We start from the raw sequence: 56,007 nt of genomic DNA on the forward strand, positions 1-56,007 counted from the left end.
TGGGCGTGGCCGGGCTGATCACGCCCTGGAACACCCCCTTCATGCTGGAGACCTGGAAGCTCGCCCCCGCGTTGGCGGCCGGCTGCCCGGTGGTGCTCAAGCCCGCCGAATGGTCGCCGCTGTCGGCGAGCCTGCTCCCGCAGGTCATGGAGGAGGGCGGGCTGCCCACCGGGGTGTTCAACATGGTCCACGGCATCGGCGAGACGGCCGGGGCCGCGCTGGTCGCGCACCCCGACGTGCCGGTCATCTCCTTCACCGGGGAGACCACGACCGGGCAGACCATCATGCGGTCGGCCGCCGCCCACCTGAAGACCCTGTCGATGGAACTGGGCGGCAAGTCGCCGCTGGTGGTGTTCGAGGACGCCGACCTGGAACGGGCGCTGGACGCGGCGGTGTTCGGGGTCTTCTCGCTGAACGGCGAGCGCTGCACGGCCAGCTCCCGGGTGCTGGTGGAAAGGTCGCGGTACGCGGAGTTCGTGAACCGGCTGGCCGAGCGGGCGGCCAAGGTCAGGGTCGGGCCGCCCGCCGACCCCGCCACCGAACTGGGCGCGCTGATCCATCCGGAGCACTACGAGCGGGTCATGGGGTACGTGCGCTCGGGCGTGGAGGAGGGCGCGCGGCTGGTGGCCGGGGGCGGGCGTCCCGAGGGCCTGCCCGACGGCAACTTCCTGTCGGCCACCGTGTTCGCCGACGTCACGCCGGGGATGCGGATCTTCCAGGAGGAGATCTTCGGGCCGGTGGTCTGCGTCACGCCGTTCGACGGCGAGGCGGAGGCGATCGAGCTGGCCAACGCCACGCAGTACGGGCTGGCCGCGTACGTGTGGACCAACGACCTGCGCCGGGCGCACCGGGTGGCGCACTCCATCGAGGCCGGGATGCTCTGGATCAACTCCCAGAACGTGCGCGACCTACGCACGCCGTTCGGCGGGATCAAGTCCAGCGGGCTCGGCCGCGAGGGCGGCCGGCACAGCATCGACCTGTTCACCGAACCGCACATCGTGCACGTGGCCACCGAGGACCTGCCGGTCCCGCGCTTCGGCGTCGGCTGAGCGATCCGCTCAAGGGGCCGCGACCACGCGCAGCCGGTCGTCCAGGCGGCGGGTGAGGCCGCGCGCGTCGAGGTGTTCCAGCAGCGGGATCACCACGCGGCGGGTGGTGCCGAGCGCGGTACGGGCGTCCGCCGCGGTGAACGGCCGGCCCAGCTCGGCCAGCCGCCGCGCCGCCGCCGTGTCCGCGCCCGCCGGTAGTACCACCCCGCCGGCCAGGCGCAGCAGCAGCCCGGCCCGCGCCGCCGCGCCCACCACGCGGGCGGTGAGCCCAAGCTCGGTCAGCCGGGCGGCCTCGGGGGCCCGGTACGGCGCGGCGGCCAGCTCGGCGCGCAGCCGTCCGACCGCCGCCAGCACCGGTTCCGGCAGGCCGCCGCCCGCGTCGATCCGGCCGTCCGCGACGCTCAGCGGCGGGCGCGACCCGGCCAGCGCCTCGACCAGCCCGCGCGTGGGGAGGGCGAGCGCGGTGCGGGCGGCGTCCACGGGGATGCCCGGCTGGGCGGCGGCCAGCGCCGCGAGCCGGTCGGACAGCTCCGCCCACGTCCCGGGATCGACCAGCCAGCCGTCCGCGGCCGGGGCGGCGAGGGCGGCGGGGTCGCAGCCCATCGCGGCCAGTTCGGCTCGTTGTGCCATGCCGCGCCAGCGCAGCACCGTGGCGGCGTCGGGCACGGGGTCGCCGGGGGCGGCGAAGGGGGCGAGTTCGGCGGCCCTGGTCCGGGCCGCGCCGGTACGGCGGAGCGGCGCCGGGCGTACGTCGAGGACCCGCACCCCGACGATCGGGCGGCCCGAACCGCGCAGCAGCGCCCGGTCCCCGACCCGCAGCGGCAACGGCCGAGCCAGCGTCAGCCGCGCCGTCCCGGCCCCCAACGGCCGCATCCGCACCGCCACCGACGCCGACCCGATGTGCAACATCGCCTCCCGCCACGCCCGCTCCTGATCCGCGGCCATCGGCCCAGCGGTGTCCAGCCGTACGTCCGCGATGCCGGTCGGGAGCCAGGCGTCCGGGGTGAGCAGTGTCATGCCTCTGGCCGCCTGGTCCCGGCCCACGCCGCGCAGGTTGACCGCGACCCGGGCGGTCGCCGTGACCTGCGGCGACGGCTCCCCCAGCGCCTGCAACCCCCTGACCCGCACCGGCTCGCCCGCGAGCAGGAGCCGGTCCCCGGCCCGCAGCGTGCCCGCCGGCAGCGTGCCGGTGACGACCGTCCCCGCCCCCTTGATGGTGAACGCCCGGTCGATCCACAGGCGTACCGGCGCGGCGGCGTCGGGCGCGGGCAGCGCGCCGGTCAGCCGGTCGAGCGCCGCCCGCAGCAGGTCGAGCCCCTGCCCCGTACTCCCGCTCACCGTGACCACGGGCCACCCGACGTGCTCGCGGGCCTCGGCCAGGGCCGGCCCCGGCTCCATCAGGTCGCACCGGGTGACCACCAGCAGCCCGTGCTCCACGCCGAGCGCGCGGATCGCCTCCCAGTGCTCCTGGGACTGGGCCTGCCACCCCTGGTCGGCCGCGAGCACGAACATCACCGCGGGCACCGGACCCAGCCCGGCCAGCATGTTGGTGACGAACCGGGCGTGCCCCGGCACGTCCACGAAGGCGACCCGCCGGCCGGAGGCCAGGGTGGTCCAGGCGAACCCGAGGTCGATGGTCATCCCCCGGCGGCGCTCCTCGGCCCACCGGTCCGGTTCCATCCCGGTCAGCGCCCGCACGAGCGTCGACTTCCCGTGATCCACATGACCAGCGGTCGCGATCACCTGCATGATGTACCGACCTTCCGCCCCCTCGGTGGCGGAGGCGAACGGGAATCGAACCCGCCGGCGACGCGGAGCGCCGCCCCATGGCTTTGAAGGCCAGGAGGACCACCAGGAACCCACGCGCCTCCACGATCACCCTAACGCGGCGGCCGTACCGGCCGCGAGCGGCACTCCGGCACGGGGAAGTTCTTCCACAGCCTCCGGTCAGGCATTTGAGAAAAGCGGTCACACAGGACTCGCCACACCGTGAATGAACGGTGTGCCGAACCCGGTGGGCCCCGGCCGCCGCCTTGATGTTCGCCCGGGATGTTCGCCCGGCCTTGGCCCGGCGGAGCCCGGGGCCGCCGGCCGCTCCCCCGTATCCCCGCGAAATCGCCGCCCAACGCACCCATTTTCATGTGATTGAGCCCCTGGCACCGGGCGATTACGCTTCGCCGGGAAAGTCACGCACACAGAAAGCGATGGGTATGCGAATACGTCAATTGGTGATGGCCGCCGTGCTGGCAGCGGGAGGTCTGGCCGCGTTACCCGTGACCCCGGCCGCGGCCGTACCGGGCGGGGTGGCGGCGGCGCCGCCCGTCCAGTGCGCGGGTGACGGTACCAGCGGCCACCGGGTGCAGCTCCTCTACACCTACGAGCCGGGGTCGAACCGGTTCGCCGAGCGCGAGCCGGTCATGCGGGCCGCAGCCTGGACCGCGCAGCAGAACATCAACGACAGCGCCCGGCGGGACGGGGCACAGCGCTGGTTGCGCTTCCTGACCGGCGCCACCGGCTGTCAGCCGGTCATCTCCTCGATCGAGGTGCCCACGGGATCCACCAACAGCGGCACCTTCGTCAACCTGCTCAAGACCATGGGGTACAACACCCCGCAGCGGATCTACGTGATCCTCGCCGAGAACCACCGCCTCAACTGCGCGGGCGCGGAGAACGATGGCGTCGGCAACGACGACTCGTCCGGCACCGGGAACCTGCACAACAGCAAGACGTTCTGGATCACGTTCCAGCCCTCCTGCTTTTCCGGGCATACCGTGACACACGAGGTGGCGCACACGCTCGGCGGCGTACTCCCGTACGCGCCGCACGCCGACGGCGGCGGGCACTGCACCGATGGCAACGAGACGCTGTGCCAGAACACCGGCACCGTGGCGTGCCCCGACCCGCTGGCGGTGCGGCTGCTCGACTGCGGGCGCGACGACTACTTCGCGATCGTCCCGCAGGGCTCCTACCTGCCGACCCACTTCAACGCCGCGCTGCACAGCCGGTACCTGGAGCCGGGCGCCGCCGTACCGGCCATGACGACGATCCCGCCGCTGCCGCCGCAACTGCTGCGCGCCGCCGATGTCGAGGGAAGCTCGATCGCGTTCGGCTTCCTGCCGAGCATGCTGCCCACGGGCTCCGGGTACACCTCTGACCACCAGATTCTGCGCAACGGGTCGGTGGTCGCGACGGTACCCGGCTGGCAGACCACCGCGCGGGTGACGGGCCTGCCGCCCAACACCACCGCCACCTACACCGTCCGCCAGCGCGTCACATACGGGGGTGTCACGCGCACCTCGGCGAACTCGCAGCCGCTCACCGTCACCACCGACGCGGGCACTGACCCGGCCGGGCAGCCCGAGTCCGGCGCGGTGCTGATGCTGACCAACGACCTGGTCGACTCTTCGGGGCCCAACCAGGCGATGGACCTGTTCTCCTTCAACGAGAACGACAACGCCGAAATCGTGCAGTGGCCCGCCAACGGGCAGGCCAACCAGCAGTGGAAGCTGACGCCCGCGGGTACCGGTTTCACGCTGAGCAGCCTGCACAGCCTCAAGTGCCTGGCCCCGCTGGGCGGCGCGACCGCGCCGGGCACCAAGATCGTGCAGACCCCCTGTACCGGGACGACCGCGCAGCAGTGGACCTTCCCGGTGATCTCGGGTCTGACCTACCAGGTCAGGTCGGTCGCCGCCGGCCTGTGCGCGCAGTCCGAGGGCGCGGGCACCGGCGGCGGCACCAGGCTCGTCCTCGCCGCGTGCTCCACGGCCCAGCCGTCCCAGCGCTGGACCGTCAACAGGATCGCCTGACCCACCGGCGGGCCGGAGCCTGAGCGTCCGGCCCGCCGGACCGGGTCCACCGCGAGCGTGTGGACAGACGGGGGACACGCCCCGCGGTGGCATGGACGGCCTCGGAGGGCGAGGCGGCGGTGTCCGGGTGGAGATCTTCGCCACCCGCCCTGCCGGGCCGGGTCTGGTGCCGCCAGGAGGGGCCGTACCGCGCTCCTGGCGGAAAAAGTAGATCAAGGGTCGCCCGGCTGCGCGTGCACCACCAAACGCGCAGCCGGGACGTCCTTGTCGGCGCACTGGTCGTGCGCCCCGTACACGGACGACGAGGACCCGGGCGGCCGGCACGCACCCGGCCGCCGAACCCTCGCGCCGCAGAACGAGCCAAGCCCGCCACCGCACGGCGGGCGGCTCGCTCAGGTCACCGTGCGCCCCCGCGGCTCGGCAGGCCGCTTGCCGTGTCGATCAGCAGTCCTACATTGATCCCCGGTAGTACGCTGATCACCGGTAGTACCAGAGTTGCCAGCGGCTTCCCTTCTTCCGGCAGTCGGTGGACCAGGCAGCACCCTCGGCCTTCATCTCGTCGCCGGCGGCATCGCAGGCGCCGTACGACGAGTAGTATCCAGCCGCATACCATTGCGCGGCCTGCGCGGGTGCTTGGGCGAGAAAAATCGACCCGGCCAGCAGAGCCGTCCCTGCGCCGATTTTGGTCAGCGCTTTTCTCATGACTTCCCCCTATTTCCAGCGGGATTTTCCTGGACCGCACGCGAATTATGAGCCCTGCTCTGAATTCGGTACGCGGCCCGTCGGTGCCCTAGTCTCAGCCGCTCGGTTTGGCCTGGCAACACATTTCCATGGTCTGCTATGGTCGGCTTTGCTCGGAGGTGTTCGTCCAGGTCATGGGCCTTGGCCGACCGGATCGGACCACGGTGGACCAGACCGGTTGCCTGTGGAAGGCGGTAGCGGCGGATGGATGGCAAAGCGCCGGATCCAGAGCAGGCGCGGACGGCCGCGGAGTTCGTGGCAGGAATGCGCAGGTTACGAAGCTGGTCCGGGCTGAGTTATCGGCAGCTCGCGCAGCGGGCCGCCGCGGCAGGCCGGGTACTCCCGCACAACACGCTGGCCGCGGCGCTCCAGCGGGACACATTGCCGCGCAAGGACCTCCTGGTCGCCTTCGCCAAGGCGTGCGGGCTGCCCGATGAGGAGGTCGCCGCGTGGACGGCGGCCCGTTATCGGCTGAGCGAGGAAACGCTCAGGGAAACGGCCGGAGAAACGAGCGGAGAATCAACGGGGAAGGCCGCCGGGGAATTTTCCGGGGCAACGGGTGAAAGATTCGCCGGGAAAGCCGCCCGGCCCCGTCCCGGCGATGACCGGAAAGCGGCAGGTTCCCCGCCCGCCGATGTCCCGGCGACCGCCGGGGAGGATCACGAAGAACGACGGCCCGCGGCCTCCGGCGGATTCTCCCGCCGTGACCTGCTCGCGACCGCCGCGGTGGCGGGCACGCTGGGCGCGGGGATCGCGCTCGCCGTACCGGAGCTGCTCCGCCGCGCCCGCGCCACGCCCCGGCCCCGGCCCGACCCCTCGCCCACCGTGGGGGCGCAGGTCGCGGTCCTGCCCCATCCCGACGTGGTCGACACCGTGGCCTTCAGCCCGCACGGACGCGTCCTCGCCACCGGCAGCCTCGACGGAACCGTGGGGTTGTGGGAGGTGGCGACCGGCAGGCGGCTCACCGTGCTCACCGGGCACACCCACTACGTCGGGTCGGTGGTGTTCAGCCCGGACGGCCGGATCCTGGCCACCAGCAGCTACGACGGGACCGTGCGCCTTTGGGACATGACCACCATGAAGCTGCTCACCGTCCTCACCGGCCACGCCGGTTCGGTGCGTGTCAGGTTCAGTCCGGACGGGCGCGTCCTGGCCACCAGCGGCCATGACGCGAAGGTGCGGCTGTGGGACATTTCCGGCAAGACGCTCATCGCCCTGCTCGGCGGGCACACCGGCCTGGCGGCCATCACCTTCAGCCCGGACGGGCACGCCCTGGCCACCAACGGGAACGACCCGGTGGTACGGCTGTGGAACGTGGCCCGCGCCCGCAAGACGGCCAGCCTGCCGTTCCCCGAACCCGGCAAGAGCCGCGTCCTGTTCGGGCCGGAGGGCCGACTCATGCGCGTCCACCAGGGGCCGCGCAGCGTGTCGGTATGGGACATCGCGGCCCGGAGGGGCCTCACCACCTTCGAGGTCGTCGCATCGGGCACGATCGTGAACGAGGACGGCGCCACCGGCCTCGCCGACGTGGTGACCCGCAGCCTGGACGGCACGGTCCGGGTCTGGCCGGTACATCCCGGGCCTCCCCTGTCAGAGCCCTGGGTCACCTTCGCCGGACCACCCGGCCAGGACAAGGACCTCCGGCTCGGCTGGCGCGGCGACGTCGTGGCGGTCTGCGGTATGAGCGAGATGACCGAACCACGGAAGGCCGACACACGGGTCTGGCTGGGAGACATCTACACCAAGCGGCACCTCACCACTCTCGCGGGCCACACGGGCCGAATACGCGCACTGGCCTTCAGCCCCCGCCGTGACCTGGTCGCCACCGCGAGCGTGGACAGAACCGCCCGCTTATGGCGAATCCGAAAGCTTTAGCCGCCCGAACCCAAAAACCCGCGCGGGGAATCCGGAGCGTGGGCGGCCGTGTGTCCGGAATGGGGTATCCCGTCACGACGGGATACCCCCTTGGAGCCCGTGCGTCACGGGCGGTCGTGCCGGATGTCCCCGGTACCCACGTGTTCCCGGCCCCTCTGGTGCTGCTTGCGCAGCCCCATGAGGCCGAGCAGGCCCGCGAGGCCCAGCAGGCCCCACATGCCGGCGTTGCCGCCGCCCTGCTCGGTTTCGCCGCCGGGCTGCGGTGCCGGTGAGACCTGGGTGTACGCCACCGAGGCCGCAGGGGCGTCGGCGATCGCCGCGGTTGGGGCGAGCCCGAGACTGGCGATCAGCCCCAGGCCGGCGATGGTTCTACGCATTTTCCCCCCCGATTTCGACGGGCTCTCCTCAAGAGCCCTGATCGGCGGCCCGGCCATGCCCGGCCGCGATGGTGCCTACGCAGCTTCGCCTACCGTCGGCGGGTTGTCCCAAACCTCATTAAGAGTCGGCAAGCCACCCCTTTGTACTGTTTCTTGGCCCGCGGTTTCCCGTTTCACGGCAGCGCCTGGAATGCCCGCGGAAGGCTCCCGAAATCTCTTCACTTTATGTGTCCACTCGAACACAAATAGCACTCGACACAAAGCGTGATCGCGTGGATACTCAACGTGTAAGCATCACGTCCCCCTCCAGGCACGTGAATCACTCACCGCACTGCCGTATTTCGTGCTGCCGGTGAACGAAACCACCTGTCAGGAGGGGCGTAGAAAGGGAGACAGTAAGTGAAGCTCAACCGCACCACGCGCGTCGCCCTCGCCCTCGCCGCCGCCTGTGTGGCCTCGGCCGTCCCGGCGACCGCGTTCGCCGCCTCGTCGGCGCCGGCCGCCCCGGAGGCGCAGCAGGCCGCCGCAGCCGCCGTGCCGCCCGGCTACCAGATCGTCACCCTGCCCAACGCCAACGTCCCCAACTTCCAGCGCCGCACCCTGTACTGCCCGGGCACCAAGAGGGTGCTCGGCGGCGGCGCCGAGGCCCAGGGCAACGGCGCGATCCTGGTCGGCTCGTTCCCGACCACCGACGGGCGCGGCTGGATCGCCCTCGGCCGCCAGATCGGCTACAACGACGTGGGCATCAGCGTCTACGCGATCTGCGCCGACTGAGCGACCCCGAAAGGCTGAGCGCCCCTGGCTCAGTGATCTCTGAGTGACCCGGCCGGCGGCGGTGCCCCCGTGCCCACCGCCGGCCGTTCCGCGCCGGAAGCCGGAGGCCAGTCCACCAGGGGCCGGAAAGAGCGGACGAACGTCGCGTACGGCATCATCCGCATGACCGTGTCGCGCAGCGCGACCAGCGGCGGCGCGGTCCATTGCGCCACCAGGCCGATCCGCCGTGACCGGCGGACGACCATCTGCGTGCGCGGCCGTCTGGCCAGGTCGTAGGCGCGCAGCCCGGCCGCCGTCCCGCGCTCGGCGACCTCGGCCGCCAGCACGACCGCGTCTTCGAGCGCCTGGCAGGCCCCCTGTCCGACGTTGGGCGTCATCGCGTGGGCGGCGTCGCCCAGCAGAGCGGTCCTACCGGACACGAAGGTCGCGAGGTCGGGCAGTTCGTAGGTGTCGTGCTGGAGCAGCGTGCCCTCCTGGGCGCCGTCCAGCAGCGCCGGGATCGGGTGGTGCCAGCCCGCGTAGCGCCGCCGCAGGTCGGCGAGTCCGCAGGTGGTGCCCGGCGGCGCTGCGTACATCGCATAGCAGTAGACCCGTCCGTCCGGCAGTGTGGCGTAGCCGAACCGCTGCCCCCGCCCCCAGGTTTCGAGGCCCTCGCCCACGTCCATCGGCGGGACGATCCAGCGCCAGGTGGTGTATCCGGCGTAGCGAGGGGCGGGCGCGTCCGGCCACAGCGACCGCCGGGTGACGCTGCGCAGGCCGTCCGCGCCGACCACCAGGTCACCGGTGAGCGTGCCGCCCGCGTGGACGACCGTGCCGTCCGGGCGTACGTCGCGGACCTCGGTCCCCGGGCGCAGCGCCGCGGGCGGCACCTTGGCCCGAAGCACGTCGAGCAGGTCCGCGCGGTGGATCATGACCCACTGGCCGTAGCGGCGTTCCAGGTCGGCGGTGTTCACCCGGGACAGCCACCGGCCCGCGGCGTCGCGCACCCCGGCCTGGGCGGTGGACAGCGCGTGCTCGCGCAGCGGCTCGCCGAGGCCCAGCATGTCCAGGGCGCGCAGGGCGTTGGGCAGCAGCGCGATGCCCGCCCCGATCTCGGCGAACGCGGGGGCGCGCTCCAGCAGCACCACCTCCGCGCCGCGCATGGTGAACGCCGCCGCCGCGGCCATCCCGCCGATCCCGCCACCGATGATGATCGCTTTCATGTCGCCCCTCCTGGTCAGTGCAGGCCCCGTTTGCCGGGTGTCCAGAACGGCTTGACCTTTATCGACGTGCGCGGCCACCCCCGGTCGCGTACCAGGTGGTCACGGGCTAGCTGACACGTGCGCGCCTCGCCCGCCAGGTACGCCGCCCCCGGCTCATCCGGGAGGTCGAGCGCGGTGAGCGCGTCCAGCAGCACGCGCGAGGAGACGGCGGACGCGCCGCGCCGGTACACCCGGCGCAACCCCTCACTCCCCGGACAGGGCGGCTCGTCGTCGGCGGTCTCGCTCTCCAGCACGCCGTACACCGGCTCGCCGGGCCCAAGCGCCCGGATCATCGGCCCGAAGGCCACGCTCGCGGTCTCCTCCCCCGCGAACAGGTGGTACGGCGCGGCCCGCGTGACGAAGTCGCCCTGCGGCCCCCAGAACGTGAGCGGATCGCCCACCCGCGCCTCACGTGCCCAGCGAACTCCGATGCCGTCCCCCGGATAGAGGTGGATCCGCAGGTCTATGGCCCGCTGGGCGGGCGCGTAGTCCCAGATCGTGTAGGTGCGCAGGGTCTCCACCGGGCGCAGCAGCCCGTACAGCGAGAACGGATCGTTGATCTGGACGCGCACGTGCTGCCCCGGCGTGTACGGCGAGCCGATCGGCTCGTTCGCGACGAACCGGATGTACCGCATCGTGCCGGTGACCTCCCCCACCTCGGTGACGACGCCTTCGGCGTGGTACTTCGCGAAGGCCCCGGCCAGCAGGTCGCGGGGCCGCCGCCGCGGTCGGTCGAGCATTGTTCTACCCCCTCTATATTTGCTTATGCGCATTAAGGAAACATAGATGCCCTAGGATGTCAATCGGACCGAGGAGAGGGAGCGAGCGGATGGCGGCGCCTACGGAGAGCCGGCGGGAGAGAGTCCGGCAGCAGACACTCGCGGAGATCCGGGCGACCGCCCGCAGGCTGCTCATCGAGCGCGGCCAACCGGCCGTGACGATCAACGCGGTCGCCCGCGAGATGGGCATGACCGGCCCCGCCCTGTACCACTACTTCGCCGGGCTGGAGGAGCTGGTCGGCGCGATGACCGCCGACTTCCTGCGCGAACTCGCCGAGACCATGCGGGCCGCCCGCGACGACCACGCGGCGGCCGGCCCCGCCCGGCGGCTGCTGGCGATCTGCCGGGCGATGCGGGAATGGGCGCTCGCCCACCGGGCGGAGTTCGGCATGGTGTTCGCCAGCCCGCTACCGCCGTCCAACCGGCCGGGCACCGGCTCGGCGCGTTTCCTGGCCGGCCAGAACTTCGAGCAGGTCTTCGTGGACGAGATCGCCGAGCTGTGGGAGGCCGCCCCGTTCCCGGTGCCGGACGACCTCGCGCCCGCGCTGCGCGACCAGGTGGCCGCCTATGCGGCCGAGGCCGGGTGGCGGCTGCCGCCCGAGGTGCTGCACGTGATGATGTCCTGCTGGATCAGGCTCTACGGCCTGCTGTGCATGGAGGTCCTGCACCAGCTCGACTTCGTCTACACCGACCTCGAACCGGTCTACGAGGAGTGCCTGCGCGACCTGGCCGAACGACTCGGCCTGCCGTACGAGCCGCCGGGCATCGGTTAGCCGGGCACCCGGTGGCCGGCCAGGTGGGCCAGCACGGCCTGGTTCGCCGCCCAGCCGTCCGGGAACTTGATCGGTACGTTGAGCCGCACCTGCGGGCTGGACGGGTGCTCGTCCAGCAGCTCGGCGATGCCCGCCCTGGCCACGACCACGCAGGCGTGCCGGTGCCGCGAGGTCAGCACGCACAGCCGCCCCGACTCCAGGTGGAACGCGGTCGCGTCGCGCCGCCCGGACAGCGGGTGCCAGACGATCGTGACGTCGTACTCCCGGCCCTGGAGCCGGTTGGCCGTGTCCACGGTGACCCCCTCCGGTACCCCCGCCGCGCGCACCGCCGCCACCTGGTCGTTGTGCGCGCAGCCGATCGCGATGCGGGCCGCGGTGACCGCGTGGGAGCCGTGCTCGTCGTGGGCCGTCACACCGCGTTCGAGCAGCCGGGCGGCGATCCCGGCGCACGCCGCGGCCACCTCGGGATCGGTGCGCACGGTGTGGCGGGCGGGGAGTTCGTGCAGCGCCCAGCCGTACGCGGCGGCCTCGTCGACGGTGGCGTCCCACGGACCGCGGGTCCCGCCGGGCGGCGCGGGCGAAAGCCGCCGCTCCCCCGGCGCGGTGCCCGCCGTAAAACCCGCGGCCGGATAGAAGGCGCGCGCCACGACCGGGGCCGCCGAGCCGGGCAGCCGCCACGACACCGGCAGCCGATGCACCGGCAGGCCGTTGATCCGCTGGGTGACCGCCACCGCGCTCTGCATGGGATCCCAGGCCAGGCCGCTCCAGCGCTCGCTCTCGACCACCGAGAACGGGTCGAGCTGCCCCGGATCGCCCACGAACAACGTGTGCCCGTACGCGAACAGCGGCGCGACGGCGAGCAGCTTGTCCGAGCGCATCTGGTACGCCTCGTCCACGATCGCCCACCGCCAGGACCGGCCGGGCACGTACGCCCACTTGTCGGCGGTGGCCACCACGACCTGGCAGCCCTCGACCTTGTCGATCTTGTTGTCCGGTACGACGGCGGAGTGGCGCAGGACGCGCTCCGGTGGCTCGAAGCCCTCGGCGTGCAGGCGTCCGATGGTCAGGCCGGGCGACCTGGTGGCCAGCTTGTCCACCAGGTCGTCCACCTGCTCGTTGGTCTGCGCGACGATCATCAGGCGCTCCTCGGCGGCGGCGAGCCGCATGGCGGTGGCCACGACCAGCGTCGTCTTGCCCGCGCCCGGTGGGGAGTCGACGACGACGCCCCGGTGGGCGCCGCCGGTGTAGTCGTCCAGGATCGCGTCCGTGACGGCCTGAGCGGCGGCTTTCGCGGAGGTCACGACCACGCCTCCTGGGCGTCCTCGTCCGTGGGGACGTACTCCTGCGGTGGCCCGCCGTGCGTCCACGGGGTCTCCTCCAGCGCGGGCAGCGGCGGGCGGCGGCCCCCGGACGGATCCAGGTCGGCGTAACAGACGGTCTCGCCGACCTCGGGCACGCCGTCCTTGACGCCGCCGTTGATCTGGACGAGGACCGTGCCGTCCTCGGCGGAGAGGATCTGGCCCGCCTGCCTGGGACGCGACGGGGAGAGCACCTTCTTGCCGGGCGCCAGCCGCAGCGGGTCGGCGGTCTTGATGGTCACCAGCGGGCGGACCACCGGCCGCTTCCCGCCCGGCGGGATGATCTTACGGTCCGGCTCGACGGCGACGACCTCGCCGGCGAACGCCACGCCCTCGGCGCGGTACTCGGCCATGACCAGCGGATCGTCGAACGCCCGGCCCGCCTCGTAGGTCTGCTGGGCGATCTCCAGCATGGCCAGCCGCCGGGCCGCGGCCACCGCGGAGTCCCATCGGCCCTGCGACAGGCCGCCCTCGGCGATCCGCGCGTTCTCTCCGGCCAGCGACGCGCGGTCGCGCTCCCAGCGCAGCACGGCGCTCGGCGCCTCCGGCAGCGTGCGCAGCAGCGCCACGCCCCGCCAGACCAGATCCCAGGTGGGCCTGAGCTGGTCGTGCAACGCGGCCCGCACCCGGTCGGCCGACCCGGAGGCGTCGTAGTCGGCGATCGACGGCTGGAGCACCCGCCGGTCGAAGTCGGGGTCGGTGTCCGGGCCGGGCGGCGGCGAACGCCGTGGGTCCTCGGCCACGGCCGCCGCCTCGGGGCCGGTCATCCCGGCCGGCGGGTCGATCCAGCCGAGCAGCGCGGCCGGGTCGGTGTCCTCGGCGTCGCTCTGCCCGGTGACCCAATGGGCGGCCAGCGCGTCGGTCAGGGACAGCAGCATCGCCGACCCGGCGTACTCGCCGCGTCCGTGCAGGTAGGTGAGCCAGCGGCCGAGTACGGGCACCAGCGGACCGACGGCGTGCGGCCCGTCCGTGCGGCGGAACCTGGTGGACCGGCCGAGCAGGCGGACGAACGCGAGCGCGCCGCGGTTCGGCACGATGATCTGCGGCGCGTCCAGGCACCTCGGGTACGGGGTCCGGGCCTCGACCTCCTCGCTGTCGGCGGCGTACCGCTCGATGTAGGGGACCATGACCGAGGCCAGCTCGGCGGCGAAGGCGAAGCGCAGATCGCGGTCGCGCGGCTGGGGCACGACCAGCAGGCGCGGCTCGGCCGGATCGCACCCGACCATCGCGCCGAGCGGGGCGGCGGCCTCGCCGGCCATCCGCAGCGGCACGAACACCATCGGCGCGTCCGACAGATGCACGTGCCGCACCGTCGCGGCGGGCCGCGCCCGGCCCTCATGCCGCGCCCGCGCCTTCAGATAGGAGCGGAACAGGGTCATACGACCGCCTCGTCATAGATCCTGTGGATGTGCCGGAGCCGTTCGGCGACCTCGGACTGATCGTCCTCGGGCAGCACGGCGCCCTCCGCCAGGCCGATCGCGCCCGCGACCGAACCGACCCCGCCGAAGTCGTCGCGCACGGAACGGCCCAGCGCCGCCAGGGAGTCGCAGGCGTGCGCCTCGGCCCGGCAGAAGGCGGCCATCTCGCAGGACGCCAGGCACTCGGGGGCGTACCGGGCCCCGACCGCGGACAGCGCGGCGGCCACCTCGGCGGCGGGCCTGCCCAGGTCGAAGGTCAGGCCGGCGGGGAGGGCGGCCAGGATGCGATCGACGCCCTTGAGCCGGCCGAGCTGCCGGTCCAGGACCAGGAGCTGGTGGCGTACGTCCACCAGGGTGGCCGCCGGCACGTTGCCGAAGTCCTTCGGGCAGACCAGGACGACATCGTGCGACACCCGCTCGGGGTCGAGGCCGAGATCGGCGAACAGGGCCCGCATGGCGTGGACGTAGACGGCGGCCTCGCGGGCGGCGGCGGAGACCTTCGCGGTCTCGGCCTGGCCGTCGATGACCGCGAACGCCTTGATCGCCACCACGTGGAAGCGCCCTTCCGCCTGGAAGGCGATGACGTCGGGCTCCAGGTAGACGTCATGGCCCGCGACGGCGAGCTTGAGCAGCGGACGGTCGATCAGGGTGGCGGCCCGTCCCGCTTGGGCGGCGTCGCGCAGCAGGTCCGCGGTACGGCGGTGCCGTGCCTCGCGTGAGGCGCCGGCCTCCTCACCGGTGGTCTGGTACGCGGTCTCGGCGGTGGTCAGGTGCAGCACCTCGCGGAGCAGCTCGGCCAGGCGCACGCCGCCCTCGTCCTTGACGATGGCCTTGAACTGCTCGTTGCGGAACATCGCGAACGGCGACAGGCCGAAGCGCGGCGGATGCCCGAGGTGCCGGATGGTCCGGCCCTTGTCCACACCGGCCGCGTCGAGCACGGCCCGGCGGTCACAGCCGGGGTTGGCGGCGAGGGCGGCGATCGTACGGGCGTTGTGATCGATCGGCTCGACGGGACCGCGCAACGCCGCGAGCCGCCCCGGCCCGAACTCGCCTCCGCCGGTAACGCTCACGCCACCTCCAGTCCAGAGGGACCGGGCCGAGAGGACATGACCAGGCACAGGACGGGCCCCGACGGCCCGGCCTTCGACACACGCCCATACCCTCTGGACCCTCTGGTCGCCCCAGGGCCACCACACGCTCTTCCAGCCCGTCCATTCCCACACGTTACTTTAGCCCTGGCGGACGGCCCTTCTCCCCTTATCAGCGCACATCCGTCCGGTTCGTGGGGTCGTTGCCCACCGGCAGGTCGGACGACGTCGCCGGTCACGTCACGGCGACCGGCAAGTCGCCCAGCCCGGCTCAGCCCGGCCCTGCGGCCTCACTCACCACCGGGCCTACTCCTCGCCGTCGTCCTCCTCCTCATCACCGCCATCACCGCCCGTCGTGGGCTCGGGCCGGTCGGAGTCCGGCTGCGGCCCCGGCGCGGGATCGGACGGCCTGTCCTTGGGAGGTCCGCTGTGCTTGCCCATCCTTGTGCTCTCCCTCCGCATCACTGGCTACTTCACTGATCGGTGATCGCCGATTGTGAGCGTACGACTACGAACAGCCAGCGAGCAAGGGTGTTCGGCAGGCTTGACCATCCGTCCCACTTCCCCCTCCAGCCCTCACCTCCCCACACCGCCCCTATTTGGGCCACCCGATTCCTAGCCTCCAATGCGCCCTCTATACATTCGCCCTGATATCACACCCACAGCCCCACATGCCCGAATGTCACCAAACACGAGCCGCCCCGTAAAGCGGCGCCGGATTCGCCATTAACAATGCCGGTACACCGCAGAGCCCGAATCTTTACGAGGAGCCGGACTATAATTACCCTTGCACCAGTGTCATCGCCTTCCGCCGCTGACCACCGTGGAGTCTCTCGTCCTCATGACTCACCCCACCCCCCGGCCCACTCCCCAATCCCCGCCGACGGCCCCACCCCAGCAGGACGAACCACCGCCATCCCCACCACCCCAGTCGGCCGATGGCCCATCACCCACCACACCCCCGGGGTACACGCCGCAAATCAGCGCCGAATTCTCCGGCATCGACCCCGCCGCACTGGAAGGCTTCGAACAGAGCCTCGCCCACACCGAGGACACCATCGGCCGAAACGAACCCCAAATCCGGCGGACCTTACAGCGGTTCGACCTCGAAACATCGCGATTAACCGCCTTACGCGAGTTACAGAGCTGGATCGCCACCAAGCGCCCCGACCTCCGCCGCCGCAAGGAGACCATCGAGTCCCAGCAATCGGAGTGGGCCACCTCCCCCTCCTCCGGCCACCCCGCCCTCGCCGCCTTCGACGAAAGCCTGTACGAAAAGGCCGAACACGACCCCGACGTGTACGCCGCCATCGTCAACCTCACCAAGGCCACCGAGTCCGGCGAAGTCGACCCCAAAACCCTCACCCAACTAGAAAAACACGCCGGCAACTCCCCCTTCGCCCTCGCCCTCCTCACCACCATGGGCGCCACCACCTACCGCAAGACAATGGGTGACACCGTCGGGCGCAAACAGCTTCACCGACTCCAGGTCGTTCTTGGCAAGACCCTCGGCACGGCCAGCCCTCGTCTGAGCGGCGCCTGGCAGAACGCCCTCACGACAGGCATCGGCCTCAAGTGGCGCGAGGCCCGGGGCGTCGCCCTGGCGCTCAAGCACGGAACATACCCCAGCGGCTTCCTGCTGAACACGGCCAAGAAGATCGACAAATGGTATCGGGAAATGTCAAAGCCGATGCCCGTTGACGTGGGCGTGATGCGCGACGTCATGACCGCACTCACAAAAGACCCAGCACTGGCCCAAGACTTCTTCACGGCCGATCCCACCGCACTCAAATATTATCTGACCCACGGGCACATGGGCGATAAGGGTGCCGTCCTGGGAAAGATGCTCGAAATGGCGCTGACTCATTTTCGAGACGGTGAATCAACTCCTACGAAGCCTTCACGCGGCTACTGGTCGGCGAAGCTCGCCTCGGAGTTCGTACATCTGCAGGCAAAATTGGAGGCTTCCGGGCAGGCTCTGGACGCCTTCGTTCCTACCGCCACCACGGCAGCCATCCTTTCCTGCTATATCGGCGACATCAATCACGTTGCGCATACAGGCCGCGAAATGTCCGATACAGGCGCCCGTGGCCCCTACGACACCCGCCCGCCGACGTGGGGTGCATATTTCAGCAAGAAAGAGCTGCAAAGCTTACTGAAGAACCTCTTTACGGATTCTAGGGCGTTCGCCACCGTCATGATGGCGCAGACAATGTTCACTAATCGCCTTCTTGACTCCAGTGCCGCAACGATGGCGGGAGGAGGCAGCACCAACGAACTTCGCAGCGGCACCCAGAAGATCGGTGCCGGCTTCGGCCTGCTCACAGATGCCGCACAGTTAGCGAAGATCGAGGAAGGGAAGGAACTGGACGAGGCGCAAGAGCGAAACATGAAGATCCTCGCGGGAGTGATCAACAGCGCGTTGGCGCTCCCGCAGGTGCCGTACGCTTGGCCGATAACCGCAGGAATCGTGGCGTCCTGGAGCTGGATACCCGAGGACGCCTTCAAGGGAGATGCCGAGGAAAGGGCACGGACCGAAGCGAATACAGCCGTTGACAAGACTCGACTGCTCGTGCGAGACCTCACCGCAGCGGCCTTGCTCAAGAATGGCCTATTCGGAAAATCCGCCCCACCCGACCCCACGCACCCATGGGCCTCGCTGGGAGATCTAAAGCGGGGCGACGACCCCTTTAAGAACCCCAACAACTTCGTTGGCAGGGACGGTAAGACACTGATGTCACTGGACCAAATGATCAATGGCGGCGCAAGCAACACCACCGACAAATACAGAAGGCTCCACGCATACGACACATGGCTACTGGGTCCTGATTCCGGTGAGCTTTGGGCAGCAATTCGACTTAATTTGGAGCAGAGCTACTCCGAGGCGTTCAATAAGTATTAGCGGCCATATCAGCACAATATGGCTCATACTTTAAGGCAGGCCAGTGTCCATGATGCAACCAAGCCGGTCGGCCAAAAGCCAGGCGAGGGCCGCACACTGTCTAATGTTACTTGCCGCCATCTCCCTTGCTTGCCTGGTTGGATGCGCAGGTCAGCCTAGGGAAGTCGACCGTAGCCCCTTGCCGACCGTAGCAGGCGCACCCTATATATGTGCATATATACCCTTGAAAGCCGCCGAGCTTATGACCGGCGTCCGCGCCCCCCTCTCGCGCGGCGGCTTCGATCTTTCGCCGTCTTTGGGTCTAGGAAGCGGCAGTTGTACCCTGTATCAGCGAGATGGCGAACGGGTGACCGTTATGCGCATCGTGCTCAGCACGGGCGGCCTCCGAAAGCGTGTGGAGGATCAACTCGCGCAGGGCGCCCGCCGATTGCCGGAAATCGTTCCCGAAAGCGTTGGTTACTACTTCCAGCCTGCAAACACCGAGGAGAACGAGGCGTATGCCGTACTGGTTCGAGGCGAAGCGGAACTGAGCATACAACTGGAGATCGGTGCCCCCGGACGGGACAATGCGGCGGATGTGCTCGCCATGATGAAGCTCATTGCTCCGAAGCTCATCACCGATGACAGTGCCCCGACACCGGACAAGGGCTGATCGTTTATGACGGAAATGGTTCCCAACCCCCTGCGTGCCGCGCTGGTAGAGACGCTAAAGACCGTTGAGCCGCTTATCAAGGAGATTGATACGGCCATCGACGGGCCCTTCCAGGAGTTTCATTCTGGGAAAGTGTGGAGTGGGCCCATGGCCAAGCGGTTCGATGCGGAGTTCGGGCAGTACCGAGGGCGGAGCAGGAGGGCTGGGGAGGAGGTGGTGGCGGATATTCGGGCGTTTTTGGCTCGTACGCCGGAGCAGGTGACCGTGGAGGAGGCGAAGGCGATCAGTAGTAGGTACGGTCTGGCCTGAGGGCGAGCGTGGGGTCAGGCGGGGGTGTCGTGGAAGATGCTCTTGCCGGGGCTGAGTTCGAGCCAGCCGCTGGTGCGGGAGGGGACGAAGCGGTTGCCGCTCAGGTGGGAGAAGCCGCGGCCGTGGTAGCGGGCGGCGGTTTGGGAGTATTCGCGGGAGCCGGCCAGGCCGTATTCGATCTGGCGGAGGTAGGCGATCATGCGGTCGCGTTGGTGGCCTTGGACGTGGGAGAGGATTCGGTCGCAGACCTGGCGGTAGAGGTGTTCGGTCTCCTCGATCAGGTCGCAGAGCCGGTCGATCGATTCTTGCAGGGTGAGGCCGTCGTGGGTGACGCTGGTGAAGACGAGGGAATGCTGGTAGTCGCCGCCGTCGCAGTATTCCTTGCGGAAGGTGTAGAGGTCGTTCACGTACGCGAAATGGGCGACGCCGACCTTGCGGACCTGGTCGAACATCTGCGGTAGGCGGTCCATGTCCTCGGTCATGTCGATGCCGATCGAGTACTCCCCCAGGAAGTGCACGACGTCGGCGGCCATGCTGCCTTCTCGCATGTTCAGGTATTCCTCGCGGGTGAAGTTCCTGCCGGAGGCGCGGGCCTCGACCTCGATGGCGGTGCTGCGGAGATAGTCGCCGGAGGCGCGGCGCAGCCGGGACCTCAGGCCGTCGGGGGAACGGCGGGACATCTCTCGCCAGGTCTTCGCCATGAAACGGCCGATGAAAGTGGATCGGTCGAGGGTCGGGTCGTCCATGGCGGCGGCGAAGTCGGCGAGGAGTTCGCCCATCCGGCCGTCGGTCAGAAAGCTGGTGTAAATGCAGTCGTCGAGCACGATGTGGGCGATCGCGGCCCGTAGGACATCGACCATCCGGGAGTCTTCGGCGTCCGGATAGCACACGCAGGCCCACCACACTCCGTCCCTGACGACCGTCTCCAGCAGCCCGCGATCCTCGTCGGGCACGTCGGCCAATAGTTCGTCCGCCCATTCGCGGGCGCGGGCGTCCCACGCGGCGGTGTGCGGGTGCCAGGCCGTGCGAAGTTCCGGTTCGACCTCCCGCAGGTAGAAGCGGGTGCCGACCGGGAAGGGGCGGGGCGGGGCGTACTCGGGACTGCTGTGCTGGGCGATCATCGTGCTGCTCCTCACCAGGTCGGCCGGACCTACTTCACACTCCAGGCATTTCTGCCCAATCACCGTAAGTGGCGGAGCGTATTCGCTGAAGTCCGGAAGTGGGAAGACCTCCCTTCCGGGAGCGTTAAGATCATCCCCATTCGTCATCAAATGGGGCTTGACGTGCGCAGATATCACTTATGGTGGTTAGCACCGGAATCGCCGGGTTGTATGTGGCCGCGGTGGTCAGCGGCGTCACGGGCGATTTCCGGCTGATCTGGACCGTGACCGTGGCCACCGGGTCCGGCCATCCGCCTTTCGACATTCTCGGCGCGTTCGAGCCGCCCGGGGCGGATCTGCTCGTCTTCCCCCTGGCGGCGGCGGCCTGCGCGTTTCGCGCCTGGCTCATCTGGCAGATCTTCCGGGGCGCTGCCGTGGCCGGCGCCTACTGCTCTACCTGAGTGTCGCGGACGCGCTGTTCCTGTCCGATCTCGTCGATCTCGTCGCCGCGGACTGGGAGCCCGTGGTGGGCCCGGCGATCTGGACGGCGACGGCGATCCTCTTCGTGCGCGCGCTCACCGGGGAGTCCCGCCGTTTCCGGGCGCTCGGTCACGGGTCGGTACGCCTCGACTCCGCCTGTGTGGTCCTGGTGTTCCGGTCCAGCCTGCTGCGTGCGGCCGGCCTCGGGTGGACGGTGCTGATCCTGATCGGGCAGGCTCGGGACGGCCGGTGGAGTGCCGCGACCGTGCGGTTCGGGTGGTGGAGACTGGCGCTCTCGCTGCTGTCCACGGTGGTCGTGCCGCTCGCGGGGCCGCATTTCAGCCTGATCCTCGTCGAGTTCATGGCGCACCTGGCGCTCATCGACGCGGTGCCGTACCGCCCCGGCCGGGCGACCAGATCGCCGAACGCGGCCCTGGTGCTCGTGCCCACGCTCTTTCTCATCCAGCCCGAGGAGTCGCCGCGGCTCACCACCGCGCGGCGGGGTGGGAGGACGAGTGCTTGGAATGGACGATGCTCCATCGCCCCCTATGGCAGCACGCGGGCGCAGGACCGCGAAAAGGCGTTCATGTGCCATGCCCGCAGTGATGCGGACGGCGTGCTGCCGCTGTTCCCGGCGAAATGGCGGACCGCCTGGTTCTCGGGTACGGCAGGGCGATGTGCGCGGCGGACGTCCCCGAGGAGCGGCGGGCGTTGCCGGCGCTGCCGGGTCGCGGTGGCGGGCCCGGCATGGGCCGCGCGATGGACGCGCTCGTGTTCCTTGCTGCTCTCCACCGCGCAGGCCGAGGAGAACTCGGCCGCCTTCGCCACCGAACCGAACTCCCGCCCTCGGACCCCTGACCTCGGTTGCCCGCGAAACGGCAGAAGACGGTCGCGTACTTCCCCGGCGACGTCGGCGCGTACCAGATCCACGACCCGCAGCACAACGGCGGGGAGAATTCCCAGACCACCGCCGCGAACCTTGTCGAGAAGGCCCTCGACGACGGTCAGAAGACGGTCGCGTACTTCCCCGGCGACGTCGGCGCGTACCGGATCCACGACCCGCAGCACGACGGCGGGGAGAATTCCCAGGCCACCGCCGCGGACCTTGTCGAGAAGGTCCTCGATGACGGATTCTTCGCCGCCGCCGGCTCGGTGGTCATGGTGCTGGGCCACGGGGAAGGCGATGACCACGCCTCCGCCCGCTTCGGCTGAAGGGGTGGGAAAAAGGTCGTCGAGGACGGTGTGAAGAGCGCGAGCGGCGCCCTGGCGCTTCCGAACGATCCGGAGACCGGAAAGAGTGACCTGGGTCACGGAATACCGAACCTGGCCGTGCGGGGGCGCGGGGGCTATCGGCTCAGAATTCATGCCAGGGAGACGGACACTCCGGTGGAAGAGCACCTGGTCATCTCGTTCCCGGGGAATTCCGCCAAGACGAAGGTCTACAAGTAGGGCGTCCGTGGCGGGGCCGGGCCGGGCGTTATTGACAACGGCGAGATGCGCGCCCGTAAACCCCCGCGCCTCCGAGGCATGGTGGCACGGCGGGAGGGTGCCGGGCGTTCCCCTGTGGCCCGCCGCCCGCCCGCTTGAGGGCCCGCGAGAGGGTCAGCCGGTGGCCTGCATGGCCTGGTTGGCCTTGCCCATGGCACGGGTGAGGGTGATCAGTTCGTCGCGGGTGATCCGGTCGATGAGGTACTTGCGCACGACCTCGACGTGGGCCGGAGCGATCCTGCGCAGGCACTCCATCCCCTCGTCGGTGAGCACCGCGAGCACGCCGCGGTCGTCGCCCGGACAGTCGGTACGCCGTACCAGACCCGCCTTCTCCAACTGGCCGATCTGGTAGGTCAGCGCGCTCTTGGAGATGACCAGCCCCCTGGCCAGCTCGGTCATGCGCATCTGGTGATCAGGGAGACTGGAGAGCTTGACAAGGATCTCGTACTGCGGATGCGTGAGGCCCGCATCGGCCTTGAGCTGTTCCTCTATCCGCTTCTCCAGCCGGTGATAGGCGAACAGGAACGCGTGCCAGGCGGCCATCTCCACCGCGTCCAGCCATCGGGTCTCGGTCACGTTGCCAGTCTACTGTTGTTCAGATTTGAACAATCCCCTACAGTGAGCCTTGTTCAAATTCAAACAATCCCTGGAGGCGTCCCATGATCGATCGGGCCAAGCCCATCGCGCTGCTCCTCGCCAGGGTGGCCATCGGCGCCATCTTCTTCACCCACGGTTGGATGAAGCTCACCCAGGCGGGCCTCGCGGCCACCACAGGCGGGTTCGAGCAGATGGGCATCCCGCTGGCCACCCTCGCCGCCCCCGCGGTCACCTTCTTGGAGATCATCGGCGGGATCGCCATCATCATCGGTGCCGCGCTGCCCGTGGCCGGCACCCTCCTTGCCATCGACATGGTGGGGGCGATCTACTTCGTCCACCTCGCTCAGGGCTTCTCCGTCGAGCGGGGCGGCTACGAGTTCGTGCTCGCGCTCGGGGCCGCGGCGCTCGCGGTCGGCTTCAGCGGCGGCGGCGCGCTCGCGGTGGACACGCTCCTGGAGCGCCGCCGTACCCCGGAGACCGCAGGCGTCTGAGCCGTGCGCGAGGCGTGGATCCCCCCTTCCACGCCTCGCGCACCCACAGGCCCAACGCGAAAACAGGACCCATCCGGAAAGCTCCCAGCGGGCCGTACCACGTCTTCCACCTCGCCGGCGGTGACCGTTCCCGGGCCGGATCCGGTGGGGCTGGTCGGGGAGGGGACCAATGTCACGGTGACGATCGATCCGGGGCGGGCGTATCTTCTACCGAGACGTGATCGGCTCGCCCGGTGAGCGCTGCCAACCGCAAGCCGTGATCCCCCGTCTCTCCTATGCCCCGTCTGTCACATCAGGAGCCGCCGTGGGAGCCCGCTCGTTATCCGTGTCAGCCGCATTGCTCGCCGCACTCGCGCTTTGCTGTCCTCCGGCACAGGCCGAGGCGCCGGCCAACGTGGTGGTGTACCAGTGCAAGTACACCGGCAGTACCGAGACGGAGACCGTCACCATCGACGTCGAGTTGCAGGCGCCGACCTCGGCGGTGACGGGGCAGCAGATGACCATCGGCTGGCGCGGGGCCTACACCGAGCTCGCGCTGCTCGCGCCCGAGCAGGGGTTGCCCGCCGACGCCAAGCTGTACGCGTACGCCTCGATCAAGGGGATCGACGGGCTGACGTCCGCGACGGGCGTCGGCACGCTTCCCCCGGTCGGCGCGGACGAGCTGATCCAGCTTCCGACCGGCGTGGTGGAGCTCAAGACCACCCCGAACAAGGCGGGCACCGGGACCGTGCAGCCCGCCGCCATCAACTTCGGCACCAAGCCCACCGAGCCGCTGATCGAGTGCGAGGTGCAGAACGAGACGGCGCTGTCGACCACCCCGCTCGCCATCACCGGAGCGGGCCAGAACGAATCGCCGTCCCCGAGCCCGTCGCCGAGCCCGTCCCCGAGCCCGTCGTCGTCCGAGTCGGCTTCGGAGACGCCCACGGGGTCGGCCACGGAGTCCGCCACCTCATCGGACGAGGAGGACCCGGAGATGGGCAAGACCCCGATCGGCGGGGCCGCTACCGGGGCCGGCGGTGACGCCGGGCCGGACGGGCGGACGTTCGTGCTGGTGGGGCTGCTGGTCGTGTTCGCCGCCTCGGCCGGGCTGGTACTGCGCAGGCGTGGCAACCACGCCGGATGACCAGCACGCGGATCCGCCGCCGCCCGGCGGGCGCCCGGCGGATCCACTCCCTCAGCGGGCGTCGGCCTCCACCCGGCCGGCGGGGGCCGCCGCCCTGGGCGGCCGGCCGGTCTCGGCGAGCACCCGTTCGACACTGTCGGCGGCGATGATCAGCTCGGTCACCGGCGCTATCCGCATCGGCCATGGGAAGTAGTAGGCGGCCTGGCCTTCCATATCCGCCATGACCAGAATGCTCTCCGCTAGGACCGGTGCCTTGGGGTTGGTCACGGTCAGTGAGGGTGACCAACCTTCTTTGACGCGCAGCCGTACGGCGAAGCCGCGCAGTTCAAGCTCTGTGGCGAGCTTCTCCAGATGGATCTCCGCATCAGTGATCATGGTCGCCTCCGTTCCCTCCACGCGCCGGGCGCTCACGCCCGGCCATCGGCACCGTAGCCACTATGCGCTCACTCGGATGCCGTCGGTAGTGAGAGAATGTCTCCGCAGGCGGAGAATGAACCGCGATACGGCCTTGGTCCGCCCGCGTGCGGCGACCGGCCGGTCAGCGCAGGGTGACCAGCGGCAGCCGGGACCGGGCGGCCAGCGACGAGGTGGCGAACCACACCCCGATCAGCCCGACCAGGGCGGTGGGGTCGGAGACCTCGCAGGTCACCGTGGTGTCGTCGATCCGCCTGGCGCCCGGCACCTCGGCGGCGTACTCGGCCGCGGCGGCGGTCTGGAAGCCGCCGGTCAGCTCCAGCCGGTCGGGGATCTCCACCGGCCGCAGGTCGGCGGCCCGGCGTACCGCCTCGGCCGCCGCGGCCCGGACCATCGCCTGGGCCCGCCGGGGGTGCAGGCTGTTGGCGGCGGAGAAGCCCTCCGCCCGCTTGACGGGCGCGGTGGCCACGCCGGGGAAGACGCGTTCGGCCAGGCCGCAGATCTGGTCGTCGCCGGTCACCAGGCCCACCGGCACCCCGTGCTCGGCCGCGAGCAGCGCGTTCACCTCGGCCTCTGAGACGATCCGGCCGTTCAGCTTGAGCCAGGAGAACTGCGAGGAGAAGCTGTGCGCGAGCACGCCCGGGCAGCCGCCGGGGGCGTGGTAGCCGACGAACAGCGCCACGGCGTGCTCGCCGCCGAGGCCGTGTGCCATGCACTGCGCCTTCGGGCTGCCGGTGACCAGCCGGGCCCGTTCGTCCAGCGCGTCCTGGAGGAAGTTGTCCATGGTCCCGTGGCTGTCATTGACGGTGACGTTCTCCGCGCCCGCGTCGAAGGCCCCGGCGATGGCGGCGTTGGCCTCGGCGGTCATCAGCTCCTGGGCGCGTGGGTACCCGTGCCCGCCGCGGACGACCTGATCGACCGTCGCGATGCCTGAGATACCTTCCATGTCCACGGAAATGTAGACGTCCATCTGACTCCTCTCAGAGGGTCACAAGGCTTCCATACCGGGCAAGCCTCATGTCTTCGGACGTCCGCACATCTCACCTGATCGGATTTCGTATCCCCGCACGATCCGGCATCGCCGGACGCTGCCTACTGTTCACGCAACGTTCCAGGAGGTGACCAGGGTGAAGTCCGAAGAACTGCGGGCACGACTGGCGGAGCACGCGGGCGGGCAGGGCCTCATCGGCGCGGTCCTCGCCGTCCAGCACGGTGACGAGATCACCGAGGCGGCGTACGGCGTACTCGACAAGGAATTCGGCTATCCGGCGACCATCGACTCGATCTTCCAGATCGGGTCCATCACCAAGGTCTGGACCGCGACGCTGATCATGCAGCTCGCCGACGAGGGCCTGCTCGACCTCGACACGCCCGTGGCGCACTACCTGCCGGGCTTCCGGGTCACCGACGAGGCGGCCAGCGCCGCCGTCACCGTGCGGCAGTTGCTCAGCCACGTCGGCGGCTTCGACGGCGACATCTTCGACGACTACGGCGACGGCGACGACGCCGTGCAGCGGTACGTGGACGCCCTGGCCGGGCCCGCCCGGCAGCTCTTCCCGCCGGGGTCGCAGTGGTCCTACTGCAACAGCGGTTACGTGGTGCTCGGCCGGATCGTGTCGGTGCTGACCGGCCAGACCTGGGAGACGGCGCTCCGCGAGCGCATCGTCGCGCCGCTCGGAATGACGTACCTCGCGACCTCACCGGCCGAGGCCATCAGGCACCGCGTGGCCATGGGCCACATCGAGGGGCCGGGCGGCGAACTGGTCAAGGCGCCGATCTGGGGCATGCCGCGCTCCAACGCGCCCGCCGGCGCCACGCTCACCATGGCCGCCCGGGACCTGCTCGCGTTCGCCAGGATGCACCAGCGGCTCGGCCTGGCATCCGACGGCACACGGGTTCTGTCGCAGGAGAGCGCGCTGGCGATGCGCGAGCCGCAGGCCAAGGTGCCGGGTGACGGCCCGCTGGCCGACCACTGGGGCCTCGGGTGGGAACTGTTCCAAGCCGAGAGCGGGCTGATCATCGGCCACGACGGCGGCACGGTCGGGCAGTCCGCGCTGCTGCGCATGGTGCCCGAGCGGGACGTCGCGATCGTGCTCCTCACCAACGGCGGCGGGGTCCACAAGCTGCGCGACCTGGTCGCCGGGCTGCTGGACGAGCTGGCCGGGACCACGCTGCCGCCGTTCCCGGTGCCGCCCGCGGTACCGCCGCAGGTCGATCCGGAGTTCTTCACCGGGCACTACGAGTCCGGGACGATCGCCGCCGACGTCATCAGGGACGGCGACGCGCTGGCCGTCGGCCTGCGGCCGATCGGCCCGGCCGCCACGCTCCCCGAGGACGAGAAGCCGGAGCTCACGCCGGTGGTGCCGCTGAACCGGCGAGCCCTCATCAGCGTCGGACGGCCCCGGGGCTTCCACGAGGTCTACACCTTCATCGGCGACGGCGAGCGGGCCGAGTTCCTGCACATGGGCCGTGCCGTACCCCGGGCCGTGCCCCGCGCCTGAGACGGCCGGCCCATCCCCCACCGCCAGGCGAAGGAGCCCGACGTACATGAGAACCAGGAAGACCAGGACGGCCGCGGCGATCACCGTGATCGGGCTCGCGGCCACCGGATGCGGCGGCACGGCGGGCGGCGGCGGCGGGGGCGGGACCGGCGACACCGTGACGATCTCGATCCCGTCCGACCCGGGCACCCTGAGCCCGATGAACACGTCCGTGTCCATCGCGGTGGCGATGAACAAGTACGCCTACGACCCGCTGGTCAACATCGCCCCCGACGGGAAGGTGATCTCCGGGCTGGCCGAGAAGTGGTCGGCCACGCCGAAGTCGGCGGAGTTCGTCCTGCGCGACGGCGTGACCTGCCAGGACGGCTCCAAGCTGACCGCCTCGGACGTGGCCGCGATGTTCAACCACGTCGCCGACCCCAAGAACGCGGCGGCGCTGATCGGCCTGGCCGTACCGCCCATGGCCAAGGCGGAGGCCGACGACGCGACCCGCACGATCACCCTGAGCCTGGAGAACCCGGCTCCCTTCCTGCTCCAGATGGCGGCCCTGATGCCGATCCCGTGCAAGAAGGGGATGGGCGACCCCAAGGCGCTGGCCCGCACCACCGACGGGACCGGCCCCTACCGCCTTGAGCGGGCGGTGCCCGGCGACCAGTACACCTACGTCAGGCGGGACGGTTACGCGTGGGGGCCCGGCGGCGCGACCGGCGCCGAACTGCCCGCCAAGGTGGTCTTCAAGGTGGTGGCCAACGAGTCCACCGCCGCCAACCTGCTGCTGGCCGGCCAGTTGGACGTGGCCGAGGTCAACGGCCCTGACCGGCAGCGGCTGGACGCCGCCAAGATCGCCTCCCAGGCGCCCATGCTGCCCCTCGGCGAACTCCTCTTCAACGAGGGCAAGGGCCATCCCACCGCCGACTTCGCGGTACGGCACGCGCTGGTCGGCGCGGTGGACCTGAAGCAGATCGGGTCGGTCGCCACCGGCGGGCTCGGCAAGCCCGCCACCAACCTCGGCGAGGTCGCCCCCACCCCCTGCACCGGCGACACGGTCACCGGCAACGTGCCGCCCCACGACCCGGCCAAGGCCGCCGCCTCGCTCACCGAGGCCGGCTGGACCAAGACCGGCGGCGTCTGGACGAAGGACGGCAAGCCGCTGACCATCACCGTGCCCTTCCCCGGCACCAAGGGCCCGCGGGTGACGTCGGCGATGGAACTCATGGCCAGGCAGTGGACCGACTTCGGCGCGAAGGTGACCACCAAGCCGATGCAGCACTCCACGCTGGACGCCATCCTGGCCTCCGACGCCTGGGACATCATCTGGCTGCCGATCGCGGTGCAACTGCCCGACCAGCTCATTCCGTTCTTCGACGGGGCGGCCCCGCCCAAGGGCCAGAACTTCGGCCACGTGGACAACCCCGACTACCGGCGGCTGACCGCCAAGGCCGCCGCCAAGCCCGGCCAGGAGGGCTGCCCGGACTGGGAGGCCGCGAACGCGGCACTGGTCAAGCGGCTCGACGTGCTGACGTTCGTGACCGCGCCCAAGCCGATCTACTACAAGGGCGTGGAATTCCGGCTCGAAGGCGACAGCGTCATTCCGACCAGCCTGCGAAAGACCGCGCGCTGATGGTGTGGCCGCGCAGACCTCCGGCGGCGCGGGGCCCGTGGGCGGGGTTCGCGCTGCGGCGAGTGGTCCGGCTGTTCGTGTCGCTGGCCGTCTTGGTCACCGCGTCGTTCGGGATGATCCACCTCGTCCCGGGCGACCCGGTGCGGGCCGCGCTCGGCGTGACCGCCGATCCGGCCCTGATCGCCGCCCGGCAGCACACGCTGGGCCTGGACCGGCCGCTGCCCGAGCAGTTCTGGAACTTCGTGACCGGCCTGGCCCAGGGGCGGCTGGGCGCGTCGATCACCACCGAGCTTCCGGTGGCGCAGATCGTGGCCGACCGGCTCCCGGCGACGCTGGAGATCGCGCTGCCGGCGTTCCTGGTGACCATGCTGGTCGGGGTTCCGCTGGGCATGGCGGCGGCGGTGGTGACCAGGGAGCGCCGCCGCGGTGAGCTGGCGTTCACCTCGATCACCGGGGCGATCGGCGCGGTTCCGGAGTTCCTGCTGGCGGTGGGGCTGATCGCGCTGTTCGCGGTGGCCCTGCCGGTGCTGCCGGTGGCCTCGCGCGCCGGGCTCGCCTCCTACATCCTGCCGATCCTCTCGCTAGCGCTCGTGCCTGTGGTGATGCTGGCCAGGATCGTGCGGGTGGAGACGCTGAAGGTGCTCGGCGAGGACTACATGCGCACCGCCCGCGCCAAGCTGCTGCCCGCCCGGCTGGTCTACATCCGCCACGCGCTGCCGAACCTGCTGACCTCCTCGCTGACCATCGGCGGGCTGCTGCTCACCTCGCTGATCGCCGGAACCGTGCTGATCGAGAACGTGTTCGCCTGGCCGGGGCTCGGCATGACGATCGTCCAGGCGATCACGCAGAAGGACTATCCGCTGGTGCAGGGCATCGTCCTGGTCTACGGCGCGGCGGCGCTGATCATCACGTTCGCGGTCGATGTGGCGGTGGCCATGGCCGATCCCCGTTCCACGATCCGCGGGAGCTGAGCATGTCCAACGCGTCCTTCGCGCATCGGCTCAGGCGTACGCTCCGCACGCCGCTCGGCGTCACCGCGCTGGTCGCCGTCACGGCGCTGGCGCTGGTCACCGTGCTCGGCCCGGCCCTGCTGGGCGCGGCGGCCGACCGGGTGGACACCTCCGCCATCGGGGGCGGCGGGGCGGGGCACCTGTTCGGCGTGGACCACCTCGGCCGGGACGTCGCGGCCCGCGTGGTGGTCGCCACCGGGCTGACGATCGGGCTCACCCTGCTGGCCACCGCGATCGGGACGGCGGGCGGGCTGCTGCTCGGCGTGGCCCCGGCGATGCTCGGCACGCGGCTGCGGCGCTTCGTCACCGCGACCGTCGGCGTGCTGGTGGCCTTCCCCGGCCTGCTGTTCGTGCTGTTCCTGGCGACGATCTTCGGGCTGGGGTCCACCGGCGCGGTGCTGGCGGTGGGGCTGGCGACGGTGCCGCCCGCCGCCCGGCTGGTGCAGAACCTGACGGCGGGCGTCATCGGCTCGGACTACGTCGCCGCGGCGCGCATCCTGGGCGTGGGCCGGGTCCGGCTGGTCCTGCGCCACGTACTGCCGAACATCGCCGAGCCGGTGGTGCTGTTCACCAGCCAGACCATGGCCCAGATCCTGGTGTCGTTCTCCGGCCTGTCGTTCCTCGGGATCGGCGTGCAGCCGCCGGAGTACGACTGGGGGCGGCTGCTCAACGAGCAACTGGACCAGATCTACGTCCAGCCGATCGTCGCGCTCGCCCCAGGGGCGGCCATCATTCTCGCCGGGCTGACGTTCAGCCTGGTCGGCGAGGTACTCGCCCGAGCGAGCGGCAGTGAATCCTCCCCGCCGTTCGCGCGGGACGAGGTTCCCGCGCCCGCCCCCGCGACGGCTCCGCGCGATGTCCTGCTCCAGGCCGACGACCTGCGGGTCACCTTCCCCGGCGGCCTCACCCCGGTCCGGGGGGTGTCGCTGTCCATCGCCGAGGGCGAGGCGGTCGGCCTGGTGGGCGAGTCCGGGTCGGGCAAGAGCCTGACCGCGCTGGCGCTGGCCGGGCTGGTGCCGCACCCGGGGCGGGTCACCGCCGCCGCGCTGCGCTTCGACGGCGCGGACCTGCTCACCCGGCCGCGTACCGGCACCTCCATGGCCATGGTGTTCCAGGACCCGATGGCATCGCTGAACCCGGCGCTGCGGGTCGGCCGCCAGCTCGCCGAGGTCACCGAGGTCCACCTGGGGCACTCGCGGTCGCAGGCCGCGGCCCGGGCCGTCGACCGGCTCGAAGCGGTGCGCATCCCCGAGCCGGAACGCCGGGCCGGGCAGCGCCCGCACGAGTACTCCGGCGGCATGCGGCAACGGGCCATGATCGGCATGGGCCTGATGGGCGAGCCGAAACTGATCATCGCCGACGAGCCCACCACCGCGCTGGACGTGCTGGTCCAGCAGCAGGTGCTGGACCTGCTGGCCAAGGTCCGCGCCGAGTCCGGCGCGGCGCTGATCCTGGTCTCGCACGACATCGCGGTCGTCGCCCAGGTCTGCCGGCGGGTCATGGTCATGTACGGCGGACGGGTCGTGGAGGAACTGCCCGTGGAGAAACTGCGCACCGGAGCCGCCCACCCCTACACCCGGGCGCTGGTCGGAGCGGTCCCCACGATGTCCACAGACCGGGAGAGCAGGCTGGCGACCATCCCGGGCCGCCCGCCCGAACCGGCCGAGCGGCCCGGGGGCTGCGCCTTCGCGCCGCGCTGCGCGCTGGCGACGGACCGCTGCCTGCGCGAGACGCCGGCGCTCGAAGACCACGGCACGGCGGGCCGGGTCGCCTGCTGGCACCCGGTCGCGGAGGTGGTCGCGTGAGCTCGCTGTCGGTCCGCGGGGTGACCGTGCGTTATGACCGGTTCGTCGCGGTGCGCGAGGTGGATCTCGATGTCCCGGACGGGACCGTGACCGGCCTGGTCGGCGGGTCGGGCTGTGGCAAGTCCACGCTCGGGAAGGCCACCGTGGCCCTGGCCCCGGTGGTGTCCGGGCAGATCATGGTGGACGGGCGGAAGATCGCCGGGCGGCCGGGGCGCGGCCCGGTGCAGCTCGTCTTCCAAGACCCCTACGCCTCACTCGATCCGCGCATGACCATCGGCGCCGCCGTCGCCCAGGGACTGCCCCGCACCGGGCGGGCGGCCAGGGAGAAGGAGGTGGCCCGGTACCTGGAGCTGGTCGGGCTGGACCCCGCGCGCGCGGAGCTGAGCCCGCGGGCGCTGTCCGGCGGGCAGCGGCAGCGGGTCGCGCTGGCCCGCGCGCTCGCCGCCCGGCCCGGTGTGCTGGTCGCCGACGAGATCACTTCGGCGCTCGACGTGTCCGTGCAGGGCGCGATCCTCAACCTGCTGCGCGATCTCCAGCGCGAGATGGGGTTCGCGATGCTGTTCATCTCGCACAACCTCGCCGTGGTCCGGTACCTGGCCGACCAGGTCGCGGTGATGGACGCCGGGCGGATCGTCGAGCACGGAACGGCCGGCGAGGTCTTCCAGCGCCCCGCCCACGAAACGACCCGCACTCTGCTGTCCTGCGTGCCCACGTTGGAGGAGACCCCTTGAGCAGGCCACTGGCCATCGACGACCTGTACCGCTTCGCCCTACCGGACGATCCGGACCTGTCCCCGGACGGCGAGCGCGTCGTCTACACCCTGACCACCCAGGACGCTGAGAACGACCGGCCGGTCTCCTGCCTGTGGGAGGTCCGCGCGGACGGCGGGCCGCCGAGGCGGCTGACCCGCGGCCCGGCCGACTCCTCGCCGCGCTGGTCCCCCGACGGGACCTCGGTGGCGTTCCTGCGCGAGGGCAGGCTGCACCTGCTGCCGGCCGCGGGCGGCGAGGCCGTGCCGGTGGGCGGCGACGACCACCCGCACGGGGCGCCCGTCTGGAGCCCGGACGGCACCAGGATCGCCTTCTCCGCGCTCGTCCCCCGGAAGGACGCGAACGCGCCGGTCGTCGTCGACCGGCTCTGGTACAAGGCCGACGGGGCGGGGCTGCTCGGGCAGGGCGGCGTCCACATCTTCGTCATCGACGTCGCCACCGGCGACACGCGGCGGCTCACCGGCGGCGACATCCGGGCGGGCGTTCCCGCGTGGTCCCCTGACGGCACCCGCCTGGCCTTCGCCGCCGCGGTCGCCGACGACCGCGACCTGACCGGCGCGTACCCCGTCCATGTGATCGACGTCGCCGCCGAGGGCGCGGAGCCGCGCGCGGCCGGTTTCACCTCCGGTATGGCCGGGGAGGTGCTCTGGTACCCGGACGGCACGGCGCTGCTGGTGTCGGGGCGTACGACGGTCACGTCCGGGCACGAGGAGCTGTTCCGCCAGCCGCTGGACGGGCCTGCGCCGGTGCCGCTCACCGCGTCCCTGGACCGCAACGTGATGACCGGCGGGCCCGGCTACCCGGGCGCGCGGCCCGCCTTCGTGGGCGACGACATCCTCTTCTGCGCCCGCGACCGGGGGGTCACCCGCCTGTACCGGGCGGACGCCGGCGGCGTCACCGAACTCCCGCTGCCCGCCGGGACCGGGATCGGCGGCTGCTCCGTCGCGGCCAAGGCGGGCCGGGCGGCGCTGATCACCGCGGACGGCGCGACGTTCGGCGAGGTCGCGCTGCTCGACCTGGGCACCGGCGAGGTGGCCGCGCTGACCGGGCACACGGCCGACGCGCTGCCCGATGTCACGTTCTACCCGGTGACCGAGCGGGAGTTCACCATCTCCGACGGCACGCGCGTGCACGGGTTCGTCATCCGCGACCCGCAGGCCCCGAGGGGCGGTCCGCTGCTGGTGGACGTGCACGGCGGCCCGCACAACGCGTGGGCGCCGCACGCCGACCCCGCGCACCTCTACCACCAGGAACTGGCGCGGCGCGGCTGGACGATCCTGGCGCTGAACATCCGCGGCAGCGACGGCTACGGCGAGGACTTCTTCACCGCCGCGGTGGGCGCCTGGGGCGAGGCCGACGAACGGGACATCCTGGAGCCGGTACGCGAGCTGATCGGCGAAGGGCTCGTCCATCCGCGCGGGATCGCGCTCACCGGCTACAGCTACGGCGGCTTCATGTCCTGCTGGCTGTCGGCGCGCAGCGACGTGTTCGCCGCCGTCGTACCTGGCGGGGTGGTCACCGACCTGCGCAGCGACGCCGGCACGGCCGACATCGGCCCGCCGCTGACCGAGATCGAGATCGGCGGCCTCGACCGGCAGGCCGAGCTGTCCCCGCTGACCTACGTGGACGGCGTACGCGCGCCCACCCTGATCCTGCACGGCGACGCCGACGAGCGGTGCCCGGCCGGGCAGGCGGAGGAGTGGTTCCACGCCCTGCGGGTGCGCGGGGTGCCGGTCCGCCTGGTCCGGTATCCGGGCGCGTCCCACCTGTTCATTCTCACGGGCCGCCCGTCCCACCGGGCCGACTACTGCCGTCGCGTCGTGGACTGGGTGACCGAGCACACCGTACTCGACGGCAGAGGAGCCGATCATGACTGAACCGGGGGCCGAGCACTGGCAGGCCCGTCTCACCGAGCTGGCCAAAAGGCACAAGGTACCGGGCGCGAGCCTCGGCATCCTCTTCCGCGGGGAGCTGACCGAGGCCGCCACCGGCCTGGCCAACGTGGACGCGGGCATCGAGGCGACCACCGAGACCCTGTGGCAGATCGGGTCGATCACCAAGGTGTGGACCGCGACCGTCGCGATGGCCCTGGTCGACGCGGGCGAGCTCGCCCTGGACGAGCCGATCGCGTCGGTGTTCCCCGAGCTTCGGCTGGCCGGCGACGACCTCACCAAGTCCGTGACGCTGCGGCACCTGCTCAGCCACACCAGCGGCATCGACGGCGACGTGTTCGACGACACCGGCCGCGGGGACGACTGCCTGGAGAAGTACGTCGCGCTGCTGGACGGCGTGGCGGCGATCCACCCGCTGGGCGCCACCATGTCGTACTGCAACTCCGGATTCCCGCTGCTCGGCCTGATCCAGGAGCGGCTGACCGGCATGCGGTGGGACGAGCTGATGCGCGAGCGGCTGTTCCGCCCGCTCGGGCTCACCCACACGGTGACGCTGCCGGAGGAGGCGCTGCGGTTCCGGGCCGCCGCCGGGCACTTCGGCGACCCGCCGGTGGTCGCGCCGCAGTGGGTGCTGCCCCGCTCGATGGGACCGGCCGGGCTGATCTGCTCGACCCCCAAGGACGTGCTGACGTTCGTCAGGATGCACCTGGACGGCGGCGTCGCCGCCGACGGCTCACGGGTGCTGTCCGAGGAGAGCGCGGCGCTGATGCGGACCGAGCAGGTCAGGCTGCCCGACCCGTACCTGCTCGGCGACGCCTGGGGACTCGGCTGGATCCTGAACGGCTGGGACGGCAGGCGGCTGTTCGGGCACGGCGGCAACACCATCGGGCAGTCGGCGTTCCTCCAGGTGCTTCCCGACGCGGAGCTGGCGGTCTGCCTGCTGACCAACGGCGGCGACCCCGACGCCCTCTACCGGGACCTGTACCGGGAGATCTTCGCCGAACTGGCGGGCGTGGCGATGCCCGCCCCGATCGCGCCCGCCGAGCAGGAGGTGCCGTTCGACCCCGCCGAGCTGACCGGCGTGTACGAGCGGGCGTCGGTGCGCTTCACGGTCGTCTTCGAGGACGGGAAACTGGTCATGCGGACGCTGGCCACCGGCCCCCAGGCGGAGCTGTCGGAGCACCCGGAGACCGAGAGCGTGCTCTACCCCGCCGAGCCCGGCGTGTTCGCCACCCACGTGGAAGGGCGCAAGGAGTGGGTCCCGGTGGTGTTCTACTCGCTGAACGACGGCTCCCGGTACCTGCACCACGGGGGCCGGGCCACCCCGAAGGCCGGCTGAGGTGGCCGACAACGACCCGTGGGAGGCCGCTGGCCAGGCCGCGGCCGACGCCGGTGTGACCATCAGGGAGTTGCACGACCTTGATGAGACCCACCAGGCGTGCCGGCTGATCGAGCGCGTGTGGCGGACCGGGGCGGGCAATCCGCTGATGACCCCCGAGCTGCTGCGCGTGCTGTCCCACTCCGGCGGGTACGGCGCGGTGGCCTACGAGGGCGAGCGGATGGTCGGGGTGTCGGTAGGGCTGCTGGCCACCGTGGGGCTGCACTCGCACATCACCGCGGTGGAGGGCACCTCCCGGGGCCGCAACGTGGGCTTCGCCCTCAAGCTGCACCAGCGGGGCTGGGCGATCGACCGCGGCATCCCCGCGGTGACCTGGACGTTCGACCCACTGGTGAGCCGCAATGCCTACTTCAACCTGGCCAAGCTGGGGACGGTGCCCACGGAGTACCTGCCGAACTTCTACGGCGTGATGCACGACGAGGTGAATGCGGGCACCGACACCGACCGGTTGCTGGTCCGCTGGGACCTTTCCGGCGATCCGGTGCGAGTGCCGGGCCCGCGCCGCGACAGCGTCGTGATCGGGCTGGACTCCGGGCCCGGTGAACGGCCCGCGGCCGGGCGTACCGACGGCGACGTGGTGATGGTCCGCGTGCCGTCCGACATCGAGGCGCTACGGCGACGCGATCCGTGGGGGGCCCGGGAGTGGCGTTCGGCGGTCCGCGACGTGCTCGGCGGGCTGATGGCCAAGGGCTGGAACGTCACCGGTTTCGCCAGGGACGGGTGGTACGTGGTGGAGCGCCCGGCCGGTCCCGACGGGGATATCCTGCTTCGGGAGTAGCAGGAAAGGCACCACATGAACCGCGACACCCCCGTCCGCGCGGACGCCCCGACGTCGTGATCTCACCGCCGAAGTCCGTGCTGGGCCGGATCATCGACGACCTCGGCTCGACCCTGGTCGAGGTCGTCGCGGGCGAACCGGACCCGTCCCGCCCGGTCGGCGGCGTGCTCATCCACGACCCGCTCGACGAGCCCTCCGGCATCCCGGACCCGCTGGTCCTCGGGGTCGGCGTCTACGGGGCGGGCGAGGTCGCCGCGCTGGTCGAGCGGTCGGCGGCGCTCGGGGCGGCGGCGGTGATCGTACGCTCCCCGGTGGAGGTGGACGGCCGGCTGAAGGAGGCGGTGGCCGAGTCCGGCGTGCCGGTGCTCGGCCTGACGCCCGGCGCGTCGTGGGCGCCGATCTCCGCGCTGCTGCGGTCGCTGCTCGCGGTCGACGAGGCGGGCGAGGCGCACACCACCGGAGAGCCGCTGGCCGGAGACCTGTTCGCACTGGCCAACGCGACGGCCGCGCTGCTGGACGGCCCGGTTACGGTCGAAGACCGCAACGGCCGGGTGCTGGCGTTCTCCAGCAGGCAGGACGAGGGCGACGAGGCCCGCATCGCGACCATCCTGGAACGCCAGGTGCCCTACGACAAGCTCCGCATGCTGGAGGAGCGCGGCGCGTTCCACGAGCTGTACAGCAGCGACCGCCCGGTCTACCTGGACACCATCGTGGACAAGCCCCGGGTGGCGATCGGCATCCGGGCCGGTGGCGAGATCCTGGGCTCGATCTGGGTCGTGGTACGCGAGCCGCTGACCGAGGACCGCGACCGCTCCCTCATGGAGGCGGCGAAGGTGGCCGCTCTGCACCTGCTCGGCCGCCGGGCCGGGGAGGACGTCGGCGGCAGGCTCCGCGCCGACCTGCTGGCCAAGGTCCTGGAGGGCGGCTCCGGCGCGGCGGACGCGGCGGCCAGGCTCGGCCTTTCCGCGCATCCGGCCTGCGTCCTGGCGCTGGCGGTGACCGGGCAGTTCTCCGGGCCGGACCGGGTGGCGGTGGCGCAGCGCGCCTGCCAGGCGCTCACCCTGCACCTGAGCGCCGTGCATCCGCAGGCGGCCACCGCCCAGCTCGACGAGATCGTGTACGCGATCCTGCCCGCCGCCTCCGACGAGGCCGCGCTGCGGGTGGCCCAGACCTTCCTGGAGCGGATCGGCGTGCGGGTCTCGGCGGTCATCGGCCTCGGGCGGACCGCGGCGCGGCCGGCCGAGCTGCGCAGGTCGCGGACCGAGGCCGACCGGGCGCTGCGGGTGCTGCGGTCGGGGCGCTCACCGCTGCGGGCGGCCCGGCTGACCGACGTGTGGGTGCCGTCCCTGCTGCTGGAGGTGGCCGACCGGGTCTCGGTCGAGGACGACCTCTCCGGCGCGGCGGTGACCCGGCTGCGCGCGTACGACGCCCAGCACGGCACCGCGCTCACCGAGACCCTGTCCGCATGGCTGGACACCTTCGGCGACGTGATCGCCGCCGCCGCGGCGGTACACGTCCACCCGAACACCTTCCGCTACCGGCTCAAGCGGCTGGCAGAGGTGGCCGGACTCGACCTTTCCGATCCCGAGGCCCGATTCGAGGCCATGCTGCACCTCCGCCTCACCAAACCCGGCGGGTAGCGCGCCCGGGCAGTTCCACGGCGAGCCATACGATCAGGCCCACCACCAGCACCAGCGCGGGCACCAGCCAGTACGGCCCGGGGGGCAGCGGAGCGGCCAGGAAGCCGATGCTGAGCAGGGCCAGCGGCACGACGGCGAGCACGATCCCGGCCACCGATGCCCCGGCGCCGATCATCGCGGCCTCGACGCGGAGCATCCGCCGCAACTGGCGCGGCGTGGCGCCGAGCCGGCGCAGGCCGTCCAGTTCCTCGCGCCGCCCGGTGGTGGTGGCCACCAGCCGGTTGGCCACCGCGACCAGGACGTAGGCCAGCAGTACGCCGAGCACGGCAAGGTTCACCAGCGACTGGGCGGACGCCTCGCCCGCCTGCGGCCCGTCGGTGCTCTCGCTGACCGCCACGCCCGGCCAGCGCGCGAGCAGCGGGCCGAGGTCGGCCGGGCGGGCGAGGACAGCCGAGTCCAGGCCGGTCGTGGTGTGCGCCCGGGCGAGATCGCGGGAGACCACGATCGGGCCGAAGCCGAGCGCGCGCCGGTAGGTGGCCACCACGCGGGCCTCGACCCGCGCGCCGTCGCCCATCACGAGGTCCAGGCGCTGTCCCACCTCGCCCACCCGCTCGTCGAGCGCGACAGCAGGCCCCCGCAGGTCGCGCAGCCGGCCGGCCGCCAGGCCGAGGTCCACCAGGCCCTCGGCGTCCGGGCCGAGCGCCATGACCGGCCGGGCCATCAGGGTCGGGTCGTCGCCGAACTGCAACGGCTCGGTGGCCACCGTGGTCATCGTCATCCCGGCCGCCCGGGTGCGCGTGCGCACGTCGGCGAGCAGGTCGCGCGGGATGCCGCCGAGCCCCGGGGCGGTGATGGTGACCAGGCCGGACATCGCCTGCGCGGTCTCGTCCGACCGGGCCCGGTCCAGCGTGCTCTGCGTGAACACCACGCTCAGGCCGAGGGTGACGACCATGCCGAGGGCGGCGATCGCGCCCGCCGTGCGCAGGGCGTGGCCGTGGGTGTTGTGCACCGCGAGCCAGGCCGGGCCGCGCAGCCGGGACACCAGGGGCGAGGCCGCGACGGCCCCGGCCGCCCGCTGGACCAGCCGGGGGCCGGCCAGCGCCAGGCCGATCACGGCCAGGATGGCGGCCATGGAGGGGCCGACCGCGGCGACCTCGGTCCGGACCAGCAGCGGCGCGGCCGACAGCACCAGCGCGCCCGCGATGAGCAGCAGTCCGGCGTTCGTGCGGGCCCGGGAGGGCGGCCGGAGGCCGGCGATGCCGGACACGACCGGCAGTTGGGAGATCCGCAGCGAGGCGGCCCAGGAGGCGACCCGTACCACGCCGAGCAGCAGCAGCGCGGCGGCGAGGGCCGGCAGCGGCCCGTACACCAGCGGCTGGTCGGCGCGCAGCGCGCCGATCGTCACCAGCAGGTCGCCGAAGCGGGCGGCCAGGTAGTAGCCGAGCGCCGCGCCGGGGAGCAGGGCGAGCCCGGCGGCGATCGTGCCCTGCAAACCCACCACCCGGCGCACCTGGCGCGGGGTCGCCCCGGCGCCGCGCAGCAGGGCGAGGTCCCGGCGCTGCCGGTTGATCGACAGGGACATCCCGCCGCCCACCACGAAGCCGACGATCAGCAGGCTGATGCCGCCGATCGAGCCGGGCAGCACCAGCAGCAGGGTCCGCCCGGCGGCTGCGCCAGGGGACTCGGCGTCGGCCCGGTCGCGGCCGGTGGTGACCTGGTATTTCGCGCCGATCCGGTCCTTGATCCGCGCGGCGAGTTCGCCGGGGTCCACGCCCGGGTCCGCCCGGACGGCGACGAGATCGACGGTGCCGGCGCGGAGGCCGGACGTCCGGCCCGCCAGCGCGGCGGCGGTGGCGTCGGAGAAGTAGATGCCGGGGGCGTCCACCAGGGCCGTCACCCGGTACGTGCCGGGCACGCCGCCCGCCGTGATCCGCACCCGCCCGCCGACCTGGCCATCGCGCAGCGCGACCTCCTCATCCGCCCGCGGCGCACGCCCCCCGACGATCCGCCCGCCGCTGAACGCCAACGACGCCCACCCATGCCCTGCCGCAGCCGGGTCAGGGCCCCCGGAGGCGGGGGCGGGCAGGGCGGCGGGGAAGGAGAGGTCTCCGGTGGCCGCGGCGACGCCGGGGATGGCGGCGATTTGGCGGGTGAGGGTGGCGGGTACGGTGGCGCGTTCGGGGAGGGCGAGCGGCAGGTCCTCCGCGCGCCGGATGGACTGCGGGGCGGAGACCACCACGTCGGCCCCGGCCAGCCGTACGGCGGGCTGGGACCGGAACCCCGAGTCCATGATCACTCCGGCGCCGGTCACCAGGGCCACGCCGCCGAGCACGGCCACGAAGACCACGGCGAGCCCGCCGATCCTGGCCATGGCCAGCGACAACCTGATCACGACACCGGCTCCCTGCCAAGGTGGGTCAGCCGTACGGCCAGGTCCTCCGGGGCGGGCGCGTTGAGCACGTCGACCACCCTGCCGTCGGCCATGACCAGCGTGTCGTGGGCGCGGGCCGCGGCGTTGGGGTCGTGCGTGACCATGACCACGGTCTGGCCCAGGTCGTCCACCAGTTCGCGCAGCAGGGTGAGCACCTGGGCGGCGCTGCGCAGGTCGAGCGCGCCGGTGGGTTCGTCGGCGAACACCACGTCGGGCCGGGCGGCCAGCGCGCGGACGATCGCCGCCCGCTGCTGCTGCCCGCCGGACAGCTCGGCGGGCCGGTGGTGCAGCCGCTCGCGCAGGCCGACCCGGTCCACCAGTTCGCCGAGCCAGTCCAGGTCGGGGCGCAGGCCCGCGAGACGCAGCGGCAGCGTGATGTTGTCCTGGACGGAGATCGTGGGCAGCAGGTTGTAGGACTGGAAGACGAAGCCGATGTGCTTTCTGCGCAGTTCGGTACGCCGGGTCTCCGACATGCCGCTGACGTCCACGTCACCGATCAGGACCGAGCCCGACGTGGGCGGGTCGAGCGCGGCGGCGCAGTGCAGCAGCGTGCTCTTGCCCGACCCCGAGGGCCCCATGACCGCCACGAACCTGCCACGCGGGAACGCCAGTGACACCTCGTCGAGCGCGACCACGTCGCCGTAGCGCTTGGTGACCTCGCGCAAGGTGACGACGGCGGTCATGACCGGCGCCGCTTCACGTAGTGCACGATCAGCCCGATGATCGCGCCGAGGCCGACGACCCCGGCGGCCAGCCCGAGCGGCGTCACCTCGTCACCCGCGACGATGTTGGACAGCACGTTGGCCGCGACGCTGATGGCGAGCACGATCCACAGCAGGGTCACCTTGGCGGAGCCCGGCGTGGGCGATCCGGATGGCGACGGCCGGCGGGAGGGCGGCTGGGAGAGGTCGATGCGATAGGGATCCGTCATGTCAGCAACGCTAGGAATTTCGCGCCGCTCACAAAAACCCGCTAACCACCCGATATCGGCTACAGCCTGCTGTACCCCGCGCCTCCGCCACCTCTCCGGCGACGAAAGCGGACACGGATTCTTCGTCGGATCCGACGAAGCCACCCCTGCCCGCACTGCCTAGGGTCGGCAGGGCCACCAGCCCGCCCCGCGATCCCGATCGGAGTCCTCATGCCCACCGACGCGTCCCGCCTCCACCGCGAAGCCGTGGTCGCCGACACGCACAACGACCTGCTGATGGCCGTGACCGTCCGGCCGCCCGGCCAGTGGGCGGACTACTTCCGCGCCCGCTGGCTGCCGCAGCTTCGCACGGGCGGCGTGAACGTGCAGGTGCTCCCGGTGTTCTCCGGCTGGGATCACGAAACGGACGGCGCGCTGAAACGGACCCTGCGGATGATCGAGGCGGCGCACCGGCTCGCGGAGGGCAACGCCGACGCCGTCGCGCTGTGCCGGGACGCGGCCGAGATCGACGCCGCGCTGGCCGGCGGGCGCGTCGCCCTGGTGCTGGCCCTGGAGAGCTGCACCGGCATCGGCTCGGACGTCGAACTGTTCGCGACCCTGTACCGGCTCGGCGTACGCGTCGCGTCCCTCACGCACATGGGACGCACCGCGTTCGCCGACGGCAGCGGCGAGGACGCGACGGGCGGCCGGCTCACCGCCGCGGGCGTGGCGGCCGTCGCGGAGATGCACCGGCTCGGCATGCTGCTCGACGTGTCGCACCTCGGCGCGGGCGGCGTCGGGCACGTACTCGAACTGGGCCACGGCCCGGTGATCGCCACGCACTCCAGCGCCCGGGCGCTGCGCGACCACCACCGCAACCTGACCGACGCGCAACTGCGCGGCATCGCCGCGACCGGCGGCGTGGTGTGCGTCAACTTCTTCGCCTCGTTCCTGCACGAGACCGAGCACACGGTGGACAAGATCGTCGATCACATCGAGCACATCGCCGGCGTGGCCGGGATCGACCACGTCGGCCTGGGCCCCGACTTCCTCAAGGAGGTGGACGCCGACCTGACCCCGCCGTGGAGCGACGGCATGGAGGTGGAAGGACTCGACGTCCACGCCTGCGTACCCGGCCTGGAAGGCCCGGCAGGGCTCCCGCTGGTCACCGAGGCCCTGCTGCGCCGGGGTTTCACCGAGGAGGACACGGCCAGGGTGCTCGGCGGCAACGTCCTCGCGCTGCTGCGCCGGGTGCTTGGATGAGGACGCGTGAGGGAGAAATGATGGACGATTTCACCGCGGCACTGCCCGCCATGCTGGCCGACCTGGAAACCCTGGTCACCTGTGAGACCCCTTCGGCCGACCTCGCCGCGCTGGCCAAGGGCGCGGAGGTCACCGCCGAGGTCGGCACCCGGCTGCTCGGCACACCGCCCGAGCGGATCACCGTCGGCGGCCGGACCCACCTGCGCTGGGACTTCGGCGACGCCCCGGCCCGGGTGCTGTTGCTCGGCCACTACGACACGGTGTGGCCGATCGGCACCCTGGAGCGCATCCCCTGGTCGGTGACCGGGGGCGTGGTCCGGGGGCCGGGCTGCTTCGACATGAAGGCCGGCCTGGTCATGATCTTCCACGCGCTCGCCGCGCTGCCGGACCGGGCCGGGATCACCGTGCTGGTCAACGCGGACGAGGAGATCGGCTCGCCGACGTCGGGGGCCCTGGTCGAGGAGAACGCGCGTGGCCGTACCGCGGCCCTGGTACTGGAGCCGAGCGCCGACGGCGGCGCACTGAAGATCGCCCGCAAGGGCGTCGCCCGGCACACGGTCGAGGTGCGCGGGCGGGCGGCGCACGCCGGGCTGGAGCCGGAACGCGGCATCAACGCCCTGGTCGAGGCGGCCCACCAGGTGCAGGTCATCGCGGCGCTGGCCGATCCCGGGGTGGGCACCACCGTCACGCCCACGATGATGTCGGCGGGCAGCGCGGGCAACACCGTGCCCGCGCTGGCCGGCGTCGAGATCGACGTGCGGGCGGCCACCGCGGCCGAACAGCTCCGGGTGGAGACGGCCCTGGCCGGGCTGCGCCCGCGCACGCCGGGGGCGTCGCTGCGGTCCTCGACGAGCGTGAGCATCCCGCCGCTGGAACGCGCGGCGTCGGCCGGGCTGTTCGACCTGGCCCGGCGGGTCGCCGCCGGGCGGGGCACCGAACTGCGCGGCGTCGCCGTCGGCGGCGGCTCGGACGGCAACCGGACGGCCGCGGCCGGCACGCCGACGCTCGACGGGCTCGGCGCGGTCGGCGGCGGCGCGCACGCCGATGACGAGCATGTGGTGGTGTCCGAGCTGCCGGGCCGTACCGGCCTGCTGGTCGCGCTGCTTTCCGAACTGCTCGGCGGAACGTCCGGCACGACGAAATCGGCCCCCGGTTTTGTGCCGACCGGACCAGGTGAGGACGACGGGAGGCCAGCACGATGAGTCCCATGACACGTTTATCCGCACCCTTGTCCGCCACGGCCGAAGCAGCGGCAGAAGCGGCGCACGCGGCGGCCGGCCGGAGCGGGGTCCGTGTCGCCGAGCTGCGCGAGACCACCGATCTACAGCGGCTGTGCGCGCTCTTCGGGACCATCTGGCGGGCCGAGCCCGGCGGCGAGCCGCCGATGATCACGAGCTTCCTGCGGGCGCTGTGCCATACCGGCAACTACGTGACGGGCGCGTTCGACGGCGATGAGATGGTCGGCGCGTGCGTCGGCGTCTACGCCGAGCCCGCCGGGGAGGTGCTGCACTCCCACATGGCCGGGGTCGCGGCCTCGGCCCGGGCCAGGAACATCGGCTACACGCTCAAGCTGCACCAGCGGGCCTGGGCGCTGGCCCGCGGCATCAACCGGGTGACCTGGACCTACGACCCGCTCATCCGGCGCAACGCGCATTTCAACATCACCAAACTGGGCGCGCTGCCGACCGCGTACTTCACCGACTTCTACGGCCCCATGGAGGACGCGGTCAACGGCGGCACGCCCACCGACCGGGTGCTGGTCGAGTGGCGGCTGAACTCCGGACGGGCCGTGACGGCCGCGTCCGGCGTCCGGGTGCCCGCGCCCATGGTGGACGCGCCGAAGGTGCTGAGCGTCGGCCCGGACGGGCTGCCGCTGCACGACCCGGCGGCCGTGCGGTCCGGCTCGTCCGTCGTGCTCGCCGAGGTGCCCGCCGACATCGAGCGGATGCGGCGCACCGATCGCGCGAACGCCGACGCCTGGCGGGCCGCGGCGCGCGAAGTCCTCGGCGGCCTGCTCGGGGCGGGCGCCGCGGTCACCGGTTTCAGCCCCGCCAACTGCTATGTCATCGACCTGGAGGCATCGTGAAGATCACCGGAGTTGAGCTGCGGCGCGTGCAGATGCCGCTGGTCGCCCCGTTCCGCACGTCGTTCAAGGAAGAGCTCCACCGCGACATCCTGCTCGTCCGGGTGGTCACCCCCGAGGCCGAAGGCTGGGGCGAGTGCGTCACCATGGAGAGCCCGCTGTACTCCGAGGAGTACACCGACGGGGCCGCCGAGGTGATGCGCCGCTTCCTCATCCCGGCGCTGACCGCCCGTCCCGGCCTGGACGCCAACCGGGTCGCGCCCACGCTGGCGAAGTTCAAGGGCCACCCGATGGCCAAGGCCGCGCTGGAGATGGCGGTGCTGGACGCCGAGCTGCGGGCGGCCGGGGTGTCCTTCGGCCGCTACCTCGGGGCGGTCCGCGACGAGGTCAGGTGCGGGGTCTCGGTCGGCATCATGAACTCGGTCGGCGAGCTTCTCGACGCGGTCGCCGGATACCTCGACGAGGGCTACCTCCGGATCAAGCTGAAGATCCAGCCCGGCTGGGACATCGCCCCGGTGCGCGCGGTCAGGGAGCGGTTCGGCGACGACGTACCGCTCCAGGTGGACGCGAACGCCGCCTACGCCCTCACCGACGCGCGGACCCTCGCCCGGCTGGACGAGTTCGACCTCGAACTGATCGAGCAGCCGCTCGCGGCGGGCGACCTGTACCAGCACGCCGCGCTGGCCAAGCAGGTGCGCACGCCCATCTGCCTGGACGAGTCGATCAAGTCGGCCGAGGACGCGGCGCTGGCCCTGGCCATCGGCGCGTGCTCGATCGTGAACATCAAGCCGGGCCGGGTCGGCGGATACCTTGAGGCCCGCCGCATCCACGACCTGTGCCAGGCCAATGGGATCGCCGTGTGGTGCGGCGGCATGCTGGAGACCGGCCTCGGCCGGGCCGCCAACGTGGCGCTGGCCGCGCTGCCGGGGTTCACCCTGCCCGGTGACACCTCCGCCTCCCGCCGCTACTACGCGGCCGACATCACCGAGCCGTTCGTGCTGCGTGACGGCACGCTGGCGGTGCCCAGGGAACCGGGTCTTGGGGTGTCCCCGCTGGCCGACCGGCTGGCGGAGGTCACCTCCGACACCGAGTGGGTGCGCGCCGACGCGGCCTGACCCTTCTCGGCGGCGGCCCGGACCCGTGTTCACGCGGGGCCGGGCCTTCGCCGTGCGGGGTCAGGGGCCGTCGTGGTACTTGGCCATGTGGTTGCGCACGTAGGACAGTTGCTCGCTTTCCATCCAGGGCGCGGCGACCAGCATCTTCGGCAGCTCCGCGCGCTCGGTCGTGACGGCGCGGAACAGCCTGGCGACCGTGACGTCGTGCTCCGGGCGGTGGACCACCTCGATCGCGTCGCCGGTGCGCAGTTCGCCGGGTTCGATCACCCGCAGCATGGCGCCTGACGAACCGCTCTGGGTGAACCGCCGCACCCAGCCCTTCTCGGCGAGCCAGCCCGCGAAGGTCCGGCAGGGGATGCGCCCGCCGGTCACCTCCAGCACCACCTCGGGCCCGACCCGCCAGCGCTCGCCGACCAGCACGTCGTTCAAATCGACGCCGATCGTGGTGAGATTCTCGCCGAACGTCCCGTTCGGCAGCGGGCGGCCCAGCTCGTGCTCCCAGCGGTCCAGGTCCTCGCGGGCGAACGCGTAGACGGCGCGGTCGTCGCCGCCGTGCATGCGGATGTCGCACACGTCGTCGCCCGCCATGCCGCTCCCCTGCGCACCGGGCGCGGCCACCCGTACCGGACCTTCCACCGGGCGCTTGTCGATCCCGGTCGCGCCGGAGGGCGCATCGGTGTAGGGGACGGGTTTGGCGCGCCCGACGTTCAGGCTGAGAATCTTCATACTCGCAGGTTAGGTCAATTCCGGGCGCTTCGATTCCACGGCTTATACACCATGCGGCGGCGCTTCGGCAGGCTCCGCACATTCTCGGTTGGCATTCCAGATATTCCCTGAAGGTTAGTTTCTGTCAGAGTGACAAGAAGCTAGTCTGACGTCATGAACGACGACTCCTGGCAAACGCCCATCGTCATGCTCGCCGTCGACCTGGTGATCTTGACGTTGCGGCGGTCGCGGCTGCACATCCTGCTGGTCGAGCGGGGCGTCGAGCCGCACCGGGGCGCCCTGGCGCTGCCCGGCGGGTTCCTGCGGCACCTCGACGAGGAGATCCCCGACGCCGCCCGCCGGGAGCTGGCGGAGGAGACCGACCTGGACATCGAGACCGTTCACCTGGAGGAGTTCCGGGTGTACGGGTCTCCGGGCCGCGATCCCCGGGGCCGTGTGGTGTCGGTGGCCTTCCTGGCGATCGCGCCCCGGCTGCCGGAGCCGACCGCCGGGACCGACGCCGCCGCCGCCCGGTGGCAGCCGGTGGACGGCGTACTCGCCGGGGACGTACGGCTCGCGTTCGACCACCGGCGGATCGCCGCGGACGGCGTCGAACGGGCCCGCGCCAAGATCGAGTACTCCGCGCTCGCCACCGCGTTCTGCGGGCCCACCTTCACGATCACCGAGTTGCAGGAGGTGTACGAAGCAGTGTGGGGAATCCAGCTAGATCCCCGTAACTTCTACCGCAAGGTGCAGAAGACCGACGGTTTCATCATCCCGGCGGGCACCGAGCGAAAGGCCGCCACCGGCCGGCCGGCCCGGCTGTTCCGGGCCGGTCCGCACAAGACCCTCTACCCGCCGATGGTCCGTCCCGTCGTGTCGGCGGCCTTAACCGGAGAAGGCACATGAGCCCGTCGCCGATCGTGATCCTCACCGCACTGGATCTCGAATACCAGGCGGTTCGCGGCCGGATGTCCGGCCCGCGCGTACACCGGCACCCACAGGGCACCCGCTTCGAGGTCGGCCGGCTGGCCGACGCGGGGTGCGAGGTCGCCCTGGGCCACGTCGGCAAGGGCAACCAGTCCGCGGCGGTGCTGGCCGAACGCGCCATCCAGGAGTTCGCCCCTGCGGCGCTGCTGTTCGTCGGGGTGGCCGGCGCGCTGCATTCCGACATCGCCCTCGGCGACGTGGTGGTCGCCACCCACATCTACGCCTTCCACGGCGGGACCAGCGAGGACGACGGGTTCAAGAGCCGTCCCCGGGTCTGGGAGACCTCGCACGCCGCCGAGCAGATCGCCAGGCACATCGCAAGGACCCATTCCTGGGTCCGGTACCTGCCGGAGTACACCCCGGAGCCGGAGATCCACTTCGGGCCGATCGCCGCCGGCGAGGTGGTGCTCAACTCCGCGACCTCCGCGTACGCCCACTGGATCCGGGACAACTACAACGACGCGCGGGCGATCGAGATGGAGGGCGCGGGCATCGCCCAGGCCGCGCACCTGAACGGATCGCTGCCGGTGGTCGTCGTGCGCGGCGTCAGCGACCGCGCCGACGGCAGCAAGGAGGTCACGGACCGCGCGCAGTGGCAGCGCCGCGCCGTGGTCAACGCGGCGGCCTTCGCCGCCGCCCTGGCCGGGGAACTGGCGGCCGAGCACGCCGCCGGGACCCTGCCGTCCCAGACCCCGACCCCGAGGATTCCGGAGATGCGCGGGACGACCGAGAACATCGCGATGGGCAACGCCCAGGTGGGCGTGCAGGCGGGCGTCGTGCACGGCGGCATCCGGATCACCTCCGAGCCGCCCCTGCCGGCCGACCTGCCCCAGGCGCTCGACGCGCTGCGCGCCCGGCTCCGCCGCGCACTGGCCGAGGGCCAGGTGGACCAGGTGACCTACGACGCCGTGGAGGGCGAGCTGACCGTTGCGGACGAGGCACTGCGCGGCGGTGCCCAGCCGAGCACGGTGACGGTGGCGCTGCGGAAGGTCCGGGGGCTCATCGGCGACGTCTCCAGCCTGGCCACGGCGCTCGCGGCGGCCATCACCCTGGCCCAGGGACCGCCGTCATGACCGGGCCGGAGCAGGGGGTGACGAACAGCGCGGCCGGCTCGGCGAGCGTCGGGGTGCAGGCCGGGGTGGTCCATGGCGACGTCAACAACTACATGGTGTCGCCGGACGCCACGCCCGAGGAGAAGTTCCGCACCGGCCTGCGGTACCTGGAGGGCGGCATGGCCAGGCGGGCCAGGGAGCTGATCTACGCGGCGTTCGCCGCCGGGCACCGCACCGACGAGGTCTGGTTCCACTGGCTGCTCGCCCTGGTCAGCGGCCGGACGCGGCGCGAGCTTTCGGACGAGGAGACCGCCTCGCTGCGCGCCGAGCCCGGAGGGCTGCGCCGGACCGGCGACGGCGCCTGGACGGACGGCGTACGGACCGTGCGCAGGCTGCTGAACTGCGCGGAAGACCCCAGGGCCGACCTGCGGGCGGTGTTCAAGGAGCTGGACGCGCTGGGCGAGACCCAGAAGGCGCTGATCGTGCGGCACCTGGGCACGTTCCTGGAGGGCCCGCTGCACGACCAGATGTGGGATCGCGGGCTGGCCCGCGCCAGGCGCGAGTGGCGGGCCCATGATCGGTCCGGCCGGTGCTGGAAGTTCTTCGAGCCGGAGCCGCTGCCGCCCCGGCCCTACGAGCCGCCACCGCCCCGCACCCCCGGCGTCGTACTCGCGCGGGTGACCGCGCTGGCGGTGGTCACTGTCCTGCTGGCCGTCTCGCTGGGGTTCCTGCTGGTGACGACCGGGGCGCTGCTCGGCTTCCTCGGCTACCTGGTGACCCTCGCCGGGTGCTACCTCACCCTGCGGGAGATCATGACCCGGCGGCTGCGGGCGGCGCTGCGCGACCCGGTGCGGCCCGCTCCCCGGCGGACGCCGGCCGGCGGTTTCGCCAAGAAGGTCGATAAGCGGTTCCTGCACTACTTCGCGAAGTACACGCCGCCCGGCATGGATCGCGGGGTCTGGATGGAGATGACCGCGGGGGTGCGGCGGAAGATCCGCGATGAGATCGTGCACACGTACCGGGAGAGCAGAGTCGGCGTCGGCCGGATCGACTGGCTGATCCGGTACCGGGTGTCGGAGGTGCGCGAGCGGTGGCGTAACGGCCCGCCGGAGCCGCCCGCGCCGTCTTCCGCGGCGATGCTGGGGCCGGTCGCCCTCCTCACGCTCGGGGCCGTCATCACGCTGACCGGCACGGTCGCGGACACCACCACGTTGCTGCTCCTCACCGGGGTGGCCGGGATGCTCACCGCGCGCGACGGGGTGGACATCGCGGTGGAGCACCGTCGGCATGCTTTCGAGCGGCGGGAGGGCCGGCGCGTGCTGGCCGCCGGCCAGGCCGCCTTCCTGCGGTGGCGGCAGAAGCTGGCCGACCGGCCCCAGGACCGGGAGATGGCCGCCTGGCTGGACTGCGACCGGAAGATCCTGCTCAACGACGCGCTGCGGCACTACAAGCTGGCCATGAGTGAGATCATCGCCTACGGCTTCATCGACTCCCCCGCCCCGGCGACCTCGCGCGCCCGGGTGCGGGGCGGTCCGTGGCGCTACCGCGACTACGAGATCATGCTCTTCCTCCTCACCAGGGACGGGGTCCGCCAGGTCACCACCGAGCTGGACTTCGAGGCCGGCGAGTTCTCCGGCGGGCAGCGGACCAACTACCGGTTCGAGTCGATCGCGGCGGTACGCGTCCGGCAGACGGCGGGCCAGCCGTGGACCTTCGAGTTGTCGCTGGTCAACGGGCAGCACATCACCATCCCGGTGGACGGGCTCGGGGTGGAGGAGTTGCAGCAGGGCGAGGTCCCGGGGACGGTCGCCGAGGCCACCCTGGACGCGGCCGGGGTCCACCACACCCTGCATGTGCTGGAGGGGATCGCGGCCGGCGGCAAGCAGTGGAGGAACCGCGCCCACTGAACGGCCGTCGAACGGCAGGGCCGTGACGTCCCGCCGACCCGGGGGCCGGCGGGACGACGGCCTCGCCGAGATCATCAGCGGGGCGGGCCCACGACGATCTGGCCGTAGGCGTCGGCGGCGGCGGCCAGCGCCTCCTTGGAGATCTCGAACCCGTCCGGCCTGGGGGTGGACATGTCCCGCCCGGCCTGGCGGAACATGCCCTCGATGCCGCCGGGAGTGGCGATCATCAGCAGGTCGGCCCGGTCGGAGGTGATCCGGTAGCCGTGCGGGATGTTCCTGGGCAGGTAGACGATGCCGCCCTCGGACAGTTCCATCTCCTCGTCGCCGACCCACAGCAGGGCGGTGCCCTTGATCAGCAGGAAGACCTCGTCCTCGCGGGTGTGCATGTGGAACGGCGGGGCCTCGTCCTTGGGGACGTCGAACCGGCCGACGGTGAGCCGCCCGTCGGTCGCGGACGCGTCCAGCAGGACGGAGAAGACGCCGCCCTCCAGCCATTCGAGCTTCTGCTGCCGCTCCGGCTGGGCCAGGTAGGGAATGCTCATGGTGTGCTCCTGTGGGGGATGGTGCGAAGAGTGCCCGGCCGTCAGGCGGGGATGAGCGATCCGACGATGGGGATGAGCGCCTGGCCGGCGGGCGAGGTCCAGGTGCCGGCCAGTTCGGTGAGGATCATGTTGGTGGAGGCGATACCCGCTCCGGCCAGTTCCATCCGGCGCAGCGCGATGTCGTCGGCGGACTTGGTCATCGAGCCTCCGGCGTCGGCCACGACCTGCACCCGGTAGCCGGAGTCGAGTGCGGTCAGCGTCGGGTAGACGGTGCAGACGTCGTTGGTCACCCCGGCGATGATCAGGTTGGTGCGGCCGGTGGCCTTCACCGCGGCGGCGAAGGCCGGGTCGTCCATGGCGTTCACGACGCCCGACCGGCGGATGCGCCCGGCGTACTCCTCGGGGGCGATCTCGGCGAACTGCGGCAGCAGCGGCCCCTGCGCGTGGTCCTCCATGGAGGTGGTGAGCACCAATGGGATGTCGAGCGCCTTGGCGGCCTTGGCCAGCGCGAACGCGTTGGCGGTGACCTCCTTCAGGTCGGCCGAGCCCACCCAGCTCAGCACGCCTTCCTGGTGGTCGATGAGCAGGATCGCCGAGTCGGCGGGGGTGAAGAAGGAGAGCGCCATGGCGATGGCCCCTTTTCTGGCGGTCGATGCCGCCCTGGTTTTCCGGACTATTTGCTCCGGATAACGTGGCCGACCACCGGCTCCATTCCCGGGACGCGGATATCGTTGGGAAGAACTTCGCTGTGAGGGAGGACCCATGGCGCGCGAACCGGTGGAGGGCGGCGGGCGCCGCCGCCGTACCCGGTGGGACGCCGAGGCCAACCGGGAGCGGCTGCTGGCCGCCGCCGTCACGGTGATGCTCCGCGAAGGCCGCCACGCCCCGCTGCGGACCATCGCCGAGGAGGCGGGCGTCGGCATCGCCACCTTCTACCGCAAGTACGCCGACCGCGACGCGCTCATGCAGGCCCTGGAACACCGCGCCTACGACCTGCTGGTCGGCATCCTGGAGGAGATCGCCGCGCGGCGGTGCTCCGGCCGCGAGGCGATCGGCGAGTACCTGGCCCGCTGCCTGGCGGTGGCCGACCAGTTGGTCCTGCCGCTGCACGGCGCGCCGCCGCTGGTGACCAACGAGGCGGTACACGCGCGCCGGACGATCTACGGCCACCTGGACGCCTTCCTCGATCGCGGCCGGGCCGACGGCAGCGTCCGGGCCACGGCGAACGCCACGGACCTGATCGTCTTCACCTCGCTCCTCACCCAGCCCCTGGCGCACGGACCGGACTGGCCGCGCGCGGCCGAGCGGCAGCTCGCCCTGTTCCTGAACGCGCTGACCATCGAGGGCCCCACCGGCCTGCCCGGCCCGGCGATCGAGCGCACCGACATCGAGAGCGCCTTCGCCCGGCACGCCGCCGGCGACTGATCCGGCGGGCGTCAGTCCAGGACGTTCTCGTGCAGGGCGCGCAGCACGGCGTTGGTGCGGTCGCGGGCGCCGAGCTTGAGCAGGACGGTGGAGACGTGGTTCTTGACCGTGCCCTCGGCCAGGAACAGCGCCTGCGCGATCTCCCGGTTGCTGTAGCCCTCGGCGACCAGCCGCAGCACTTCGAGTTCCCGTTCGGTGAGCCGCTGGACCGGAGGAAGGTCCTCCCCGGCCGGGCCCCCGCGGCGGTGGACGGCGCGCAGCAGCCGGTCGGTGATCGAGGGGGAGATCAGCGTCCCCCCGGCGGCGATGGTGCGGATCGCCCGGGTCAGCCGTTCCAGCGTCACGTCCTTGAGCAGGTAGCCGCAGGCCCCCGCGCGGATCGCGTCCAGGACGAGGGTGTCGTTGTCGAACGTGGTGAGCACGAGCACCGGCGGCGCGCCCGAGGCGCGCTCGCGCAGCGCGTCGAGGGTCCAGATGCCGTCGTGGCGGGGCATTCGCAGGTCGAGCAGCACGACGTCGGGGGCGTGCTCGCCGACCGCGGCCAGCGCCGCCATGCCGTCGTCGGCCTCCCCCACCACCTGGATGTCGTCGGTCAGGTCCAGCAGGCTGCGGATGCCCTGCCGGACGAGGGTCTGGTCATCGACCACGAGTACGCGGATCACGGGGCGGGCATCCTCGCGGTGAGGCGGAATCCGGCGCTGCCGTCGAGCCGTACGTCTCCGCCCAGCGCGTGGACCCGCTCGGTCAGGCCGCGCAGGCCGTTGCCGGGGACGACGCCGGGGCAGCCCCGGCCGTCGTCGGCGGCGGTGAGCCGTACGGTGTGGTCCGGCGCGGTCTCGATCCGGATGCGCAGCGAGGTCGCGTCGGCGTGCCGGATGGTGTTGGTCACGATCTCCTGCACCACGCGGACGAGCGTCGCGGTCAGCTCCTCGCCGGCCTGCACGTCGTCGCCGATCGAGATGCCGATGTCCAGGCCGGGGATGCCGCGCACCACGGAGGTCAGCGACTCGCGGAGGTCGGGGGCATCGGCGCGCAGCCGTCCGACGGTGGTGCGTACGTCGCCGAGCAGTTCCCTGGCCACCTGGTCGGCGCGCTCGATGTGCGGGCGGGCGCCGTCGCCGTCGCGGTGCCGGGCGACTTCGAGTTCGAGGGTGAGCACGGTGAGCTGGTGCCCGATGAGGTCGTGCAGTTCCCTGGCGATCCGCAGCCGCTCACCGGCGCGGGTGGCGTCGGCCAGGATGACGCTCGCCGCGCGCAACTCGACGTGCGCCTCGGCGAGTTCGCGGCGCATCCGCCGCTCGCGGATGATCGCGATGGAGCTGAGCACGGTGGACGCCTGGATCAGCGCGTAGAGCAGCGTTCCGGTGAGGACCACGCCGCCCGTCGCGCCCGCCCGGCCCAGCGCCACGGCGATCACGGCGGTGTTGGCCGCGATCACCGCCGCGCCCGCCCAGGGCGGGACGACGTACGCGCCGATGGCGGCGACGACGACCAGCAGGATCGGCAGCCACCCGGCCTCCGGCGCGGTCAGGACCGTGCTCCACCCGAGGACGACGGCCAGGCCGTACGCGATCCGCGCCCGCCGGGGGTGACGCTCCTCGGCGGAGGCGGCGACCAGCAACGCGGCGAGCAACGCGACGTAGATCGCGATCCACAGCGGCGGCGGCACCAGCGTCTCGGCGACCCCGAAGAGGGTCGGCGCGCCCACGGCGACGCACCCCAGAAGGATGGCCAGCCCCGCCCAGGCATCCAGCCTGATTTGCCGCATGTCGCCACCATACGGGCGTTCGTCGCGCGGCGGGTGTGCCGAAAGTCATGGCCGCGCGCCCTGACGATCGGCACAGGCAGGGGCGGCGGGGCCGCCCCTAGCGTCGGTCCCATGCCTGGAACCACACCTACCTTCGCAGTGGAGGCGGACCGCCTGAGCAAGCGGTACCGCTCGACCGTCGCCGTGGACGAGGTCACCCTGCCGGTCGCCGCCGGTGAGATCTTCGGCATCCTCGGGCGCAACGGGGCGGGCAAGACGACCGCCGTCGAACTGATCGCCGGGCTGCGGCGGCCCGACCGTGGCACGGTACGCGTGCTCGGCCTGGACCCGCGCCGCGACCGGGCCCGGGTGCGGCAGGTGCTCGGTGTGCAGTTGCAGAACAGCCACCTGCACTCCGCGCTCACCGTGACCGAGCTGGTCCGCCTGTACCGGACCTTCTACCGCGCCCCGGTGCCCACCGCCGAGCTGATCGAATCGGTCGGCCTGACCGGCTCCCGCGATACCCGCTTCGACACGCTCTCCGGAGGGCAGCAACAGCGGCTGTCGGTCGCGCTGGCCCTGGTGGGGCGGCCCCGGGTGGTGATCCTCGACGAACTCACCACCGGCCTGGACCCGGAGGCGCGCCGCCAGATCTGGACGACCGTCGAGGGCCTGCGCGCGTCCGGCGTGACCGTGCTGCTGGTCAGCCATGCCATGGAGGAGGTGGAACGGCTCTGCGACCGGGTGGCGCTGCTGGAGGCGGGACGGATCGTCGCGCTGGACTCCCCGGCAGGGCTGGTACGGCGGGCCGGGCTCGCCCAGCGGGTGACCTTCCGGGCCGCCGCCCCGATCCCCGAGGGCCTGCTGGAAGGGCTCGCCGAGGTCGAGCGGGTGCGGGCCGAGTCCGGCCGGGTCGTCGTCGAAGGCCACGGCGACCTGCTCCAGGCCGTGAGCGTGGCGCTGGTGCGGGCCGGTGTCGTGGTCACCGAGACGCGCGGCGAGCGGGCCACCCTGGACGACGCCTTCGTCGCCCTCACCGGGCGGCGGATCACCAACGACGAGGAGGCTCCGCGATGACGGACACCGCCGTCTACCGCCCCGGACCGCGTTCCTGGGCCGAACTGCTGGTCTGCGAGGCCAAGATGGTGATCCGCGACACCGCGGGCCTCGTCGTGCCGATCGCCCTGCCCATGATCATCCTCGTGATGAACGCCTCGTCGGCGGGACGCGCCGTGGTCGCGCCCGGCCGTACCGCGCTGGACGTGTACGTGCTGCCGCTGGTGTTCACCATGGTCCTGGCCACGACCGGCATCGTGAACACGCCGAGCTTCCTGGCCTATTACCGCACGAGCGGGATCCTGCGGCGGCTCGCGATGACACCGGCCTCACCGGCGATGGTCCTGGTCGCCCAGTTGGCCGTGGGAGTGCTCCAGGTGTCCGTCGGCATCGCGGCGGCGTGGACGCTGGCGGCGCTGGCGTTCGGGGCGAAGCCGCCGCCGAACGTGGGCGCGGCGATCGGGGTGCTGGCGCTGGCCGCGCTGGCGATGTACGCGACCGGCATGGTCGTGGCCGCGCTCGCCCCCACG

54 protein-coding genes and 1 tRNA gene (1 of these 55 only partly in view) are annotated in these 56,007 nt (G+C 71.8%); 31 read left to right on the plus strand and 24 right to left on the minus strand.

The annotated features are described in order from the left end of the window. A partial coding sequence (locus ACH34R_RS12385) for an aldehyde dehydrogenase (protein WP_397561518.1) occupies positions 1–1,049 on the plus strand: 1,049 nt, incomplete at its 5' end. Positions 1,050–1,058: 9 nt separating this feature from the next. Here ACH34R_RS12385 and ACH34R_RS12390 read toward each other — a convergent pair. Next, complete coding sequence (locus ACH34R_RS12390) at positions 1,059–2,798, minus strand: SelB C-terminal domain-containing protein (RefSeq protein WP_397561519.1); 1,740 nt, start codon at positions 2,796–2,798, stop codon at positions 1,059–1,061. A 26-nt stretch (positions 2,799–2,824) separates the two neighbouring features. After that, positions 2,825–2,920: transfer RNA gene (locus ACH34R_RS12395), tRNA-Sec, on the minus strand. A 339-nt stretch (positions 2,921–3,259) separates the two neighbouring features. Here ACH34R_RS12395 and ACH34R_RS12400 point away from each other — a divergent pair. After that, the gene (locus ACH34R_RS12400; RefSeq protein ID WP_397561520.1) at positions 3,260–4,855 is read left to right on the plus strand and encodes an RICIN domain-containing protein; all 1,596 of its coding nucleotides are present in this window, start codon (positions 3,260–3,262) and stop codon (positions 4,853–4,855) included. A gap of 477 nt (positions 4,856–5,332) precedes the next feature. Here ACH34R_RS12400 and ACH34R_RS12405 read toward each other — a convergent pair whose 3' ends face one another. Continuing rightward, positions 5,333–5,557, minus strand: a complete 225-nt coding sequence (locus ACH34R_RS12405) for a hypothetical protein (protein WP_111166202.1) — start codon at positions 5,555–5,557, stop codon at positions 5,333–5,335. A gap of 243 nt (positions 5,558–5,800) precedes the next feature. On the opposite strand from ACH34R_RS12405, the gene ACH34R_RS12410 reads away from it, so the two are divergent. After that, positions 5,801–7,471 carry a WD40 repeat domain-containing protein gene (locus tag ACH34R_RS12410; RefSeq protein WP_397561521.1) on the plus strand — a complete coding sequence of 557 codons (1,671 nt, stop codon included), beginning with the start codon at positions 5,801–5,803 and terminating at the stop codon, positions 7,469–7,471. A 104-nt stretch (positions 7,472–7,575) separates the two neighbouring features. Here the strand turns inward: ACH34R_RS12410 and ACH34R_RS12415 are convergent, their stop codons facing one another. After that, on the minus strand, positions 7,576–7,848 hold the full coding sequence (locus tag ACH34R_RS12415; protein ID WP_397561522.1) for a WGxxGxxG family protein: 273 nt from the start codon (positions 7,846–7,848) through the stop codon (positions 7,576–7,578). 399 nt (positions 7,849–8,247) lie between these two features. Between ACH34R_RS12415 and ACH34R_RS12420 the strand changes: the two genes are divergently transcribed. Then, entirely contained in the window at positions 8,248–8,622 is a 375-nt protein-coding gene (locus ACH34R_RS12420) for a hypothetical protein (RefSeq protein WP_397561523.1), read from the plus strand. Positions 8,623–8,651: 29 nt separating this feature from the next. Here ACH34R_RS12420 and ACH34R_RS12425 read toward each other — a convergent pair whose 3' ends face one another. Together ACH34R_RS12425 and ACH34R_RS12430 are read right to left on the minus strand one after the other, a co-directional pair. Beyond that, on the minus strand, positions 8,652–9,824 hold the full coding sequence (locus tag ACH34R_RS12425) for an FAD-dependent monooxygenase (protein WP_397561524.1): 1,173 nt from the start codon (positions 9,822–9,824) through the stop codon (positions 8,652–8,654). 14 nt (positions 9,825–9,838) lie between these two features. Next, positions 9,839–10,603, minus strand: coding sequence for a siderophore-interacting protein (locus tag ACH34R_RS12430; protein ID WP_397561525.1), 765 nt, complete (start codon positions 10,601–10,603; stop codon positions 9,839–9,841). Positions 10,604–10,692: 89 nt separating this feature from the next. Between ACH34R_RS12430 and ACH34R_RS12435 the strand changes: the two genes are divergently transcribed. Further along, complete coding sequence (locus ACH34R_RS12435) at positions 10,693–11,415, plus strand: TetR/AcrR family transcriptional regulator (RefSeq protein WP_397561526.1); 723 nt, start codon at positions 10,693–10,695, stop codon at positions 11,413–11,415. Here the strand turns inward: ACH34R_RS12435 and ACH34R_RS12440 are convergent. The 4 genes from ACH34R_RS12440 to ACH34R_RS12455 all read right to left on the minus strand — a co-directional run bounded on the left by ACH34R_RS12440 (position 11,412) and on the right by ACH34R_RS12455 (position 15,720). Further along, a complete protein-coding gene (locus ACH34R_RS12440; protein WP_397561527.1) occupies positions 11,412–12,716 on the minus strand; it encodes an AAA domain-containing protein in 1,305 nt (434 codons plus the stop codon). The two genes, ACH34R_RS12435 and ACH34R_RS12440, sit on opposite strands and share 4 nt — an antisense overlap. Next, positions 12,713–14,152 (minus strand): hypothetical protein, encoded by a 1,440-nt coding sequence (locus tag ACH34R_RS12445; RefSeq protein WP_397561528.1) that lies wholly within the window; start codon positions 14,150–14,152, stop codon positions 12,713–12,715. Before ACH34R_RS12445 ends, ACH34R_RS12440 begins: the two co-directional genes overlap by 4 nt. Continuing rightward, positions 14,149–15,261 carry a hypothetical protein gene (locus ACH34R_RS12450; protein WP_397561529.1) on the minus strand — a complete coding sequence of 371 codons (1,113 nt, stop codon included), beginning with the start codon at positions 15,259–15,261 and terminating at the stop codon, positions 14,149–14,151. Before ACH34R_RS12450 ends, ACH34R_RS12445 begins: the two co-directional genes overlap by 4 nt. Positions 15,262–15,585: 324 nt before the next feature. After that, the gene (locus tag ACH34R_RS12455) at positions 15,586–15,720 is read right to left on the minus strand and encodes a hypothetical protein (protein WP_397561530.1); all 135 of its coding nucleotides are present in this window, start codon (positions 15,718–15,720) and stop codon (positions 15,586–15,588) included. A gap of 400 nt (positions 15,721–16,120) precedes the next feature. Here ACH34R_RS12455 and ACH34R_RS12460 point away from each other — a divergent pair, with 400 nt between their 5' ends. From ACH34R_RS12460 to ACH34R_RS12470, 3 genes are all read left to right on the plus strand, one after another. Continuing rightward, positions 16,121–18,181 (plus strand): hypothetical protein, encoded by a 2,061-nt coding sequence (locus ACH34R_RS12460; protein WP_397561531.1) that lies wholly within the window; start codon positions 16,121–16,123, stop codon positions 18,179–18,181. A gap of 223 nt (positions 18,182–18,404) precedes the next feature. Beyond that, the gene (locus tag ACH34R_RS12465; protein ID WP_397561532.1) at positions 18,405–18,833 is read left to right on the plus strand and encodes a hypothetical protein; all 429 of its coding nucleotides are present in this window, start codon (positions 18,405–18,407) and stop codon (positions 18,831–18,833) included. A 6-nt stretch (positions 18,834–18,839) separates the two neighbouring features. Beyond that, positions 18,840–19,142: a hypothetical protein gene (locus tag ACH34R_RS12470; RefSeq protein ID WP_397561533.1), complete on the plus strand. Its 303-nt coding sequence runs from the start codon at positions 18,840–18,842 to the stop codon at positions 19,140–19,142. 14 nt (positions 19,143–19,156) lie between these two features. On the opposite strand, the gene ACH34R_RS12475 is transcribed toward ACH34R_RS12470, so the two are convergent. Continuing rightward, complete coding sequence (locus tag ACH34R_RS12475) at positions 19,157–20,263, minus strand: terpene synthase family protein (protein WP_397561534.1); 1,107 nt, start codon at positions 20,261–20,263, stop codon at positions 19,157–19,159. A 179-nt stretch (positions 20,264–20,442) separates the two neighbouring features. Between ACH34R_RS12475 and ACH34R_RS12480 the strand changes: the two genes are divergently transcribed. Further along, positions 20,443–20,703, plus strand: a complete 261-nt coding sequence (locus ACH34R_RS12480) for a hypothetical protein (RefSeq protein WP_397561535.1) — start codon at positions 20,443–20,445, stop codon at positions 20,701–20,703. 148 nt (positions 20,704–20,851) lie between these two features. Here ACH34R_RS12480 and ACH34R_RS12485 read toward each other — a convergent pair whose 3' ends face one another. After that, on the minus strand, positions 20,852–21,172 hold the full coding sequence (locus ACH34R_RS12485; protein ID WP_397561536.1) for a hypothetical protein: 321 nt from the start codon (positions 21,170–21,172) through the stop codon (positions 20,852–20,854). Between the two features lie 96 nt (positions 21,173–21,268). Further along, positions 21,269–21,550, minus strand: a complete 282-nt coding sequence (locus tag ACH34R_RS12490; RefSeq protein ID WP_397561537.1) for a hypothetical protein — start codon at positions 21,548–21,550, stop codon at positions 21,269–21,271. A 36-nt stretch (positions 21,551–21,586) separates the two neighbouring features. Between ACH34R_RS12490 and ACH34R_RS12495 the strand changes: the two genes are divergently transcribed. Next, positions 21,587–21,934 carry a hypothetical protein gene (locus tag ACH34R_RS12495; protein ID WP_397561538.1) on the plus strand — a complete coding sequence of 116 codons (348 nt, stop codon included), beginning with the start codon at positions 21,587–21,589 and terminating at the stop codon, positions 21,932–21,934. Positions 21,935–22,324: 390 nt separating this feature from the next. On the opposite strand, the gene ACH34R_RS12500 is transcribed toward ACH34R_RS12495, so the two are convergent. Continuing rightward, entirely contained in the window at positions 22,325–22,786 is a 462-nt protein-coding gene (locus ACH34R_RS12500) for a MarR family winged helix-turn-helix transcriptional regulator (RefSeq protein WP_111170115.1), read from the minus strand. An 83-nt stretch (positions 22,787–22,869) separates the two neighbouring features. Here ACH34R_RS12500 and ACH34R_RS12505 point away from each other — a divergent pair, with 83 nt between their 5' ends. Further along, positions 22,870–23,298 carry a DoxX family protein gene (locus ACH34R_RS12505; protein WP_397561539.1) on the plus strand — a complete coding sequence of 143 codons (429 nt, stop codon included), beginning with the start codon at positions 22,870–22,872 and terminating at the stop codon, positions 23,296–23,298. Between the two features lie 325 nt (positions 23,299–23,623). After that, the gene (locus ACH34R_RS12510; RefSeq protein ID WP_397561540.1) at positions 23,624–24,421 is read left to right on the plus strand and encodes a hypothetical protein; all 798 of its coding nucleotides are present in this window, start codon (positions 23,624–23,626) and stop codon (positions 24,419–24,421) included. A gap of 51 nt (positions 24,422–24,472) precedes the next feature. Here ACH34R_RS12510 and ACH34R_RS12515 read toward each other — a convergent pair whose 3' ends face one another. After that, positions 24,473–24,796 (minus strand): hypothetical protein, encoded by a 324-nt coding sequence (locus ACH34R_RS12515; protein ID WP_397561541.1) that lies wholly within the window; start codon positions 24,794–24,796, stop codon positions 24,473–24,475. Between the two features lie 163 nt (positions 24,797–24,959). Then, positions 24,960–25,805 carry a M55 family metallopeptidase gene (locus ACH34R_RS12520; protein WP_397561542.1) on the minus strand — a complete coding sequence of 282 codons (846 nt, stop codon included), beginning with the start codon at positions 25,803–25,805 and terminating at the stop codon, positions 24,960–24,962. Positions 25,806–25,962: 157 nt separating this feature from the next. Between ACH34R_RS12520 and ACH34R_RS12525 the strand changes: the two genes are divergently transcribed. From ACH34R_RS12525 to ACH34R_RS12565, 9 genes are read left to right on the plus strand one after another with little or no spacing between them, the layout of a single operon-like run. Beyond that, positions 25,963–27,336 carry a serine hydrolase domain-containing protein gene (locus tag ACH34R_RS12525; RefSeq protein WP_397561543.1) on the plus strand — a complete coding sequence of 458 codons (1,374 nt, stop codon included), beginning with the start codon at positions 25,963–25,965 and terminating at the stop codon, positions 27,334–27,336. 46 nt (positions 27,337–27,382) lie between these two features. Further along, positions 27,383–28,957, plus strand: coding sequence for an ABC transporter substrate-binding protein (locus ACH34R_RS12530; RefSeq protein ID WP_397561544.1), 1,575 nt, complete (start codon positions 27,383–27,385; stop codon positions 28,955–28,957). Beyond that, the gene (locus ACH34R_RS12535; protein ID WP_397561545.1) at positions 28,957–29,928 is read left to right on the plus strand and encodes an ABC transporter permease; all 972 of its coding nucleotides are present in this window, start codon (positions 28,957–28,959) and stop codon (positions 29,926–29,928) included. Before ACH34R_RS12530 ends, ACH34R_RS12535 begins: the two co-directional genes overlap by 1 nt. Before the next feature lie 2 nt (positions 29,929–29,930). Continuing rightward, complete coding sequence (locus ACH34R_RS12540; protein WP_397561546.1) at positions 29,931–31,772, plus strand: dipeptide/oligopeptide/nickel ABC transporter permease/ATP-binding protein; 1,842 nt, start codon at positions 29,931–29,933, stop codon at positions 31,770–31,772. Beyond that, positions 31,769–32,503, plus strand: coding sequence for an ABC transporter ATP-binding protein (locus tag ACH34R_RS12545; RefSeq protein ID WP_397561547.1), 735 nt, complete (start codon positions 31,769–31,771; stop codon positions 32,501–32,503). The genes ACH34R_RS12540 and ACH34R_RS12545 overlap by 4 nt, the downstream gene beginning before the upstream one ends. Next, complete coding sequence (locus ACH34R_RS12550) at positions 32,500–34,419, plus strand: prolyl oligopeptidase family serine peptidase (RefSeq protein WP_397561548.1); 1,920 nt, start codon at positions 32,500–32,502, stop codon at positions 34,417–34,419. The genes ACH34R_RS12545 and ACH34R_RS12550 overlap by 4 nt, the downstream gene beginning before the upstream one ends. After that, positions 34,412–35,773, plus strand: a complete 1,362-nt coding sequence (locus tag ACH34R_RS12555; protein ID WP_397561549.1) for a serine hydrolase domain-containing protein — start codon at positions 34,412–34,414, stop codon at positions 35,771–35,773. Before ACH34R_RS12550 ends, ACH34R_RS12555 begins: the two co-directional genes overlap by 8 nt. 1 nt (position 35,774) lies before the next feature. Next, positions 35,775–36,611: a GNAT family N-acetyltransferase gene (locus ACH34R_RS12560; RefSeq protein ID WP_397561550.1), complete on the plus strand. Its 837-nt coding sequence runs from the start codon at positions 35,775–35,777 to the stop codon at positions 36,609–36,611. 56 nt (positions 36,612–36,667) lie between these two features. After that, positions 36,668–38,251 (plus strand): PucR family transcriptional regulator, encoded by a 1,584-nt coding sequence (locus tag ACH34R_RS12565; protein ID WP_397561551.1) that lies wholly within the window; start codon positions 36,668–36,670, stop codon positions 38,249–38,251. Here the strand turns inward: ACH34R_RS12565 and ACH34R_RS12570 are convergent. From ACH34R_RS12570 to ACH34R_RS12580, 3 genes are read right to left on the minus strand one after another with little or no spacing between them, the layout of a single operon-like run. Beyond that, a complete protein-coding gene (locus ACH34R_RS12570) occupies positions 38,232–40,643 on the minus strand; it encodes an FtsX-like permease family protein (RefSeq protein WP_397561552.1) in 2,412 nt (803 codons plus the stop codon). The genes ACH34R_RS12565 and ACH34R_RS12570 overlap by 20 nt on opposite strands. Then, positions 40,640–41,365 carry an ABC transporter ATP-binding protein gene (locus tag ACH34R_RS12575; protein ID WP_397561553.1) on the minus strand — a complete coding sequence of 242 codons (726 nt, stop codon included), beginning with the start codon at positions 41,363–41,365 and terminating at the stop codon, positions 40,640–40,642. The genes ACH34R_RS12570 and ACH34R_RS12575 overlap by 4 nt, the downstream gene beginning before the upstream one ends. Further along, positions 41,362–41,613, minus strand: a complete 252-nt coding sequence (locus ACH34R_RS12580) for a hypothetical protein (RefSeq protein ID WP_397561554.1) — start codon at positions 41,611–41,613, stop codon at positions 41,362–41,364. Before ACH34R_RS12580 ends, ACH34R_RS12575 begins: the two co-directional genes overlap by 4 nt. A 210-nt stretch (positions 41,614–41,823) precedes the next feature. On the opposite strand from ACH34R_RS12580, the gene ACH34R_RS12585 reads away from it, so the two are divergent. The 4 genes from ACH34R_RS12585 to menC are packed head-to-tail and all read left to right on the plus strand — an operon-like array spanning position 41,824 to position 46,053. Further along, positions 41,824–42,855, plus strand: coding sequence for a dipeptidase (locus ACH34R_RS12585; RefSeq protein WP_397561555.1), 1,032 nt, complete (start codon positions 41,824–41,826; stop codon positions 42,853–42,855). A 20-nt stretch (positions 42,856–42,875) separates the two neighbouring features. Then, positions 42,876–44,057 carry a M20 family metallopeptidase gene (locus ACH34R_RS12590; RefSeq protein ID WP_397561556.1) on the plus strand — a complete coding sequence of 394 codons (1,182 nt, stop codon included), beginning with the start codon at positions 42,876–42,878 and terminating at the stop codon, positions 44,055–44,057. Positions 44,058–44,062: 5 nt separating this feature from the next. After that, positions 44,063–44,941, plus strand: a complete 879-nt coding sequence (locus tag ACH34R_RS12595) for a GNAT family N-acetyltransferase (protein ID WP_397561557.1) — start codon at positions 44,063–44,065, stop codon at positions 44,939–44,941. After that, entirely contained in the window at positions 44,938–46,053 is a 1,116-nt protein-coding gene (gene menC, locus ACH34R_RS12600; protein ID WP_397561558.1) for an o-succinylbenzoate synthase, read from the plus strand. Before ACH34R_RS12595 ends, menC begins: the two co-directional genes overlap by 4 nt. 60 nt (positions 46,054–46,113) lie before the next feature. On the opposite strand, the gene ACH34R_RS12605 is transcribed toward menC, so the two are convergent. Continuing rightward, entirely contained in the window at positions 46,114–46,779 is a 666-nt protein-coding gene (locus ACH34R_RS12605) for an MOSC domain-containing protein (protein WP_397561559.1), read from the minus strand. Positions 46,780–46,932: 153 nt separating this feature from the next. On the opposite strand from ACH34R_RS12605, the gene ACH34R_RS12610 reads away from it, so the two are divergent. The 3 genes from ACH34R_RS12610 to ACH34R_RS12620 are packed head-to-tail and all read left to right on the plus strand — an operon-like array spanning position 46,933 to position 50,707. After that, on the plus strand, positions 46,933–47,667 hold the full coding sequence (locus tag ACH34R_RS12610; protein WP_397561560.1) for an NUDIX domain-containing protein: 735 nt from the start codon (positions 46,933–46,935) through the stop codon (positions 47,665–47,667). After that, positions 47,664–48,821: a 5'-methylthioadenosine/S-adenosylhomocysteine nucleosidase gene (locus ACH34R_RS12615; RefSeq protein ID WP_397561561.1), complete on the plus strand. Its 1,158-nt coding sequence runs from the start codon at positions 47,664–47,666 to the stop codon at positions 48,819–48,821. Before ACH34R_RS12610 ends, ACH34R_RS12615 begins: the two co-directional genes overlap by 4 nt. Continuing rightward, entirely contained in the window at positions 48,818–50,707 is a 1,890-nt protein-coding gene (locus tag ACH34R_RS12620) for a hypothetical protein (RefSeq protein ID WP_397561562.1), read from the plus strand. The genes ACH34R_RS12615 and ACH34R_RS12620 overlap by 4 nt, the downstream gene beginning before the upstream one ends. Positions 50,708–50,781: 74 nt before the next feature. Here the strand turns inward: ACH34R_RS12620 and ACH34R_RS12625 are convergent, their stop codons facing one another. Both ACH34R_RS12625 and ACH34R_RS12630 read right to left on the minus strand, forming a co-directional pair. Further along, positions 50,782–51,249 carry a cupin domain-containing protein gene (locus ACH34R_RS12625; RefSeq protein WP_397561563.1) on the minus strand — a complete coding sequence of 156 codons (468 nt, stop codon included), beginning with the start codon at positions 51,247–51,249 and terminating at the stop codon, positions 50,782–50,784. Between the two features lie 41 nt (positions 51,250–51,290). Next, entirely contained in the window at positions 51,291–51,875 is a 585-nt protein-coding gene (locus tag ACH34R_RS12630) for an isochorismatase family protein (RefSeq protein WP_397561564.1), read from the minus strand. Between the two features lie 136 nt (positions 51,876–52,011). Between ACH34R_RS12630 and ACH34R_RS12635 the strand changes: the two genes are divergently transcribed. Further along, positions 52,012–52,674, plus strand: coding sequence for a TetR/AcrR family transcriptional regulator (locus ACH34R_RS12635; protein WP_397561565.1), 663 nt, complete (start codon positions 52,012–52,014; stop codon positions 52,672–52,674). 11 nt (positions 52,675–52,685) lie between these two features. Here ACH34R_RS12635 and ACH34R_RS12640 read toward each other — a convergent pair whose 3' ends face one another. Continuing rightward, positions 52,686–53,336, minus strand: coding sequence for a response regulator (locus ACH34R_RS12640; RefSeq protein ID WP_397561566.1), 651 nt, complete (start codon positions 53,334–53,336; stop codon positions 52,686–52,688). Next, positions 53,333–54,442 carry a sensor histidine kinase gene (locus ACH34R_RS12645; RefSeq protein WP_397561567.1) on the minus strand — a complete coding sequence of 370 codons (1,110 nt, stop codon included), beginning with the start codon at positions 54,440–54,442 and terminating at the stop codon, positions 53,333–53,335. Before ACH34R_RS12645 ends, ACH34R_RS12640 begins: the two co-directional genes overlap by 4 nt. Positions 54,443–54,553: 111 nt before the next feature. Here ACH34R_RS12645 and ACH34R_RS12650 point away from each other — a divergent pair, with 111 nt between their 5' ends. Then, positions 54,554–55,498, plus strand: coding sequence for an ABC transporter ATP-binding protein (locus ACH34R_RS12650; RefSeq protein ID WP_397561568.1), 945 nt, complete (start codon positions 54,554–54,556; stop codon positions 55,496–55,498). Then, positions 55,495–56,007 carry the 5' portion of an ABC transporter permease gene (locus tag ACH34R_RS12655; protein ID WP_397561569.1) on the plus strand. It continues 252 nt past the right edge of the window, so the window shows 513 of its 765 coding nt (coding positions 1–513); it begins with the start codon at positions 55,495–55,497; the stop codon falls past the right edge of the window. Before ACH34R_RS12650 ends, ACH34R_RS12655 begins: the two co-directional genes overlap by 4 nt.

Origin of the sequence: Spongiactinospora sp. 9N601 (genome assembly GCF_044326295.1) — a bacterium.
GTDB lineage: Bacteria > Actinomycetota > Actinomycetes > Streptosporangiales > Streptosporangiaceae > Spongiactinospora > Spongiactinospora gelatinilytica.

What these genes read in the sequence shown, in the direction of transcription:
- ACH34R_RS12430 (WP_397561525.1), bottom strand. Translation starts at nt 10,603, where the DNA reads ATGCTCGACCGACCGCGGCGGCGGCCCCGCGACCTGCTGGCCGGGGCC.
- ACH34R_RS12415 (WP_397561522.1), bottom strand. Translation starts at nt 7,848, where the DNA reads ATGCGTAGAACCATCGCCGGCCTGGGGCTGATCGCCAGTCTCGGGCTC.
- ACH34R_RS12575 (WP_397561553.1), bottom strand. Translation starts at nt 41,365, where the DNA reads ATGACCGCCGTCGTCACCTTGCGCGAGGTCACCAAGCGCTACGGCGAC.
- ACH34R_RS12635 (WP_397561565.1), top strand. Translation starts at nt 52,012, where the DNA reads ATGGCGCGCGAACCGGTGGAGGGCGGCGGGCGCCGCCGCCGTACCCGG.
- ACH34R_RS12425 (WP_397561524.1), bottom strand. Translation starts at nt 9,824, where the DNA reads ATGAAAGCGATCATCATCGGTGGCGGGATCGGCGGGATGGCCGCGGCG.
- ACH34R_RS12645 (WP_397561567.1), bottom strand. Translation starts at nt 54,442, where the DNA reads ATGCGGCAAATCAGGCTGGATGCCTGGGCGGGGCTGGCCATCCTTCTG.
- ACH34R_RS12405 (WP_111166202.1), bottom strand. Translation starts at nt 5,557, where the DNA reads ATGAGAAAAGCGCTGACCAAAATCGGCGCAGGGACGGCTCTGCTGGCC.
- ACH34R_RS12590 (WP_397561556.1), top strand. Translation starts at nt 42,876, where the DNA reads ATGGACGATTTCACCGCGGCACTGCCCGCCATGCTGGCCGACCTGGAA.
- ACH34R_RS12625 (WP_397561563.1), bottom strand. Translation starts at nt 51,249, where the DNA reads ATGAGCATTCCCTACCTGGCCCAGCCGGAGCGGCAGCAGAAGCTCGAA.
- ACH34R_RS12630 (WP_397561564.1), bottom strand. Translation starts at nt 51,875, where the DNA reads ATGGCGCTCTCCTTCTTCACCCCCGCCGACTCGGCGATCCTGCTCATC.
- ACH34R_RS12535 (WP_397561545.1), top strand. Translation starts at nt 28,957, where the DNA reads ATGGTGTGGCCGCGCAGACCTCCGGCGGCGCGGGGCCCGTGGGCGGGG.
- ACH34R_RS12530 (WP_397561544.1), top strand. Translation starts at nt 27,383, where the DNA reads ATGAGAACCAGGAAGACCAGGACGGCCGCGGCGATCACCGTGATCGGG.
- ACH34R_RS12515 (WP_397561541.1), bottom strand. Translation starts at nt 24,796, where the DNA reads ATGATCACTGATGCGGAGATCCATCTGGAGAAGCTCGCCACAGAGCTT.
- ACH34R_RS12520 (WP_397561542.1), bottom strand. Translation starts at nt 25,805, where the DNA reads ATGGACGTCTACATTTCCGTGGACATGGAAGGTATCTCAGGCATCGCG.
- ACH34R_RS12605 (WP_397561559.1), bottom strand. Translation starts at nt 46,779, where the DNA reads ATGAAGATTCTCAGCCTGAACGTCGGGCGCGCCAAACCCGTCCCCTAC.
- ACH34R_RS12595 (WP_397561557.1), top strand. Translation starts at nt 44,063, where the DNA reads ATGACACGTTTATCCGCACCCTTGTCCGCCACGGCCGAAGCAGCGGCA.
- ACH34R_RS12650 (WP_397561568.1), top strand. Translation starts at nt 54,554, where the DNA reads ATGCCTGGAACCACACCTACCTTCGCAGTGGAGGCGGACCGCCTGAGC.
- ACH34R_RS12580 (WP_397561554.1), bottom strand. Translation starts at nt 41,613, where the DNA reads ATGACGGATCCCTATCGCATCGACCTCTCCCAGCCGCCCTCCCGCCGG.
- ACH34R_RS12610 (WP_397561560.1), top strand. Translation starts at nt 46,933, where the DNA reads ATGAACGACGACTCCTGGCAAACGCCCATCGTCATGCTCGCCGTCGAC.
- ACH34R_RS12460 (WP_397561531.1), top strand. Translation starts at nt 16,121, where the DNA reads ATGACTCACCCCACCCCCCGGCCCACTCCCCAATCCCCGCCGACGGCC.
- ACH34R_RS12445 (WP_397561528.1), bottom strand. Translation starts at nt 14,152, where the DNA reads ATGACCCTGTTCCGCTCCTATCTGAAGGCGCGGGCGCGGCATGAGGGC.
- ACH34R_RS12390 (WP_397561519.1), bottom strand. Translation starts at nt 2,798, where the DNA reads ATGCAGGTGATCGCGACCGCTGGTCATGTGGATCACGGGAAGTCGACG.
- ACH34R_RS12505 (WP_397561539.1), top strand. Translation starts at nt 22,870, where the DNA reads ATGATCGATCGGGCCAAGCCCATCGCGCTGCTCCTCGCCAGGGTGGCC.
- ACH34R_RS12540 (WP_397561546.1), top strand. Translation starts at nt 29,931, where the DNA reads ATGTCCAACGCGTCCTTCGCGCATCGGCTCAGGCGTACGCTCCGCACG.
- ACH34R_RS12585 (WP_397561555.1), top strand. Translation starts at nt 41,824, where the DNA reads ATGCCCACCGACGCGTCCCGCCTCCACCGCGAAGCCGTGGTCGCCGAC.
- ACH34R_RS12410 (WP_397561521.1), top strand. Translation starts at nt 5,801, where the DNA reads ATGGATGGCAAAGCGCCGGATCCAGAGCAGGCGCGGACGGCCGCGGAG.
- ACH34R_RS12615 (WP_397561561.1), top strand. Translation starts at nt 47,664, where the DNA reads ATGAGCCCGTCGCCGATCGTGATCCTCACCGCACTGGATCTCGAATAC.
- ACH34R_RS12480 (WP_397561535.1), top strand. Translation starts at nt 20,443, where the DNA reads ATGGTGGTTAGCACCGGAATCGCCGGGTTGTATGTGGCCGCGGTGGTC.
- ACH34R_RS12435 (WP_397561526.1), top strand. Translation starts at nt 10,693, where the DNA reads ATGGCGGCGCCTACGGAGAGCCGGCGGGAGAGAGTCCGGCAGCAGACA.
- ACH34R_RS12470 (WP_397561533.1), top strand. Translation starts at nt 18,840, where the DNA reads ATGACGGAAATGGTTCCCAACCCCCTGCGTGCCGCGCTGGTAGAGACG.
- ACH34R_RS12400 (WP_397561520.1), top strand. Translation starts at nt 3,260, where the DNA reads ATGCGAATACGTCAATTGGTGATGGCCGCCGTGCTGGCAGCGGGAGGT.
- ACH34R_RS12475 (WP_397561534.1), bottom strand. Translation starts at nt 20,263, where the DNA reads ATGATCGCCCAGCACAGCAGTCCCGAGTACGCCCCGCCCCGCCCCTTC.
- ACH34R_RS12555 (WP_397561549.1), top strand. Translation starts at nt 34,412, where the DNA reads ATGACTGAACCGGGGGCCGAGCACTGGCAGGCCCGTCTCACCGAGCTG.
- ACH34R_RS12620 (WP_397561562.1), top strand. Translation starts at nt 48,818, where the DNA reads ATGACCGGGCCGGAGCAGGGGGTGACGAACAGCGCGGCCGGCTCGGCG.
- ACH34R_RS12455 (WP_397561530.1), bottom strand. Translation starts at nt 15,720, where the DNA reads ATGGGCAAGCACAGCGGACCTCCCAAGGACAGGCCGTCCGATCCCGCG.